This is a genomic window from Enterobacter sp. ECC-249, from assembly GCF_043965265.1.
GTDB classification, from domain to species: domain Bacteria; phylum Pseudomonadota; class Gammaproteobacteria; order Enterobacterales; family Enterobacteriaceae; genus Enterobacter; species Enterobacter quasiroggenkampii.
In genome coordinates this window covers 453,835-510,876 of record NZ_CP143660.1, presented here as the reverse complement: position 1 = coordinate 510,876, position 57,042 = coordinate 453,835, and the positions used below count along the sequence as shown (strand labels likewise).

The following is a 57,042-nucleotide window of genomic DNA, read 5'->3' as shown; positions in this document are numbered from 1 at the left end:
TTTCCAGAGTGTTGATCGATCAAACTGCGGGCAATGGATAAGCCCAGGCCGGTTCCGCCTTCGCGACCGCTTACCATCGGATAGAACAGGGTGTCCTGCAGATGCGATGGAATGCCGGGCCCGTTATCCTCGATGTCGATTCGTGCCGCAAGCCGATAGCGCACGCCGTGTAACGTGAGCTGGAAGGCGGTACGGGTGCGTAAAATAATCTCGCCCCCTTCAGGCCCCAGCGCCTGCAGGGCATTGCGCACAATGTTCAACAGGACCTGCTCAATCTGATCCGGGTCATGAGCCAGTTCCGGCAGGCTTGGGTCGTAATCGCGTACCAGCGTGACGTTCTCCGGCAGCTCCATCGAGACGAGCTTCACCACCCGTTCAGCCACTTTATGGATGCTTTCTGTGACGTGCATTCCCGGCTGCTGTGGCCCGAGAAGACGGTCAACCAGATTCCGCAGGCGGTCCGCCTGCTCGATGATGACGTTGGTGTACTCCGCCAGCGCAGGGTCGGGCAGCGCCTTGGTCAGAAGCTGCGCCGCACCGCGTAATCCACCCAGCGGGTTTTTGATTTCATGCGCCAGACCGCGCACCAGGTCACGGGCGGCAATTTGCTGTGCATGCTGAAGCTGTTCCTGGCTCAGTCGACGCTGATTATCCATCGGCGCCATTTCCAGCAGGATCAGGCCTTCAGGAAGACGTTGCGCGGTCAGCGACAGAATGTGCGAACGCCCGTCGATCACCAGCGTCACTTCGTTATCGGTGAAACCCTGGCCTGCCTGTAAACTTTCCTGCATCAGTCCAATATTCAGCGAAAAATAGCTCAGGAGTTCCGGAAGCGGGGTGCCGAACAGTTTGCGTGCGCTTTGGGCGAGCAGCTGCTGTGCCGCCGGGTTGGCGTAATGAACGGCCAGCTCGTCATCGACCAGCAATATGCTGTTAATCAAAGAATTGAGGATCTGCCCAGCATCGGGCAGCGTGCCAGTTGCCATTCAGCAGTCTCCTGGAGTCGTTTGCACTAATTTAGTGCAGTATAGCGTTTTCGGCGTAAAAAGCGCGTGAGATCAGATTGTTGGTGGAGAAAAAAGCCCATCCGGAGATGGGCTAAAAGTTTCCACGGCAACTACTCCCGGCGCTTGTCACGCCGGGTAAAACAACTTAATTAAACGCTGTAGTACAGTTCGAACTCAACCGGATGCGGAGTCATACGTACGCGGTCGTTCTCTTCAGTACGCAGCGCGATGTATGCATCGATAGCGTCGTCAGTGAATACACCACCTGCGGTCAGGAACTCGCGGTCTGCGTCCAGCGCCTGCAGGGCTTCTTCCAGAGAGCCAGCAACCTGTGGGATCTCTTTCGCTTCTTCTGGCGGCAGGTCGTACAGGTTTTTGTCCATTGCTTCGCCCGGGTGGATCTTGTTCTTGATACCGTCCAGACCGGCCATCAGCAGTGCTGCGAAGCACAGGTATGGGTTAGCCGCTGGATCCGGGAAGCGCACTTCGATACGACGCGCTTTAGGAGATGCCACCACCGGAATACGGATAGAAGCAGAACGGTTACGCGCAGAGTAGGCCAGCATCACTGGCGCTTCGTAGCCCGGGACCAGACGCTTGTAGGAGTTGGTGGTTGGGTTCGCCAGGGCGTTGATCGCTTTAGCGTGTTTGATTACGCCGCCAATGTAATACAGCGCCTGTTCGGACAGACCGGCATATTTGTCGCCAGAGAACAGGTTGGTGCCGTTCTTGGACAGAGACATGTGGCAGTGCATACCGGAACCGTTATCGCCAAACATTGGTTTTGGCATGAAGGTCGCGGTTTTACCGAAACGGTGCGCAACGTTGTGCACAACGTATTTGTAGATCTGAATTTCGTCCGCTTTTTTGGTCATGGTGTTGAAGCGGGTTGCCACTTCGTTCTGACCCGCCGTCGCCACTTCGTGGTGGTGAGCTTCAACAACCAGGCCCATCTCTTCCATCACCAGACACATGGTGGAACGAATGTCCTGTGCAGAATCGACCGGAGGAACCGGGAAGTAACCACCTTTAACACCAGGACGGTGACCTTTGTTACCACCTTCATATTTGGTGGAGGAGTTCCATGCACCTTCGATGTCGTCGATAGCAACGTGGGAGCCAGAAATAGAAGCACCGAAACGGATGTCATCGAACAGGAAGAATTCTGGCTCTGGCCCGAACAGAACGGTGTCTGCGATGCCGGTAGAACGCAGGTACTCTTCAGCGCGTTTAGCGATAGAACGTGGGTCGCGGTCGTAGCCCTGCAGCGTGCCTGGCTCGAGGATGTCGCAACGGATGATCAGGGTTGGTTCTTCGAAGAACGGATCAATGACCGCAGTGGTTGCATCTGGCATCAGAACCATGTCGGATTCGTTAATGCCTTTCCAGCCACCAATGGAGGAGCCGTCAAACATTTTGCCTTCTTCAAAGAATTCGGCGTTCACCTGATGAGCAGGGATTGTGACGTGCTGTTCTTTACCTTTGGTATCGGTGAAGCGCAGATCAACAAACTTCACTTCATGTTCGTTCAGCATCGTCAAAACGTGTTCAGCGGACATACTTAACTCTCCAGATTGGTCATTGTCGTCGTGGTAACGAGGTCTTCAGTTTCTGTTTGTACTGGCTGTTGCCATGTATTTTTTATAAAGCGAAATCTGTGCCAACTTTTAAATCACCCCAAAAAGGCGTTATCATGCGCACCATAGTGCAAAAGGGCTGCACCACGATGGATTTGTTGCACCAGTATAGTGCTTCAATGTGAACATTGAGCACCATATTGGTGCAATTTACGTTAAAGTGCCCTTTTTCGCTCCGTGAAAGCGATCACAAAGCATCTCTGCAATACTTGTTTGCGGAGGATGTTTGTGATCCTGTTTTGTAGTGCGATTAATCCGTGTACAATAACGCGCTATTTCTAATGCCTGAGGCAAAGTTGTGATCGAAAATTTGCGTAACATCGCCATCATCGCGCACGTTGACCATGGTAAAACTACCCTGGTTGATAAGCTGCTGCAGCAATCCGGTACGTTTGATGCGCGTGCCGAAACCCAAGAACGCGTGATGGACTCCAACGATTTGGAGAAAGAGCGTGGGATTACCATCCTCGCGAAAAACACCGCGATTAAATGGAATGACTACCGTATCAACATCGTTGATACCCCAGGGCACGCCGACTTCGGTGGTGAAGTTGAGCGCGTGATGTCCATGGTGGATTCCGTGCTGCTGGTGGTTGACGCATTTGACGGCCCAATGCCGCAAACGCGCTTCGTGACCAAAAAAGCATTTGCCCATGGCCTGAAACCCATTGTTGTTATCAACAAGGTTGACCGTCCTGGCGCACGTCCTGACTGGGTTGTTGATCAGGTATTCGACCTGTTCGTTAACCTCGACGCGACCGACGAACAGCTGGACTTCCCTATCATTTACGCTTCGGCGCTGAATGGTATCGCGGGTCTGGATCACGAAGATATGGCGGAAGACATGACCCCGCTGTATCAGGCGATTGTCGATCACGTACCGGCACCGGATGTTGATCTGGATGGTCCACTGCAGATGCAGATCTCCCAGCTGGACTACAACAACTACGTTGGCGTCATCGGTATCGGCCGTATCAAACGCGGTAAAGTGAAGCCAAACCAGCAGGTTACTATCATCGATAGCGAAGGCAAAACCCGTAACGGTAAAGTTGGCAAAGTGCTGACTCACCTGGGTCTTGAGCGTATCGACAGCGATCTGGCTGAAGCGGGCGACATCATCGCTATCACCGGTCTGGGCGAGCTGAACATCTCTGACACCATCTGCGATCCGCAGAACGTGGAAGCGCTGCCAGCTCTGTCCGTTGATGAACCAACCGTTACCATGTTCTTCAACGTCAACACCTCTCCGTTCTGTGGTAAAGAAGGTAAGTTCGTTACCTCCCGTCAGATCCTTGACCGCCTGAACAAAGAGCTGGTGCACAACGTTGCGCTGCGCGTTGAAGAAACCGAAGATGCTGATGCATTCCGCGTTTCTGGTCGTGGTGAGCTGCACCTGTCTGTTCTGATCGAAAACATGCGTCGTGAAGGTTTCGAAATGGCGGTTTCCCGTCCGAAAGTTATCTTCCGCGAAATCGACGGCCGTAAACAAGAGCCGTTCGAAAACGTGACGCTGGACGTTGAAGAGCAGCATCAGGGTTCTGTGATGCAGGCGCTGGGTGAGCGTAAAGGCGACCTGAAAAACATGAATCCAGATGGCAAAGGCCGCGTACGTCTCGACTACGTGATCCCAAGCCGTGGCCTGATCGGCTTCCGTTCTGAGTTCATGACCATGACTTCCGGTACCGGTCTGCTGTACTCCACCTTCAGCCACTACGACGACGTGCGTCCGGGCGAAGTTGGCCAGCGTAACAACGGCGTGCTGATCTCCAACGGTCAGGGTAAAGCGGTTGCGTTTGCGCTGTTCGGTCTGCAGGATCGCGGTAAGCTGTTCCTGGGTCACGGTGCTGAAGTTTACGAAGGCCAGATCATCGGTATTCACAGTCGTTCTAACGACCTGACCGTAAACTGCCTGACCGGTAAGAAACTGACCAACATGCGTGCGTCCGGTACTGACGAAGCAACGGTTCTGGTTCCACCGATCAAGATGACCCTTGAGCAGGCTCTGGAATTCATCGATGACGACGAACTGGTAGAAGTGACTCCGCTGTCTATCCGTATCCGTAAACGTCACCTGACCGAGAACGATCGTAAACGTGCAATGCGCGGTGCGAAAGAAGAGTAATACGGTCAATCTATAGGCCGGGTAAGCGCATGCGCCACCCGGCAACGAAAAAGCCGCTGAGCGATCAGCGGCTTTTTTATTCGATGATCGCCAGAATTCTTCATTACCCGGGAGCGTTATGTCCCAACGCTATCTTTTTCCTGCGAAATTCACGGATTAGGGTAACTCTGCTCCATTTATCACGAACACCCGATCTGCCGATGAAATCGTGGTTTCGCGATGCGCGATAATAATCCTGGTAATGTTCATCGCCTGTATAGACTCATTGACCTGACTTTCACTGGTTTTATCAAGGTGGCTGGTCGCCTCGTCCATGAATAAAATACCCGGTTTACGGTATAATGCTCGGGCAATATAAATCCGCTGTTTTTGACCGCCGGACAACCCTTCCCCAAGTTCACCAATCAGTGTCTCGTAACCCATTGGTAGCTTTAAAATGTCATTATGAATATGGCTTGCGATAGCGCATTGCACCATCCACTGCTCGTCAATGTCAGGCCGAAAACCGGCGATATTCTCTTTGATTGAGCCTGAAAACAGCTTATCTTCCTGCATGATACAGGCAATGCGTTCAGCATAATGCTCGAAACCAAGTTGCTTAATATCAATACCATTAATTCGGACGCAGCCGTTCGACGGTTCGAATAAACCGCACAACACTTTCATCAAGGTGCTTTTACCTGAACCCGATACGCCCGTAATAGCAATACTCTCTCCGGCATGAATGGTCAGATTCAGTTTGCTGAAGATAGGGTCCGCATGGTTATCATAACGGTAAGTCAGATCCTGAGTTTCGAGCGTTAAGGCTCCGTGTGGTAAACGCAGCGGGCTGGTGGGCGTTGTAGAAGATGCTTCGTGCAGCGCAATATCGGCAACGCGTTCATTGTGTAAATTGATGATCTTCAGCTGAATGATAAAGTTGATCAGGGCATTTATTCGGTCATAGAACTGACTCCTGAAGGTGTTAAATGCGATAAACATACCGATGGTTAAATGACTATCCATCATCAGCCTGCCGCTAACCCACAGGATAACAATTTGGTCGCAGGCGGCGATAAAAGAGACGACGCCACCAAAGAAGAGATCCATCCGCGTTAAACGAATTCCTGTATTGACCTTATCTGAAAAAAGATTAAACCAGTTATTGATTCTCAGGTCAGTCATCCCCTGAATCTTAATCGTCGCGATACCGTACAGGGATTCCATAAAATAAGAATTAAGGCGTGCTTCCTTGATTAACTCTTCTTCGGATAACTGGCGATAGTATCGATAGGTAGCAAACCGAATGAAGGTGTATATTGCGGTAAAAGAGACCACTATCATGCTGAGCTGCAGGTTGTATAAAAACATCATTACCAGCAAACCCATGAGCATTAGCGTATCAATAATGCTACCAGTTAAACCCGTGGTAAAAGTGGCCCGTATAACATCAAGCGAGTGGAAACGAGACTGAATGTCCCCCAGTTTGCGTCTTTCAAAATAGGTGGTCGGTAGCTTAATAAGGTGAGAAAAGAGGCTAAAACTCCACTGGACGTCGATGAGTGTTCCCAGTACCAGCGTGGTCCAGGAGCGTATGACACTGACCGTCAAACGTAACAGAATCAGAATAAACAACCCAAGACAGATGATATTAAGTAAACCGTAATCTCCGGATGCAATCACATTATCCGTGACTAATTGTGTACCCACTGGCATTAGCAGGCTGATCAACTCAATCACCAGCGATAAGAAAAATACCTTCGTCAGTGAAGTTATCAGTCCATTGATATTCTTTAATAACGTGGTCGCTTTTAACCTGTTTTGCTTCTTTTGAACTGAGAAAGTGGTTCCCGGCCATACCTCAAGCACAACACCAGTAAAATGTTGGGACAATTCGGGCATGCTAATCACCCGTCGTCCAAACGCAGGGTCGTGGATCACCGCGCTGTTCTTATCGACCTTAATCAGTACGACAAAATGGTTAAAATCCCAATGCAATATGCAGGGCTTACGCACGTCATGTAACTCCTGAAGGTCCACGGACAATGCGCGTGACGACATCTCCAGTTCACTGGCAATTGCTTTTATCGCATTGAGGTTGACCCCACGTGATGACAAATTGAATTGTTGCCGGAGTTGCAGTAGATCGACCTGCTTGCCATAAAAACTGCATATCATTGAAAGACAGGCCAGGCCACATTCGGACGCTTCGGTTTGAAAGACAACTGGGATGCGTTTAAATATCCTCAGATCCAACTTGCGCAGCAGCGTCTCAAGTGTATAAAGATTATTCATTACCTGCGTCCGTTACGCTCATTTTCATTTCGTAAAATGGCGATAATAACCACTCATAGATATGTCTCTTTTCAAGGAAAAGAGAAATCTGCGCTTTGGCTCCCTGGCTCAGTGAGAGTTGTTTTCCATGAACTTGCACAGACTGTAGGTCAGGTTTGATCATGATTTTGTACCAGGACTTTTTATCGTCATAGAATTCATGTGCGATGGTCTGCTTTGACAGGAGTTCTGGCTTCGATGCCGGAAGCCTGGATATTGCTGATATTGATGCCCTGAACTGACCAAATTTTTCATAAGGAAAGGCGTCGTAACTAACATTAACGCGCTGGCCAATCGCCAGATAAGGAAGAACTTCATCCGGAACCCAGGTTTCGAGATAGCATGGTGAATGGATATTCTGCTGAACTCGCGCCAGTACATCGCCTGCGCCGATCATCTTACCTTGCGCCGTATTGATGGAGTCGATTAAGCCATCGGCTGTTGCCACGATGACATAATTACCTTCCGCTTCTGTATTTAACTTTTCTTTTTGCAGTTCGTATATTTGTTGCTCAAGCTGGTAAATCTGTTGGTCATAATCAGCGCTCTGGGACTGGATTTGCTGATTGAGCGCATCGATCTGAACCTGGTCCTGTGATTTTCTGGCGACCAGGTCAGAAACATTGCTCTGCTGTTGGTAGAGTAGTGCGTTTTGGCTACTCATCTGGTCTTTGGTGACCAGACCTTTTTCCTGATAACCACGGTAATCGTTAACGTTCTTCTCAATCTGATGCAGTTCCCGCTCAGCCTGCACCAGTAGCCCAGATGAGGTATTAAAACTGGACTGATAATGATCTTTTTGAGTCGTCAGCGCGTTGAGTGTACGGTTTTTCGAAGAGTTCAAATTTGCCATCATTACGCTGATACTCTTTATCTGTAGCGCGATCTCCTTTTTTTTATTCTCATCAACCAGGCCTGATTGCGTCGATACACCCGAATGAATGAGAAAGAGAGCATCACCTTTTTTTACGCGATCGCCTTCATTAACAAAACTCTGCACGACTGTACCCTGCATTGATGCAGAGATATTCACTGAGCTAGGGAAAGTGGTTATTTCACCGTGAACGATGACGCGACGGGTGTAGGAACCTTTGGTAATAAAAATAGAAATGGAAGCAATAAAAAAAATGCTGAGCAATATGATAAGAGCAAAAGGGATGCCCGGCAGAAGAACAGCTTTCCCTTCCCACCGTGTACTCTGATATTCAATAGCTTCCTTGCGAAACATATCTGGCCTCTTGCGGGGTGGAAATAGCCGCAAAATATCAGCGGCTATGAGTTATAATGGTTCAGGAATTAATGTCTACCGTGATCATTACCCTGGCGGCCACCGCCACTTTTCGAACCACCATTACCTTTTGATGAACCACCGCTTTTACCACCAACGTTAACCGAGCAACCACCGCTAAAGGATGTGCTTTCAGAGTGAGAACCATCTTTGTTAGTGGTGCTGGTGTGAGAATAGCTGCCATTACAACCAGCGCTACCACCACCGAACATCCCACCAATCGCACTACCGATAGAACCCCACATTCCTGCACCGCTGATGTTACTTAATTCACTTTCATTGAGTTCACGCATTATTAATTTTCCTTGCAATAGTGAGCAAAAGGTATACCCATAATATCCATAGACTTTTTCCATACCATTTCACCATCCGTGAATGAAATGTTTTTTACGCCAAAACGCGTAAAATCCTTTTCGCTGTACGTCGACAGACCTGTGTCTGGATCACCAATATTTTCTTTTTGCCCGCAAAGTGGCATCATCCATGACACATTTATATCTTTGTAGAATGCTTTATCCGTTTTTCTTATTTCTGAGAAAATGCGATCTGTTATCGTTGTGTCTGTATTGATTTCTCCGTTAACCGTAGTTGTTAACTTATTGTCATCAGAATTAGGCGACCCATGGAAACCAATAATGGAACCATAGTTGATGATTTTGTTTTTTGCCGCTGGGAAAAGATAGTTAGCACAGGAAGAAAGGCATAATCGCCTGACCTCAATGTTAATTTCTTTATCATGAATAACTTGTGCTATTTTTATTGCAGTTTCGACATCGCCGCCACCACTGTTTATGGATATCGTTCTAACAGGGATAAGGTTTTTTCTGATAAGCCCCACAATGATTTTGTCATCATCTTTGGATATGTTCCCGTCGATATATAACGTATCAAAAACGAGGTGGGTTGAAAGTTTTGGTTCAAGCCCTTGCTTCACAATCAGTTGGCTAGAGAGTTGATATAAAATATCTCTGCTGGCTTTTTTAAATCGGTAGGCATTGTATGAATAAATAGCGAAAGCGCAGAGTAAAGCTATTAAAACGGCACTGAGGACGTATCCCTTTTTAATCTTCACGAAAGTGCAGCTCCATGTGTAAAGTAATGTAAACTTATCATTATAAAAAAGAAGATAAATAGAGTATTTGTATCTAAATGTAAATTTAAGTAAAGTGAACTCGTTGCGATTTCGAGCAAAGCCGCGCGAAATGGGATTGCCATGGCAGAAATGGGGGAATATGGTGATGAGAAAAAATATTACGGAAGCGTTTTTCTATAATTTTTTGCAGAATGAACTAAAACGTATATCTTCGCAAAATCGAACTTAAATAAAACTCATCCCTGCCTTTCGCCCGAAAGCCAATATCATCTTCCTGGCTAAATTTTTGTTCTTCATACTGCTCCCTCTAAGCTGAATCTCGTGCATAGCCAAACTTTATCTTTCCCGCTACAGTTACCTCTCCACGGCGAGCAGGAGATAAAACATGCTTTATATCTTTGATTTAGGAAACGTCATCGTCGATATCGATTTTAATCGCGTGTTGGGCGCATGGAGCGATTTTAGCCGCGTGCCACTGGCGACCTTAAAGCAGAATTTCGCGATGGGTGAGACCTTCCATCAGCATGAACGCGGCGAGATCAGCGATGAAGAATTCGCTGAACGTTTCTGTCAGGAGATGGATTTACCGTTAAGCTACGAGCAGTTTTCGCACGGATGGCAGGCGGTATTTGTCGCCATTCGGCCTGAGGTGATCGACATCATGCATAAGCTTCGCGAGCAGGGTCATCGGGTCGTTGTACTGTCAAATACCAACCGTCTGCACACGACGTTCTGGCCCGAGGAATACCCTGAAGTTAAGGCGGCGGCGGATAAGATCTATCTCTCGCAGGAGATGGGGATGCGTAAGCCTGAAGCGCGAATTTATCAGGCTGTTCTGCAGTCAGAAGGATTCACCGCGGCCGATGCGGTCTTTTTCGACGACAACGCCGATAATATAGAGGGAGCTAACCAGTTGGGTATTACGTCAATTCTGGTGACCGGAAAAGAGACGATACCAGACTACTTTGCGAAGCAGCTATGCTAAAAACCGTTCATCAAAAAGCCACGCACCATACTCGCCCGCTGCGGGCCTGGCTGAAACTGCTCTGGCACCGGATTGATGAGGACAATATGACCACGCTGGCGGGTAACCTCGCCTACGTGTCGTTGCTCTCATTAGTGCCTCTGGTGGCAGTCATCTTTGCCCTGTTTTCAGCCTTTCCGATGTTTGCGGACGTCAGCGTGCAGCTTCGTCATTTTGTCTTCGCGAATTTCATTCCGGCAACCGGGGATGTCATCCAGAACTACATTGAGCAGTTTGTTGCCAATTCCAGCAAGATGACGGCAGTGGGGGCGTGCGGTCTTATCGTCACCGCGCTGCTGTTGATGTACGCCATCGATAACGCGCTAAACACGATCTGGCGGAGTAAAAAAGCGCGGCCAAAGGTCTATTCCTTTGCCGTGTACTGGATGATCCTCACGCTGGGGCCGCTGCTGGCCGGGGCGAGCCTGGCAATCAGTTCTTATCTGCTCTCCCTGCGCTGGGCGAGTGATTTAAACGGCGCTATTGATAATGTGCTTCGCATCTTTCCGTTGATCCTGTCGTGGCTCTCGTTCTGGCTGCTCTATAGCGTGGTGCCGACCACGCGCGTGCCTAACCGCGATGCGGTCGTGGGGGCGCTGGTGGCGGCGTTGCTCTTTGAGCTCGGTAAGAAAGGCTTTGCCCTCTACATCACCATGTTTCCTTCCTATCAGCTGATTTACGGCGTGCTGGCGGTGATCCCCATTTTGTTTGTCTGGGTCTACTGGACCTGGTGTATCGTCTTGCTTGGTGCCGAAATAACTGTCACTCTCGGTGTGTACCGCGAACTTAAAAAAGCAGCAGAAGCTGAAAAACAACAAGAAGCAGAACAACCATGATTGCATTGATACAGCGCGTAACCCGTGCCAGCGTCACCGTGGAGGGAGAGGTGACGGGTGAAATTGGCCCAGGACTTTTGGTGTTGTTAGGTGTCGAAAAGGATGATGACGAACAAAAGGCCAACCGCTTGTGCGAGCGCGTGCTGGGCTACCGTATTTTCAGCGATGCGGAAGGCAAGATGAACCTTAACGTCCAGCAGGCGGGCGGCAGCGTGCTGGTGGTTTCCCAGTTTACGCTGGCAGCGGATACCGAGCGCGGCATGCGCCCGAGCTTCTCTAAAGGCGCCGCGCCGGACCGTGCAGAAGCACTTTACGAGTACTTTGTTGAGCGTTGTCGCCAGCAGGAAATGAATACGCAAACCGGACGATTCGCTGCAGATATGCAGGTATCGCTGGTGAACGATGGCCCCGTCACATTCTGGCTCCAGGTATGAGCCAACTGGCGGCGTGGCCGCGGGTAACAAGAGAGAGTACAGCTATGTATCACCTTCGAGTACCGCAAACGGAAGAAGAGTTAGACGCTTATTACCAGTTTCGCTGGGAAATGCTGCGCAAGCCACTGCATCAGCCAAAAGGATCTGAGCGCGACGCCTGGGACGCAATGGCCCACCATCAGATGGTGATGGACGAAGAGGGCAACCTCGTCGCCGTCGGGCGTTTGTATATCAACGCCGATAACGAAGCGTCTATTCGCTTTATGGCGGTTCATCCCTCCGTGCAGGACAAAGGCCTGGGGACACTCATGGCGATGACCCTTGAGTCCGTCGCCCGTCAGGAAGGCGTTAAGCGCGTCACCTGTAGCGCCCGCGAAGATGCCGTAGAATTTTTCGCCAAGCTAGGTTTTGTGAATCAGGGGGAAATTACGACCCCGCAGACCACGCCGATTCGTCATTTTTTGATGATCAAACCCATCGCCACCCTGGACGATATTCTTCATCGCGCCGACTGGTGTGGACAGCTGCAGCAGGCCTGGTATCAGCACATTCCGCTCAGTGAAAAAATGGGCGTGCGCATTCAGCAGTACACCGGACAAAAATTTATTACCACCATGCCGGAAACCGGCAATCAGAACCCGCACCACACGCTGTTTGCCGGCAGCCTGTTCTCACTGGCCACGCTCACCGGCTGGGGACTGATCTGGCTGATGCTGCGCGAGCGCCATCTGGGCGGCACCATCATTCTTGCCGATGCTCACATCCGCTATAGCGCACCGATCAGCGGCAAGCCGAGCGCGGTGGCCGATCTGGGGTCTCTGGGCGGCGATCTGGACCGTCTGGCACGTGGTCGCAAGGCCCGCGTACAAATGCAGGTTGAACTGTTTGGCGATAAAACACCGGGCGCGGTGTTTGAAGGCACCTATATCGTTCTTCCGGCGAAGCCTTTTGGCGCGTATGAAGAGGGTGGGAACGAGGAGGAATAATCTCCTGTTCACGCTCCCCGGGCGTGCTGAATCCGCCCGGCGACATCCCGCACAACGTCTCGCGCTGACTGGCTAACGCCGCCAAGCTGAAAGAAGCCATGGATGACGCCCAGCCAGCGCTGCGCGGTACACTTCACACCCTGCTCCGTCAGATGCTGGAACAACATTTCGTCCTCATCGCAGAGCGGATCGTACTCTGCGGTAATAATGTGCACAGGCGGAAGACCGTAAAAATCTTCGCGCCACAGCGGACTTGCTTCGGGGTGCTGGCGGTCGGTGTCGGCGAGGTACATTTCATACCCGCTGAGCAGGGTATCGCGGGTGATAATGTAATCTGTGCCATTGAGGGCATAGCTTTCAAAACTGGCGGTGGCGTCGAGCATGGGGTAGATAAGAATAAGCTGTGCAGGTTGCCACAGCCCTTTCACCTTAAGCCGTAGCGCCGTTACCAGCGCAAGATTTCCCCCCGCGCTGTCTCCGCAAAGGGTGATCCGGTTTTTATCCACGCCCAGTTTGTCCGCATATTGCCAGACCAGATCTGCACCTCTTTCCGCATCGTCATGCGCGGCGGGGAAGGTGTTCTCCGGCGCCAGCCTGTACTGAATGGCAATCACCCGACAATTGCCGTAGCAGGCTAACTGACGAAGTTGATTGTCATGGGTATCAAAGCCGCCGCTGATAAAGCATCCGCCGTGGTAGTAGATGGCTGCAGGTAATAGTTCAGGCGCATTGAGAGGTGAATATACCCGAATGGTTAGACCCTCAAGAACAAGCGTCTCCACCTGTACGCGCGTTTCGGTCTCCCCGGCAAGCCCCGTGCTGGCAATATAGCCTGCTCGTCGCACCTCAATGCTCTGGCGACGTGACGAGGGCCGACCTGCAGCGATAAACCCCTGAACCAGCTGTGCAATACCCTGTTCCAGCGCCATGAAAATTCCCTTTTACTGTATGGATGAACAGTTTTATAGCCTGGTTTGATTCAAAAGAAAACAAGAATAATGTTGAGGGCAATAATCTTGAAAGCGCCTCGCAAATGGAAGGCAAACTATTGGCTGGGACTTTAACCCTACAGAGAGAAAGTGTATGTTGCCTTGAAAATACACAATAATGATATACTGAGGTGATATATGAGTGTACTGGCGGAGCTTAACATGGGCAGAATTCTGATCGATTTGTCGGATGATGTTCTTCAACGTCTCGATAACCTCAAACAGCTGCGTAACCAACCTCGTGCCGAATTACTGCGTGAAGCAATTGAGCAGTATCTCGATCGGCAAAGCTCATCCGTTATCCGTGATGCGCTTGGTCTGTGGGGGAACCAGCAGGAAGACGGATTAGAGTATGAACGCAAGCTGCGTGAGGAGTGGTAGCTATGGAACACATGGCGGTTTTTGATACCAATATCCTGATCGACCTTTTTAACAATCGCGTCGAGGCAGCAAATACGATCGAAAACACAGTATCGCACCGGTCTATCAGTCTGATTACATGGATGGAAGTCATGGTGGGGGCACGCAAACATGGCCACGAAGCGAAAACAGCGGCGGTAATGGGCGCATTTGAGGTTATCGATGTAACCAGAGAGATCGCTGAAAGAAGCGTCGTGCTCCGTGAGAAGCATGGCATGAAACTGCCGGATGCCATTATTTTAGCGACTGCCCAAAGCAGAAATTGCCCGTTAATAACCCGCAACACCAAAGACTTTCAGGGCATTCCTGGGGTAGTTTCACCGTACCAGCTGTAGGCCGGGCAAGCAAGCACCGCCCGGCACTGTTACAGGGAATTACTCCCCTTCACCCGGGAACAGGAACGGGTTAATCGAGCTACGGGCAAAGCCCTCCTGCTCCATCTTCGCGTCCAGAATCAGCGAGGCGAGATCGTCGGCCACCGCTTCGACTTTCGGGTCTTTTTCCTGATACAGAATCTTCAGGTAAGTGCCGCAGTCGCCGCAGCTTTCGGCTTTCACTGCCGCTTCTTCATTTTCCAGCGACCAGTAGTTCAGATCGCGGGTTTGTTCGCAGTTGCTGCACTTGATGCGCACCACGTGCCACTCGGTTTCACACAGGTTGCAGTGCAGGTAGCGCAACCCCTGCGTGGTGCCGATTTGCACCATGCTCGATACCGGCATGGAGCCGCAGACCGGGCAGAACTGGCGCGCCTCGCCGTATTCGGCGCGCGCTTTACCGGGAATCAGGCTTGCCATTTGCGCCCAGTAGAGCGAAAGCGCAGCCCAGATAAACGGCGCTTTATCGCTGCTGACCAGAGAGAAGTCAGAGGCAAACAGCGCGCTCGCCATCTCTTCCAGCTCCAGGTCAGAGGCTTTTTCCAGATTCTCAATGACCGCTAGCGCGGTGCCGCTCATCTCCGGCTTCAGCTCGGCAATCAGCGAATGCAGCAGCTTTTGCCAGTGCTTGTCGCGCGGCAGGACGTGAATGTCCAGCGGCGGCTTGCCCTGCGCGTTGGCTTCTTTGATGCGCGCGGTCAGGTCCATTTGCAGGGGGTGGTCATACAGCACCACTTCCTGCGCGTGGGCAACCAGCGCGGCAAAACGCAGAAAATCGCCCAGCGGGTTGTTCTCTGCCAGCTCGCGCAGACGCTCTGCGCGGCGGTTGTAGAGGTTCTTGAGTCTGGGGAATAACAACGGCGGAATATAATCCGCCGTGCGTTTCTCGCTCGACCCCAGCTCATCTTGCGGGATTATGCGAATACTCATTCAGATGACTTTTCCTGTTTCTGGCGGACTTCACGGTACCAGCGCGGGTGATGTTTCTTCGCCCACGTACTGGTTACCCATCCTTCCACCATCGCGGTAATGGTGCCTTTCACCCAAAGGGCGGCGTAGATATGCACCATGATAACCACAATTAACGCCACTGCGGCAAATGAATGCAGCATCAGCGCGAATCGGATCACCGGGATTGAGAAAGCAGGCGCAAAGTACGGACGCCAGATGATCACGCCGCTCACCAGCAACAGGACCAGGAAGATAATCGCCGCCCAGAATACGCATTTCTGGCCGAAGTTATAACGCCCGGTGTCACCTACTTCCTCGTTGACGACGATCTTACGAATATTCTTCGCCCAAAAGATATCATCCCGATTGATTAGGTTATGGTGCCAGTAGCGGAAAAACATGATGATGAACGACGCGAACATGATGACGCCCACAAACGGGTGCAGGATGCGCGCCAGCTGTGGTGTCCCCATGATCTGCATCAGCCAGTTGAAGGATGGGAAGAAGAACCCCAGCCCGCTTATCGCCGCCAGCATGAAGCAGAAGGCGGTGACCCAGTGGTTGATGCGTTCCGGCGCGGTGTAGCGCACGATGGTGTCACGTTTTCTCATTTGCGCACCTCGTCTTTCTCTTCATGCAGGTTGTCGTCTTCCTCTTCCGCGCGGTTCGGACCAACGCCGACGTAGTGGAAGATGCTCGCTGCGAAGGTGGCAGCAAAACCGACCGCTGCCAGCGGTTTCCAGATGCCTTTCCAGAACTTCACGGTGGCGCTGATTTCCGGGTTCTCCGGCAGGCCGTGGTACAGATTCGGCTTGTCGGCGTGGTGCAGCACGTACATCACGTGCGTACCGCCAACCCCGGCCGGATCGTACAGGCCCGCGTTGTCGTAACCACGGGTTTTCAGCTCGCCCACGCGCTCTGCTGCCAGCGTTTTCATATCCTCTTTGGAGCCAAAGTGGATAGCGCCGGTTGGGCAGGTCTTCACGCACGCTGGCTCCTGGCCGACGGTGACGCGGTCAATGCACAGCGTGCATTTGTAGACGCGGTTGTCTTCCGGGTTCAGGCGCGGTACGTCGAACGGACAGCCCGCGATGCAGTAGCCGCAGCCGATGCACTGTTCGGACTGGAAGTCGACGATGCCGTTGGCATACTGAATGATAGCCCCTTCTGACGGACATGCCTTCAGGCAGCCCGGATCCGCACAGTGCATACAGCCGTCTTTGCGGATAAGCCATTCCAGTTTGTCGTTCTGCTCCACTTCCGAGAAACGCATCACCGTCCAGGACTTGGCGGTCAGGTCCGCCGGGTTGTCGTACACCCCGACGTTGTGACCCACTTCGTCACGCAGATCGTTCCACTCAGAGCAGGCCACCTGACAGGCTTTACAGCCGATACAGGTGGTTACGTCGATAAGCTTCGCCACTTCCTGCTGGTGGTCCCGCGCCTGAGGCGCGGGCGTGAAACCGTTAGTCGCGGAACGACGGATAATGTCTTGAGATTGATAAGCCATAAGTCGTCTCCGTTACACCTTTTCCACGTTCACGAGGAAGGCCTTAAACTCCGGCGTCTGCGTGTTCGCATCACCGACGAACGGCGTCAGGGTGTTCGCAATGAACCCTTTCTTCGCCACGCCCTCATAACCCCAGTGGATCGGAATACCAATGGTGTCCACCTGCTGACCGTGAACGTTCAGCGTGCGGATACGCTTGGTCACCACCGCCTTGGCTTTAATATAGCCGCGGTTAGAGGAGACCTTCACGGTATCGCCATGGGCGATGCCGAGCTTGCCCGCCAGCTTCTCGCCGATCTCCACAAACTGTTCCGGCTGCGCGATGGCGTTAAGCAGCGCGTGCTTGGTCCAGTAGTGGAAGTGCTCGGTCAGACGGTAGGTGGTGCCCACGTACGGGAACTTGTCCTTTTTACCCAGCGCTTCGAAATCGCCCTTGAAGATACGGGCTGCCGGGTTAGAGACCACGTTCGGGTGCAGCGGGTTGGTGCCCAGCGGCGTCTCAAACGGCTCGTAGTGTTCCGGGAACGGACCTTCCGCCATCTTATCGATAGCAAACAGGCGCCCCATCCCTTCAGGCTGCATGATAAACGGCCCGACGTCGCTGCCCGGTGCGGCAGTGCTGTAGTCCGGAATATCCACGCCGCCCCATTTCGCGCCGTCCCACTTCAGCAGCTGACGCTTCGGATCCCACGGGTTGCCCTGCGGGTCAGCGGACGCGCGGTTATAGAGGATGCGGCGGTTGAGCGGCCACGCCCATGCCCAGCCCAGCGTATTGCCAAGGCCTGACGGGTCGGCGTTATCGCGGTTGGCCATCTGGTTGCCCTTCGGCGTCCAGCTACCGGCAAAGATCCAGCAGCCGCTGGAGGTAGTACCGTCATCGCGCAGGTGCGCGAAGGTGCTGAGCTGATCGCCTTTCTTCGCCAGCACGGTGCCGGTGGCCGGGTCGATAACGTCCGCCAGCGCCTTACCGTTGCTCTCCATCGCCACTTCTTCTGGCGCAGGATTTTCCGGCGTCGAGTAGTTCCAGGTCATGTTCAGGACCGGTTCCGGGTTCGCGCCGCCTTCTTCCGCATACATCTTACGCAGGCGTAAGAAGATGCCGGCCAGGATCTCGCCGTCGTTCATGGCGATGCCCGGGGCGTCCGCGCCTTTCCAGTGCCACTGCAGCCAGCGTCCTGAGTTGACGATAGAACCGTTCTCTTCCGCGAAGCAGGTAGACGGCAGACGGAATACTTCGGTCTGAATCTTCGATGGATCGACATCGTTCGATTCACCGTGGTTCTGCCAGAAAGTTGAGGTCTCGGTATTGAGCGGGTCAATCGTCACCAGGAACTTCAGTTTCGACAGCGACTCAACAACCTTGTTCTTGTTCGGGAACGAGGCCACCGGGTTAAAGCCCTGGCACAGATAGCCGTTTACTTTGCCCTGGTGCATCATCTCGAAATACTGCAGAACGTCGTAACCTTTGTCCCACTTCGGCAGCCAGTCAAAGCCCCAGCTGTTTTCCGCCGTCGCTTTATCACCGAAGAACGCTTTCATCATCGAGACGAAGAACTTCGGATAGTTGCCCCAGTAGTTCACCTGGCCTTCAAGCAGCGGTTTAGGCGTGCTGGCCGTCAGGTAGGTTTGCAGGTCGGTCTGTTTCTCGCTTGGCAGGTTCATGTAACCCGGCAGGCTTTGAGACAGCAGGCCGAGGTCGGTCAGACCCTGAATGTTGGAGTGACCGCGCAGGGCGTTCACGCCGCCGCCAGCCATACCCATGTTGCCGAGCAGGAGCTGAACCATCGCCATGGTGCGGATGTTCTGCGCGCCGATGGAGTGCTGCGTCCAGCCGAGGGCGTACAGGAACGACGCGGTTTTGTCTTTCGCGCTGGTTTCGGCAATAAGCTCGCACACCTTCAGGAAGTCCGCCTTCGGCGTACCGCAGATGTTTTCGACAACCTCCGGCGTGTAGCGGGAGACGTGCTCTTTCAGCAGGTTCCACACGCAGCGCGGGTGTTGCAGGGTGGTGTCGCGCTTCGCAAAGCCTTTTTCATCCAGCTCGTAGTTCCAGCTGGTTTTGTCGTACTTGCGTTTTTCAGCGTCGTAACCGCTGAACAGGCCATCTTCGAAGTGATAATCCTCACGCACTATCAGGCTGGCGTTGGTATAGGCTTCGGTGTATTCGCGGTTATATTTTTCGTTGGTCATCAGGTACAGCAGTACGCCTGACAGGAAAGTGATGTCAGTACCTGAACGAATAGGGGTGTAGAAATCCGCCACTGACGCGGTACGCGTAAAGCGGGGATCGATCACAATCAGTTTCGCACCGTTGTGGATTTTGGCTTCCATCGCCCAGCGGAACCCGACAGGGTGCGCTTCAGCGGCGTTACCGCCCATCACCACAATGAGGTTGGCGTTCTTGATGTCGACCCAGTGGTTGGTCATCGCACCGCGACCAAATGTTGGAGCAAGACTTGCTACCGTTGGTCCGTGTCAGACACGCGCCTGGTTGTCGACCGCGAGCATACCGAGTGCGCGCGTAAATTTTTGGGTTAAATAACCGGTTTCGTTGCTGGAAGCAGAGGCACACAGCATCCCGGTGGAGAGCCAGCGGTTGACCGTGACGCCGTCGGCGTTCTTCTCAACAAAGTTGGCATCGCGGTCTTCTTTAATGTGTTTTGCGATGCGGTCGAACGCCTCTTCCCAACTGATTTGCTGCCATTTGTCTGAGCCTGGCGCGCGATATTCAGGGAATTTAAGGCGGCTTTCGGAGTGGATAAAGTCCACCAGACCGGCCCCTTTCGGGCACAATGCGCCGCGGTTAACCGGGTGATCCGGGTCGCCTTCGATATGGAAAATAGACGCTTTGGCGTTTTTAGCACCGTCGCCGAGGCTATACATCAACAGCCCGCAACCGACAGAGCAGTACGTACAGGTATTACGGGTTTCACGGGTGCGCAGCAGTTTATACTGCCGCGTTTCCGCCAGCGCTACGCCGGGCGCAAAGCCCAGTGCCGCTGCCGTGGTGCCTGCCATACCGCCAGCGCAGATCTTAAAGAACTGCCTTCTGCTGACCTGCATGGGTCACTCCTTGTTTCGACATTGCTTACATATGTAGTTTTGACTTCGCGGCTGAAGAATGACCGCAAAGGAGAAAAATTTGCGTTAATCCCTCAATTCCACGAGGGATATCATCAGAATACCACATTGTCGGTACCGCTGTTCTAATGGCGTTAATACAAAGTGAACGTATTATCACCATGTTGATTATAAAGTGTGATATCGATCACATTTACAGCTCCGCTTGTTAAAGGGGTGTAGCGGGTGGCGGGTTGCACCCCTGCTAAATGAGTAGGAGAATGGTTGTCGAAAAGTTGATCCATACTATGCGTACAGCCTGTGGTTTATGCTGCAATAGCACGCTCGCTTCCGTGGTTGTTCAGGAATACCGCTGTGTCTAAACAAAACCGTGCTCCCCACTCGTCACCACTGCCTGCGGGTATTGTGGAATTGTCGGTACACAGACCGCCGCACATCACCCATGCCACGCCGGATTTTCTGGCGGAAGAAGTGCCCGTTGCGCTCGTTTACAACGGCATCTCGCATGTGGTGATGATGGCATCTCCGAAAGATCTTGAGCTGTTCGCCATCGGTTTTTCCCTCTCGGAAGGCATCATCGAGCATCCGCAAGAGATCTACGGCATGGACGTGGTCCAGGCCTGCAACGGTCTTGAAGTGCAAATCGAACTCTCCAGCCGCCGCTTCATGGGGCTAAAAGAGCGCCGCCGCGCGCTGGCCGGGCGTACCGGCTGCGGCGTCTGCGGCGTTGAGCAGCTCAACGATATTGGTAAACCCGTTGCCCCACTGCTGTTTACTCAGACTTTCAATCTGGCGCACCTCGACCATGCGCTCAGGCACCTGAACGACGTACAGCCCATCGGCCAGCTTAGCGGCTGCACGCACGCCGCGGCGTGGGTATTGCCGTCGGGAGAGATTGCCGGTGGGCATGAAGACGTGGGCCGCCACGTGGCGCTGGATAAGCTGCTCGGCCGTCGTGCGCGTGAAAGTCAGGTCTGGCATCAGGGCGCGGCGCTCGTTTCCAGCCGGGCCAGCTACGAGATGGTGCAAAAGTCCGCCATGTGCGGTGTGGAAATTTTGTTCGCGGTGTCGGCGGCGACCACGCTGGCGGTGGAGGTGGCGGAGCGCTGCAACCTGACGCTGGTGGGCTTCTGCAAGCCGGGAAGGGCGACGATTTATACCCATCCTCAACGATTAATGGTTGATCAATAATTTTGAATGATATTAGCAAATCCTTCCGCTTTTAGTTGTTCGTGATGAGGTCTAGTATTTATCTCATCAAGGCACGGCGCCTTACCTAAAAAACTTAATGAAAGGGTTTATATCATGAGAAGCATCAAAACTTTTGTCGCTGTAATCGCTCTGGCTACTTCTTTCGGTTCTTTCGCTGCTCAGACCGTGACCGCAACCGCGTCAACTATTGACGGCGCAGAAGCGAAAATCGCGGCTCAGGCTCAGGAAGCCGGCGCATCATCTTACAAAATTACCCAGGCGTTCTCAGGTAACCGCGTACACATGACTGCTGAACTGACTAAATAAGCTGTCACACCGTCGAAAGAGCGCCCCCGGGGCGCTTTTTTAGTTTATGCCCGCCACGCGCAGCAGCGCGGTGACTACTGCCGCCGCCACGATCACCACGATTAACGGCATTTTCCGCCAGGCCAAAAACACCGCAAACGCCACGCCCAGCACGCGCGCCATGCCCGCGAAGTGGTCACCTTCATAAAATGTGGTCGCCAGCGCCACGGAGAACAGCAATACCGTTGCCGCATCTGACAGCAGCGCCTGAGAACGCTCCGATAGCGCCAGCCGGTTGCCGAGTTTGGCGCCGCCAAGGCGCATTAAATAGGTTCCGGCAGAAAGAATGGCGATGCCGAGAATAAAGACCGTCATATTTCCCATTATTTTTTCCTCGCAGCGAGACCCAGTAAAGAGAGCAGAACCGGTAATCCCACCGGGGCAAACGGCACGGCGGCCAGCGACAGAGCGGCACCGCTGCAGGCGCGGATCAGCGTGGTTCGGTTTTTAAATGCGGGAACCACTAATGCCAGCAGAATGGCCGGAAATACCGCGTCCAGCCCGATGGTTTCCGGGTCGGGCAACAGTTTGCCCACCATGGCACCCAGCAGCGCGCCGAGCGGCCAGATGATGGCAACGCCTAAGCCGCACAGCCAGTAGGCGGCTTTACGCTGCTCGGCGGTTTTTTGCGACAGGCCAAACACCACGCTTTCATCGTTCATGATGTGGCAGCCTAAAAGGCTCAGGCCACGCTTGCCCACCAGCTCACGCACCGTCACGCCAAACGGCACATGCCGCGCGTTGACCAGCAAGCCAGCAGCCGCAGCCGCCAGCGGATTGCCGCCGCTCGCTACGATGCCGATAAACATAAACTCAGACGCGCCCGCCAGCACGGTAATGGAGAGCACAAACGGTACCCAGACCGGGAAACCGTAGGCCATCGCCAGGGAGCCGTAGGACATCCCGACCACACCCACCGCGAGGCAGACCAGGATGATTGCTTTTATGGTGTCGCCTTTCAGGCAAGAGAGATGATGCTTCATACATTTTTAGCCATATCGAACGTGTATCCATTATAATGAACGCAACAGAACTGTTTTTCAAGATGAACGATTCGTTCGATTTACAGAACAAAAAGGGCCGTTATATGACGCAGCCGATCAGCCTGATCGCTAAAAGTCTGGTGCGGGAACGCCTGCGAACCGGGCTTTCACTGGCGGAAATTGCCCGCCGAGCCGGGATCGCAAAATCCACCCTTTCCCAGCTGGAGTCCGGCAACGGTAACCCTAGCCTGGAAACGCTGTGGTCGCTCTGCGTGGCGCTGGATATTCCTTTCGCCCGCCTGCTTGAGCCGCAGTTGCCGACCACGCAGGTGATCCGCCGCGGTGAAGGGACGAAAGTGGTCGCCGGACAGGCTAACTATGAAGCCATTTTACTGGCGGCATGCCCCCCCGGCGCGCGCCGAGATGTCTATCTTCTGATGACCCAGCCGGGTGCAGACCGTATTTCACAGCCGCATCCGCCGGGCTCGGTTGAACATATTATTGTGACGCAGGGACGAGCGCTGGTTGGCCTGCTTGACGCGGCGGAAGAGCTCGGCGCAGGGGATTACATTTGTTATCCCGCCGACCAGCCGCATATATTCAAGGCCCTGGAGCCAGACACTTACGCGCTGCTGGTGGCGGAACAAAACTAACGAAGATAGGGAAAATCATGTCGCTCAAAGCCATCGCCAAAGAACTGGGGCTCTCTGTTACTACCGTCAGCCGCGCCCTTAACGGATATGACGACGTTTCTGACGAGACGCGCGCTCGCGTAGAAGCGGAAGCCCAGCGACGCGGCTATCGGCCTAACACCTTCGCCCGTCGTCTGAAGATGGGCAAAATCGACGCCGTGGGGCTGGTGTTCCCGGTCCATCCTGTTCCGCTCAATAACAGCGTTTTTATGGACATGGTGGGTGAGATTAGCCACGAGCTGGCACGACATGAAATCGACCTGCTGCTCATCGCAGACGACGATCTGGCGGACAAACACAGCTACATGCGGATGGTGCAGAGCCGCCGCGTGGATGCGCTGATTGTGGCCCACACGTTGGATCGCGATCCGCGACTTGAGCAACTGCAGGCCGCCGGATTCCCCTTTCTGGCGCTTGGTCGCAGCCAGCTACCGCAGCCGTACGCGTGGTTCGACTTCGATAACTATGCCGGTACGTACAATGCTACCCACTGGCTGATCGGAAAAGGCCATCAGCGCATTGCCCTGCTGGGCGAAAGCAACAATCAGGCCTTCATCACCCAACGTCGTCAGGGCTATCTGGACGCGTTACGTGAAGCCGGGCTTTCCAGCGAATGGCTGCGCGTCATGCCCCCTTCGCGCCGCGTGGGGTATGCCACCACGAAAGAGCTTCTCTCGCTGTCGCAGCCGCCCACGGCCATCATTACCGACTGCAACACTCACGGCGACGGCGCGGCGATGGCGCTGGCGGAGCTGGGCCGCCTGAACGGCGAGAACGCCGTTGCGCTGGTGGTTTATGACGGGCTTCCGCAGGACAGCATCGTCGATGCTGACGTGGCGGCAGTGATCCAGTCCACCCGCCAGGGCGTCGGGAAACAGATTGCCGATATGGTTCGCCAGCTGATCAACGGCGAGGCGATCGAGCAGCTCCAGGTGCTCTGGCAGCCCGAATTCTCCCCCGGCCAGACGGCCTGAATCTCTCCATTTTCTAAACCCGATCACAAATCCGAAACGTTTTGGTTTGTATCCGAAACGTTTCGGATCAAAACTCAAGGCATCCCATGACAGGAGATGTCTGATGCAAGATTCCATTTTACGACTCGAAAGCGCGGCGGTGGATGTGGTGATAAAAACGCACCTGTTCGCCGAAATTATTTACTGGGGGCCGCATCTTCAGCACTTTTCGCCGCAAAATGCTGAAACCCTTTCCCGGCCAGTTGCCAACGGCAGGCTGGATGTTGATTCTCCGGTCACGCTAATGGCCGAGCTGGGGCACGGTCTGTTTGGGTCGCCCGGTATTGAAGGCCATCGTCTGGGCCTGGACGGTTCGCCTGTCTTTTGCACCACAGACGTCCAGCAGCAAGGGCAAACCCTGACGATTACGGCAGAAGATGAACATGCGGGCCTGCGGCTAACCAGCGAGCTGACGCTGGATGCCAGCGGCGTGCTGGCGGTGCGTCACGGCTTAACCAACCTGAAAGCGCAGGCGTGGCAGGTGGACCGTTTTGCCATAACGCTACCCGTGGCCGAACGCGCGCGGGAGGTCCTGGCCTTCCATGGGCGCTGGATTCGGGAATTTCAGCCGCACCGCGTGACGCTTGAGCACGACAGCTTTGTGATTGAAAACCGCCGGGGTAAAACCTCCCATGAACACTTCCCGGCGCTGATTTCGGGTACGCCGTCGTTCAGCGAAATGCACGGCGATGTCTGGGGCGTGCATCTGGGCTGGAGCGGCAACCACCGCCTACGTGCGGAAGCCAAAACCGACGGCCGCCGCTATCTGCAGGCTGAAGCCCTCTACCTGCCGGGCGAAATGGCGATTGAGGAGGGCGACACGCTCTGGACTCCGCGCCTGTATGCAAGCTACTCCGCGCAGGGCCTGAACGGCATGAGCCAGCAGTTTCACCATTACCTCCGCGACAACGTTATCCGCTTCCCCGAAAACAAACCGCGTCCGGTCCACCTCAATACCTGGGAAGGCATCTACTTTAACCACGACCCGGATTACATCATGCGCATGGCCGACGAGGCGGCCGCGCTGGGCGTGGAGCGCTTTATCATCGACGACGGCTGGTTCAAAGGTCGTAACGACGACTACGCCGCGCTGGGTGACTGGTATCTGGACGAGAAGAAGTACCCAAACGGCCTCACGCCGGTCATCAGCCATGTGAAACAGCTCGGCATGGAGTTTGGCATCTGGGTTGAGCCGGAGATGATTAACCCGGATTCCGATCTTTATCGTGCGCATCCCGACTGGGTGCTGGCATTGCCCGGCTACAGGCAACATACCGGGCGGCACCAGCTGGTGCTTAACCTGAACATACCGCAGGCGTTTGATTACCTGGTGGAGCGCATGAGCTGGCTGCTGGGTGAACATGAGGTCGACTACGTGAAGTGGGACATGAACCGTGAGCTGGTGCAGCCGGGTCACGTCGGAAAGGCCGCCGCCGACGCGCAAACCCGCCAGTTTTATCGCCTGCTGGACGTGCTGGGCGAGCGTTTTCCTCACGTCGAATTTGAATCCTGCTCCTCCGGCGGGGGACGAATTGATTATGAGGTGCTGACGCGCTGCCACCGCTTCTGGGCCTCGGACAACAACGATGCGCTGGAACGAAACGCTATCCAGCGCGGCATGAGCTATTTCTTCCCGCCGGAGGTGATGGGGGCGCATATCGGTCATCATAAATGTCACGCCACCTTCCGCCAGCACAGCATTGAATTTCGCGGTCTGACGGCGCTGTTTGGTCATATGGGTCTGGAACTGGATCCCCTCACCGTCGATGAGCAGGAGCGTGAAGGCTATCGCCGTTACGCCGCGCTGTATAAGCAGTGGCGCGAGGTTATCCATCAGGGAACCCAATGGCGCGTGGATATGCCGGATGCCACTACGCTGGCACAGGGTATTGTGAGCGAAGATAAAACGCAGGGGCTGTTTATCGTCAGCCAGCTCGCCATGCCGGACTACACGTTGATGATGCCGCTGCGCATGCCGGGGCTTGAGGCCAGCGCGCAGTATCGTATTTCGCTGCTCGATCACCCTGATATTCACATCACCGGTGAGGGAGGCCATACCATGCGTAAATTGCCGGCATGGATGGAGACACCGCAAACGGTGAGCGGTGAGTGGCTGATGCAGGCGGGCATAACGCTGCCGATTCTCGATCCGGAAAGCGCCATCCTGATTGGCGTGGAACGCGTGTAAAGGTGACGGGCCGGGAAACTGGCCCTCCGTTGAGGATAAAAATAATGAACACAACAACCTGTACCCACAAAGACAACCCCAATTTCTGGATTTTCGGGCTGTTCTTCTTTCTCTATTTCTTCATCATGGCCACCTGCTTTCCGTTCCTGCCGATCTGGCTGTCGGATATCATCGGCCTCAACAAAACCCATACCGGCATTGTCTTCTCCTGCATCTCACTCTCTGCCATTGCCTTCCAGCCGGTGCTTGGGGTGATCTCGGACAAACTGGGGCTGAAAAAACACCTGCTGTGGATCATCTCCGTGCTGCTGTTCCTGTTTGCCCCTTTCTTCCTTTACGTCTTTGCGCCGTTACTGAAAGCCAACATCTGGCTGGGCGCGCTGAGTGGCGGCATTTATATCGGCTTTGTCTTTTCGGCGGGCTCAGGGGCTATTGAGGCCTACATTGAACGCGTGAGCCGTAACAGCTACTTTGAGTACGGCAAGGCGCGCATGTTTGGCTGCCTCGGCTGGGGGCTGTGCGCCTCCACGGGCGGGATCCTGTTCGGCATCGATCCGTCGTATGTTTTCTGGATGGGCTCGGCGGCGGCGCTGCTGTTGATGCTGCTGCTGGTGGTTGCGAAGCCAAAACCCAACCAGACGGCGCAGGTGATGAATGCGCTGGGTGCCAACCAGCCGCAGATCACCGCGAAAACGGTCTTTAGCCTGTTCCGCCAGCGCAGAATGTGGATGTTTATTCTGTATGTAATTGGCGTGGCCTGCGTCTATGACGTCTTCGACCAGCAGTTTGCTACCTTCTTCAAAACGTTCTTCGCCACGCCGCAGGAGGGGACTCGCGCCTTTGGTTTTGCGACCACTGCCGGGGAAATCTGCAACGCGATCATCATGTTTTGTTCACCGTGGATCATTAACCGCATCGGCGCGAAAAACACGCTGCTGATCGCCGGGGTGATCATGGCGACGCGCATTATCGGCTCGTCGTTTGCCACCACCGCCGTAGAAGTGATCGCCCTGAAGATGCTGCACGCGCTGGAAGTGCCGTTCCTGCTGGTGGGGGCCTTCAAGTACATCACCGGGGTGTTTGATACGCGCCTTTCGGCGACTATCTATTTGATTGGCTTCCAGTTTGCCAAACAGTCGGCGGCGATCTTCCTCTCCGCGTTTGCCGGTAATATGTATGACCGGATCGGTTTCCAGGAGACGTACCTGATGCTGGGCTGTTTCGTGCTGGCGATTACGGTGGTGTCGGCGTTTACGCTCAGCAGCAGGGAGGAGATTGCGGCAGGCAATAAGGCGCTAGAAGTCCATTAACGCCCTGAACCCACTCACTATTCCGGCGTTGGTCAAAAAATGAATAACCTTATAAAAACTACGGCATTGATAATCATTTTCAATATCATTTAATTAACTATAATGAACCAACTGCTTACGCGGCATTAACAGCTGTGCCGCCCGACAATAATGGAGAGGATTATGAGTTATACACTGCCATCCCTGCCGTATGCCTACGACGCACTGGAACCGCATTTCGACAAGCAGACGATGGAAATCCATCACACTAAACACCACCAGACCTACGTGAATAACGCGAACGCCGCGCTGGAAAGCCTGCCAGAGTTCGCTAACCTGCCTGTTGAAGAGCTGATCACCAAGCTGGACCAGCTGCCAGCGGACAAGAAAACCGTTCTGCGTAACAACGCTGGCGGCCACGCTAACCACAGTCTGTTCTGGAAAGGCCTGAAGACCGGTACCACCCTGCAGGGCGACCTGAAAGCGGCTATCGAGCGCGACTTCGGTTCCGTTGACAACTTCAAAGCGGAATTCGAAAAAGCCGCTGCAACCCGCTTCGGCTCCGGCTGGGCGTGGCTGGTTCTGAAAGGCGACAAGCTGGCGGTAGTGTCTACTGCTAACCAGGACTCCCCGCTGATGGGTGAAGCTATCTCTGGCGCATCCGGCTTCCCAATCCTGGGCCTGGACGTGTGGGAACACGCTTACTACCTGAAGTTCCAGAACCGTCGCCCGGACTACATCAAAGCCTTCTGGGACGTGGTGAACTGGGACGAAGCAGCAGCACGTTTCGCCGCTAAAAAATAAGGTTGCATTGACGCCTGTGAGAAGCGAGTCTTATGACTCGCTTTTTTTGTATCTGCAGAAAGGAGCAGCGATGCACTATCCGGTGAATGTATTTACAGGCAAGGTAAGGGAGTACGACGGCAGCCGCCCGAGTGCCATCGCCAAAATTCAGGTCGACGGTGAGCTGACGTTAACCGACCTCGGGCTTGCGGGCGACGAGCAGGCCGAAAAGAAAATCCACGGCGGGCCCGAGCGCGCGCTGTGCCACTATCCGCGGGAACACTATCAGCACTGGAAAACCGAGTTCCCCGAGCAGGCGGATCTCTTCGTCGCCCCCGCGTTTGGCGAGAATCTCTCCACCGAAGGGCTCACCGAAAAGAACGTGTTTATCGGTGATATCTACCGCTGGGGTGATGCCCTGATTCAGGTGACGCAGCCGCGCTCGCCGTGCTTTAAGCTCAATTTCCACTTCGGTATTCAGGATATGTCTGCCCAGCTGCAAACAGCAGGTAAAACCGGTTGGCTGTACCGCGTGGTGCTGGCTGGGCAGGTTTCTGCGGACGCACCGCTTGAGCTGGCGTCGCGCCTGAGCGATGTGTCTGTGTATGACGCCTGCGCCATTGCCTGGCATATGCCGTTTGACGACGAGCAGTATCACCGCCTGCTGTCGGCGGCGGGGCTATCGACCAGCTGGACGAGAACGATGCAGAAGCGGCGTTTAAGCAGCAAGATCGAGGACAATTCGCGGAGGTTGTGGGGGAAGTAGCTGCCCCTCACCCCGGCCCTCTCCCCAAAGGGGCGAGGGTGAAAAGACCGCACCGAGCCGTCCCCTCTCCCCTATGGGGAGAGGGTTAGGGTGAGGGGATTACGAACGCTTATACAACGGTAGCCACAGCGTTAACCGCAGCCCACCCAGCGGGCTGTCATCGGCTTTCACCCAGCCGCGGTGCTGCTGCATGGCGGTTTCAACAATCGCCAGACCCAGTCCCGTACCGCCCGATTCCCGGTCGCGCGCTTCGTCGGTACGGTAGAACGGACGGAAAATCTGCTCGCGGTCTTCCGGGCTGACGCCAGGACCATCGTCGTCGACAATGACGGTGATGCCGTCTTTATCCACCGAGAACGCCACCTCAATCTTCGTATGCGAGTAGCGCAGGGCGTTACGCACGATGTTCTCCAGCGCGCTTTCCAGCGTGTTGGGGTTACCGTACAGCGGCCACGGGCCCGGCGGGAAGTTGACGGTGAAGGATTTACCCATCTGTTCAGCTTCGAACGCCGCGTTGTCCAGCACCTCGTGCCACAGGTGATTGGCTTTCACCGTTTCGCTGACCAGAGCGTTTTTCTGCTGATTGCGCGACATCACCAGCAGGTCGTTGATCATGCTGTCCAGGCGGTGAGCTTCCGTCTCAATACGCTCCAGCTCTTTGCTCTCACCGCTGCGGCGGCGCAGCAGCGCGGTGCCAAGCTGCAGGCGCGTAAGCGGGGTACGCAGCTCGTGCGAGATATCCGACAGCAGACGCTGCTGTGCGGTCATCATGCGATCGAGAGCGCTCACCATCTGGTTAAAACTGGTCCCGGCGGCAAGGAACTCCTGCGGTCCGGCTTCCAGTTCAGGGTGTTGTCGCAGGTTACCCTGCGCCACCTCATCGGCGGCATTCTTAAGCTTACGCGCCGGTTTTGCCAGGCTCCACGCCAGCCATAACAGCAGCGGCGAGCTGACCAGCATGGTGACAATCAACAGCAGGAGAGGGCGGTCAAACAGCAGGTTGATAAAATCAGACTGGGAGTTACTCGCCGGACGGATCAGGTAGAGCTGATAATTATCCTCTCCGTCTCTGACGGAGAAAGGCCCCACCATCTCTACGCGGCCATATTTCTTTTTCTGGGGATGATCGGCGTTATCCGCCTGGCCAATGAAGTTGCGGATAATCTGCATTTCATTGCGATCGGCGCCAATGACGCGGCCTTCGCTGGTCACCAGCAGCAGGCGTTGTCCGGGCGGCGCCCACTTGTCGATAGCGCGAAACAGCCTGCGCCACCACATTAAATCGTTCGGCGGATCGTTTGCCAGCTCGGCTTCCACGTGCTGCTCGATCATCACGCCCTGACGTTGCTCGCTGTCGAGAAGCTCCGTCATCTGGCGTGAGTCGAGTTTTGGCAACATCAGTACGAGCATTAAAACCAGTGCCAGCGTCAGCCAGAAGATGGCGAAGATGCGGGCGGTTAAGCTTCCTATCATGAAGCGGAAACCATCAGATAACCGCGACCACGCAGGGTTTTAAACCATGGATGACCGTCTTTACGCTCCGGCAGCTTACGGCGCAGGTTAGAGATGTGCATGTCGATGGCGCGGTCAAACGGGGTCAGACGTTTGCCCAGCACTTCCTGACTTAAATGTTCACGCGATACCACCTGGCCGAGGTGCTGCGCCAGCAGATACAGCAGGGTGAACTCCGTGCCGGTGAGTTCCAGCGTCTGGCCATCAAAGCTCGCTTCCTGACGGCCCGGGTTCAGGCTCAGGGAGTCGACTTCAAGGGTAGGTGAGCTGTTGTCGGTATTTTGCTGCTGCTCGCTCCAGTGGGAACGACGCAGGATAGCGCGAATACGGGCAACCAGCTCACGGTCGTTAAACGGCTTCGGTAAATAGTCATCCGCGCCCAGCTCAAGGCCGAGTACGCGATCGAGTTCGCTGCCGCGCGCGGTCAGCATGATAACGGGAGTCTGGTGTGTCTGGCGAAGTTCTTTCAACGTATCAATACCGTTTTTCTTCGGCATCATCACGTCGAGCAAAAGTAAATCGATGCTGTCGTCAAGGAGACTCAGCGCCTGCTCGCCATCATGGGCAACCAGGACGTTGAAACCTTCCATGTCGAGCAACTCCTTTAAAAGGGATGTGAGCTCTCGGTCATCATCAACTAACAGGATTTTATTCATTGTTTAAATACCTCCGAGGCAGAAATTACGACATCAAGGCTGTCTAATCCATGACTTTACGTTGTTTTACACCCCCTGACGCATGTTTGCAGCCTGAATCGTAGACTGTCTCTCGTTGAATCGCGACACGAAAGATTTTGGGAGCAAGTGATGCGCAAAGTTACCGCTGCCGTCATGGCCTCAACGCTGGCGTTCAGTGCGTTTAGCCAGGCTGCTGAAGCTATCATCAGCGATAACAGTCCCTTACAAGAGGGCGCAACGCAGAACAGCAGCCAAAGCCATATGTTTGACGGCATAAGTTTAACCGAACATCAGCGTCAACAGATGCGAGATCTGATGCAGAGGGCACGACACGACCAGCCCCCTGTTAATGTTAGCGAAATGGAGACAATGCACCGCCTTGTCACCGCAGAAAATTTTGACGAAAGCGCTGTACGCGCTCAGGCCGAAAAAATGGCACAGGCACAGGTTGCCCGCCAGGTAGAGATGGCGAAGGTCCGCAACCAGATGTTCCATCTGCTAACGCCCGAGCAGCAAGCGGTTTTGAATGCCAGACATCAGCAGCGAATGGACCAGCTGCGTGAGGTTGCACGGATGCAGCGAAGCTCAGAAACGACGTTTTTCAGTAGCAATAGCAGTACCCGTAGTAACCAGTAAACCCTGTTTTCCTTGCCATAGACACCATCCCTGTCTTCCCCCACATGATGTGGGGGTTTTTTTTGCCTGTCATTCTCTTTTGTTAACCGTTTATTCATCCTTCGACTCCGCATGCTTCCGTTATAATAGCGGCATGACATGACAGGAGCGTTTATGAATCAATCCTATGGAAGACTGGTAAGCCGGGCCGCAATGGCCGCGACGGTAATGGCGTCGTGCTTGCTGGTCATCAAGGTTTTCGCGTGGTGGTATACCGGTTCGGTCAGTATTCTGGCGGCGCTGGTGGACTCGCTGGTGGATATTGCCGCCTCGCTGACCAATCTGCTGGTGGTGCGTTACTCGCTGCAGCCAGCGGATGAAGAGCATACGTTTGGGCATGGCAAAGCGGAGTCGCTGGCCGCGCTGGCGCAAAGTATGTTCATTTCCGGCTCTGCGCTGTTCCTGTTTTTAACCGGCATTCAGCATCTCGTTTCGCCGACACCGATGAACGATCCCGGCGTGGGCGTGATTGTGACGGTCGTTGCGCTTATATGCACACTTGTTCTGGTAACGTTCCAGCGCTGGGTTGTTCGCAAAACGCAAAGCCAGGCTGTACGGGCGGATATGCTTCATTATCAATCTGATGTTATGATGAATGGGGCTATTCTTATTGCGCTCGGTCTGGCCTGGTATGGCTGGCATCGCGCCGATGCGTTGTTTGCGTTAGGGATTGGTATCTATATTTTATATAGCGCCCTGCGGATGGGGTATGAAGCGGTGCAATCACTGCTTGACCGTGCCCTCCCGGACTCAGAACGTAATGAAATTTTTTCTATTGTGACCTCCTGGCCCGGCGTCAGCGGTGCACACGATCTTCGAACGCGGCAGTCAGGGCCGACCCGCTTTATTCAGATTCACATTGAAATGGAAGACAACCTGCCACTGGTTCAGGCTCACGTCATAGCTGAGCAGGTCGAGCAGGCGATTTTGCAGCGTTTTCCTGGTTCAGACGTCATCATTCACCAGGATCCCTGCTCGGTTGTACCCGGTCATGTTGGGCTTTCGTAATTCGTTGTAAAAAAGTGAGCCAGGCCAGCATTTTGTGTATAAATTACCGCCATTTGGTCTGACCTGAATCAATTCAGCTGGAAGGGATTGATATACTATTTGCAGTATTCGTTGGTCGATAAGTTTCTTCCGGCAACAGATTTCAATTTTGCATTCCTAAGTTCAGAGGTAGTCATGATTAAGAAAATCGGTGTGTTGACAAGCGGCGGTGATGCGCCGGGCATGAACGCGGCAATTCGTGGTGTTGTCCGTGCAGCGCTGACGGAAGGCCTGGAAGTTTTTGGCGTTTATGACGGTTATCTGGGCCTGTATGAAGATCGTATGGTTCAGCTCGACCGTTACAGCGTGTCTGACATGATCAACCGTGGCGGTACTTTCCTCGGTTCTGCGCGCTTCCCGGAATTCCGCGATGAACACGTTCGTGAAGTGGCTATCGAAAACATGAAGAAACGCGGTCTGGACGCCCTGGTGGTTATCGGTGGTGACGGCTCGTACATGGGTGCAAAACGTCTGACCGAAATGGGTTTCCCGTGCATCGGTCTGCCGGGCACCATCGACAACGACATCAAAGGTACTGACTACACTATCGGCTTCTTTACCGCACTGGGTACCGTTGTTGAAGCGATTGACCGTCTGCGTGACACCTCGTCTTCTCACCAGCGTATCTCTATCGTTGAAGTGATGGGCCGTTACTGTGGCGACCTCACGCTGGCGGCAGCGATTGCGGGCGGTTGCGAATTTATCGTCGTGCCAGAAGTCGAATTTAGCCGTGAAGATCTGGTGGCTGAAATCAAAGCGGGCATCGCGAAAGGTAAAAAACACGCGATCGTCGCTATCACCGAGCACATCTGTGACGTTGACGAGCTGGCGAAGTACATTGAAGCCGAAACCAAACGCGAAACCCGCGCTACCGTACTGGGTCACATCCAGCGTGGCGGTTCCCCAGGACCTTACGACCGTATTCTGGCGTCCCGTATGGGCGCATACGCTATCGATCTGCTGCTGCAGGGTCACGGCGGCCGCTGCGTCGGTATTCAGAACGAAAAACTGGTTCACCACGACATCATCGACGCGATTGAAAACATGAAGCGTCCGTTCAAAGGTGACTGGCTGGACTGCGCGAAAAAACTGTACTGATCGGCGTTTGGTTTGTGCCGGGTGGCGGCAAGGTAAATGCAAAACGGTAACCCTTGGGTTACCGTTTTTTTTATGTTTGCTCCCTCTCCCGTGGGAGAGGGTTGGGGTGAGGGCATCAGGCCGCTCATAACCCTCTTTTATTCCACTACGTTATAGCCAATCTTTTTTTATTCTTTAATCCTCGATTCGCTTTCTGGCACGCTGCATTCATCAAAACACTACACAAGAGAGCTGGGCGATGAATAAATGGGGCGTGGGTTTAACATTATTGCTGGCATCGACCAGCGTTCTGGCTAAGGACATCCAGTTACTGAACGTGTCATACGACCCGACGCGTGAACTGTACGAGCAATACAACAAAGCGTTTGCGGCACACTGGAAACAGGAAACCGGCGACAACGTCGTGGTTCGCCAGTCTCACGGTGGTTCTGGCAAGCAGGCGACTTCCGTCATCAACGGTATTGAAGCCGACGTGGTGACCCTGGCGCTGGCCTACGACGTTGACGCGATCGCCGAGCGTGGCCGTATCGACAAAAACTGGATCAAACGCCTGCCGGATAACTCCGCGCCATACACCTCGACCATCGTTTTCCTGGTCCGTAAAGGCAACCCGAAACAGATCCATGACTGGAATGACCTGATTAAGCCGGGCGTGTCAGTCATCACCCCTAACCCGAAAAGCTCTGGTGGCGCTCGCTGGAACTACCTGGGCGCATGGGGCTACGCGCTGCATCACAACAACGGCGACCAGGCCAAAGCGCAGGAATTTGTGAAAGCGCTGTATAAAAACGTTGAGGTGCTGGACTCCGGCGCGCGTGGCGCCACCAACACCTTCGTCGAGCGCGGGATTGGCGACGTGCTGATCGCATGGGAAAACGAAGCCCTGCTGGCTACCAATGAACTGGGTAAAGACAAGTTCGAGATCGTGACCCCAAGCGAATCGATTCTGGCTGAGCCAACCGTCTCTGTTGTCGATAAAGTGGTTGAGAAGAAAGATACCAAAGCGGTGGCGGAAGCCTACCTGAAGTATCTGTACTCGCCAGAAGGCCAGGAAATTGCCGCGAAAAACTTCTATCGTCCACGCGATCCGGCCGTTGCGAAGAAATACGAAAGCGTCTTCCCTAAACTGAAACTCTTCACCATTGATGACGAGTTCGGCGGCTGGACGAAAGCGCAGAAAGAGCACTTCTCTAACGGCGGCACGTTCGATCAGATCAGCCAGCGCTAACCATTAGCCAATGACACGGTGACCCGGCGTGAGAAATCCGCCGGGTTTTTTATTTGGTCATCATTTTGCGTTACTCTTTTGCCTCTATTGAAAACAGGGAACGCGTTGTGAAAAAAATTATCTTATTGATCCTCATTGTCATCGCCCTTGCCGCTGGCGGCGTGTACTGGATGAAAGCGGGTAATCCGAATGCTTTGCGACATATCGTTCTCGACCAGTGCGTGCCGAATCAGATCCAGAACCGCAACCCGGCCCCCTGTGCCCAGGTGAAAACGGATGCAGGCTACGTGGTATTTAAAGACCGCAACGGGCCGCTGCAATACCTGCTGATGCCGACATATCGCATCAACGGCACCGAGAGCCCGCTATTGACCGAAGCGCATACGCCGAACTTTTTCTGGCTGGCCTGGCAGTCGCGCAGCTTTATGACCATGAAGCGCGGATCCGAGGTACCTGACAGCGCCATTTCGCTGACGATTAACTCGCCGACTGGCCGCACGCAGAACCATTTTCATATTCATATCTCCTGCCTGCGCCCGGACGTGCGCGAGAAGCTCAATGCGGCACAGGGAGAAATCAGCACCCAGTGGCTGCCGCTTCCTGGCGGGCTTGAAGGGCATGAGTATCTTGCTCGCCGGGTGACGGAGAATGAGCTGGTGCAGCGCAGCCCGTTCATAATGCTGGCTGAAGAGCTTCCGGAAGCGCGCGACCATATGGGGCGTTTCGCACTGGCGATGGCGCAGCAGTCGGATGGTTCGTTTGTGTTGCTGGCAACCGAACGTAACTTGCTGATGCTTAACCGCGCGTCAGCTGAGGAACTGCAGGATCATCAATGCGCTATCCTGAATTGACCCCACCATAAATAGCGTTTACTCGCCCTGCCTGTCGCCGTAGACTTGCTGAAAAATTCTACAGGAGACAGGTATGTCGCTCTGGTCAACGTATCCTCTGCTGCTGCCTTCACTGATCGTTGGCGTCACTATCGTGCTATGGGCGACGTCGCTGTTGCCGGAATTCATCACCGCGCTGCTGTTCTTTACGGCGGCAATGACCGCGAAGATTGCCCCGCCGGAGGTGATTTTCGGCGGTTTTGCTTCGTCGGCCTTCTGGCTGGTCTTCAGCGGATTCGTGCTCGGCGTGGCGATCCGTAAAACCGGACTGGCGGACAGGGCCGCCCGGGCGCTGTCGGCAAAGCTCACCGACTCCTGGGTGTTGATGGTGGCAAGCGTGGTGCTGCTGAGCTATGCGCTGGCGTTTGTGATGCCGTCGAATATGGGACGAATTGCGCTGCTGATGCCGATTGTCGCCGCAATGGCGAAACGCGCCGGTATCGCCGACGGCTCCCGCGCCTGGTTTGGTCTGGCGCTGGCGGTAGGGTTCGGGACGTTCCAGCTTTCGGCGACGATTCTGCCCGCTAACGTGCCTAACCTGGTGATGAGCGGTGCGGCGGAAGGCTCGTACGGCATCCATCTGAACTATGTCCCGTATCTGCTGCTTCACACGCCGGTGCTGGGCATTCTCAAAGGCCTGATTCTGATTGGCCTGATCTGCTGGCTTTTTCCCGGCAGCCCAAAACCGCCGAAGGAACAGGCGCCGTCTGAGCCTATGGGGCGGGACGAAAAGCGTCTTGCCTGGCTGCTGGCGGTGGTGCTGGGGATGTGGGTGACGGAGAGCTGGCACGGCGTGGGACCCGCCTGGACGGGGCTGGCGGCGTCGATCATCGTTATGCTGCCGCGCGTTGGCTTTATCACCGGGGAAGAATTTTCAGCGGGGGTGAATATGCGCACCTGCATTTACGTTGCGGGCATTCTTGGGCTGGCGATCGTGGTGACGCAAACCGGCATCGGAACGGCGGTGGGCGAGGCGTTGCTCCGCATTATGCCGCTGGATGCAGACCGACCGTTCACCAGTTTCCTGGCGCTGACCGGTATTACCACCGCACTCAACTTCATTATGACCGCCAACGGCGTTCCGGCGCTGTATACCACCCTGGCGCAAAGCTTCTCGGACGCGACCGGTTTCCCGCTGCTGTCGGTGATCATGATTCAGGTGCTGGGCTATTCCACGCCGCTGCTGCCGTATCAGGCGTCGCCGATCGTGGTGGCGATGGGGCTAGGAAAGGTGCCTGCCAGGGCGGGGATGGTGCTTTGTCTGGCGCTGGCTATTGCAACGTATCTGGTGCTGCTGCCGCTGGATTATCTGTGGTTTAGCCTGCTGGGACGGCTGTAAAAAAGCCCGGTGGCGCTGACGCTTACCGGGCCTACAGAACCGTAGGGCGGGTTAGCGAAGCGCCACCCGCCACAAAGGCAATTACGCCTGTTTAGCCGCTTCTGCCGCTTTAACGATCACCGCGAAAGCGTCCGCTTTCAGGGATGCACCGCCAACCAGCGCGCCATCGATGTCCGGCTGGGTGAACAGCTCAGCAGCGTTGGAGGCGTTTACGGAACCGCCGTACTGGATGATCACTTGCTCAGCGACTTTCGCGTCGGCTTTCGCAATGTGGTCACGAATGAATTTGTGAACCGCCTGAGCCTGCGCAGGGGTTGCAGATTTGCCGGTACCGATCGCCCAGACTGGCTCGTATGCGATTACCGCGCCTTCGAACGCTGCCGCGCCCTGGGTTTTCAGCACTGCGTCGATCTGACGTGCGCACACTTCTTCGGTTTTGCCCGCTTCGTTTTCCGCTTCGGTTTCACCGATGCACAGAACCGGGATCAGACCCTGCTCTTTCAGCACGGCGAATTTCTTCGCGATGAACTCGTCGGATTCTTTGTGATAGGTGCGACGCTCGGAGTGGCCGATGATGATGTATTTCGCGCCGATATCTTTCAGCATTTCAGCGGAGGTTTCACCGGTGAACGCGCCAGACAGGTTAACGTCAACGTTCTGCGCGCCCAGAATGATGTGGCTGCCGTCAGCGGCGTGTTTAGCCAGATCCAGGTACATATCCGGCGGAGCGATAGCAACCGCGCAGCCCGTCACGCCAGCCAGCTCTTTACGCAGGTTCGCAACCAGCTCGTTTACCATGTGGCGGCTGCCGTTCAGTTTCCAGTTACCCATCACTAAAGGATGTCGCATTTCAATTCTCCACGCTAAATAAGCGAATTAAGGAATATGGCCACCCTGTCGGGCAGCATGGTCTGTGAATCAGTATAGAGATTTTCCCTCGAAAGGCTTTGCTTTTTGTCATTAATTCGCCCCGCCGAGAGTGTCAGATAGTGCCAGCTTAATCGGTTCAACAGCGAAGGTCAGTCCTTTTTCGCCGTTGTCCGCCACAACATAGCGGATCGCGCCTTCGGTATCGGCGTAGTAACGCTTGTTTTTCCCGGCGGTAAGGAGTTTTTGCAGCTTTTGCTGGCTTTGCTTTTTCGTCAGCGCAGGGGTAAAGGCCTGCAGTACCGCGCTCATGTACTCCAGCGCTTTCGCCTTAGCGGCTTTCTGCTCTGGCCCCTGTATCGGCAGCCAGGTGATTTGCATGCTTTTAATTTTTAACGTCCCGCGCTCAAGCGCCGTTGAGGCATACAAATTCTCGTTAATCTTGCTTGCCGCACGGGTCAGGGTAGGCGTGTCGCGAGGGCCATCAATGGCGCGAAACTCATCCAGCGGGAGCGTTGGATTGGCCTGGTTGAAGGTTTCACGAAACTCGCTGATGGACTGATCGAACGACGGCGCGCCCGCCAGCAGATACGGCGCTGTGGTCGGGGCAGTGGTTTCGGCGGCGTGCAGGTGAAAACCCACGCTGAGCAGCGCTAAACACAGGAAGAGAGAACGTGCCGAACTTTTCATCAACATTGCCCCTGGCCGTAAGTGCTCATGATTAAAACGATATCTGGTCGGCTTGTCAAAAGGTCACAACTCCAGGGTAAAATGCGCGCTATACGATAATAAGGAACCTTACATGACCATACAGCAGTGGCTGTTTTCATTCAAAGGGCGTATTGGACGCCGTGATTTTTGGATCTGGATGGTGACGTGGGTTGTCGCCATGCTGCTTCTGTTTTTCGTCGCTTACAACGCATGGCTGAGCACGCAAACGGCGGCCTTCGCGCTGGTCTGCCTGCTCTGGCCAACGGCGGCCGTAGTCGTAAAACGGCTGCACGATCGCGGACGTTCCGGCGCGTGGGCATTTCTGATTATTCTGGCGTGGATGCTGGTGGCGGGAAACTGGGCGATGCTTCCGTCCATCCTGCCGTGGGTTGTGGGCAGGCTGCTGCCTTCGGTCATCTTCGTAATGATGATTGTCGATCTGGGCGCGTTTATTGGCACCCAGAGCGAAAACAAATACGGTAAAGACACCGTTGAGGTGAAATACCGCTGATTACCAGTAGTGTTCGGCGGTCATATGGCCCGGTCGGCGGCGAAGATGTTTCGTCATCTGCCGGGTATCCTTCAGAAGCTGCTGCGTGTCACGTACCATCTGCGGGTTGCCGCACAGCATGACGTGGCTGGTTTCAGCGTTCAGCGGCAAACCGACCGCCTCTTCCAGGGCACCACTCTCAATAAGCGCCGGCACGCGACCGGTCAGCGTTCCTGCTACGGTTTCACGGCTGACAACCGTCTGAATCTTTAACTTTCCGCTGTACTGCTGTTCCAGCGCCTGCATCTGCGGCAGGTAGCTCAGGTCTGCGGCGTAGCGCGCGGCGTGCACTAGCACGATATTTTTAAAACGCTCGAGGTCTTTGCCGTACTGCAAAATAGAGAGATAAGGGCCGATGGCCGTACCGGTTGCCAGCATCCAGAGCGTCTCACAATCCGGGATCTCTTCGAGCACAAAGAAGCCTGCCGCTTCACTCACAATTTGCACGTCGTCGCCGGGCTTAAGGGCGGCAAGGCGCGGGCTGAGCTTACCGTCAGGAACGGTGACCAGATAGAACTCAAGATCCGGGTTATCAGGCGCGTTAACGTAAGAGTAGGCGCGCTGCACGCGCTCGCCGTCGACGTCCAGCCCCAGCTTCGCAAATTGCCCGGCTTTAAACGGGTGAACGGGAGCATGGACGGTGAGACTAAATAGCGCATCGGTCCAGAACTGTACCTTTGTGACTTTACCTGTTACCCAGTCCGCCATGATCTTCTCCTGTGCTGTTTCTCTGTTCTATCTTCCGTACTTGTGGTGACAATTTCCAGCCCGTCAGGGCCGGAAAGCTCTATCGATCAAACGGTTTTACAGAATGTGCGTCTGTACGTCCGGGTCTTTGCGGTCGAGATAGTGGATAGACTGGATGCGGCGAATGGTGCGTGATTTACCGCGGATCAGCAGCGTTTCGGTGGTGGCCATATTACCCTTGCGGGTGATGCCGTCCAGCAGATCGCCTTTGGTGATGCCGGTCGCCGAGAAGACGACGTTATCGCTACGCGCCATCTCGTCCAGCGCGAGCACTTTATTGGCCTCGATGCCCATCGCTTCGCAGCGCGCCAGCTCGTTTTCCCCGATGCGGCGGTTCTCTTCGCTGTCGCCTTTCACCTCGTGGCGCGGCAGCAGACGGGCCTGCATATCGCCGTCCAGCGCGCGGATCACGGCCGCAGAGACTACGCCTTCCGGTGCGCCGCCGATGCCGTACAGCACGTCCACTTCGCTGTCCGGCATGCAGGTCAGGATCGAGGCGGCAACGTCACCGTCCGGAATGGCAAATACCCGCACGCCGAGCTTTTGCATCTGCGCGATGGTGGCGTCGTGGCGCGGTTTCGCCAGAATCGTCACGGTGAGTTCGCTAAGGGGTTTGCCCAGGGCGTTGGCGATGTTGTACAGGTTCTCTTCCAGCGGCAGGCTAAGGTCGATTGCGCCTTTCGCGCCAGGACCGACAATCAGCTTTTCCATGTACATATCCGGCGCGTTAAGGAAACAGCCCTTATCGCCCACGGCCAGCACCGCCAGGGCGTTGGCCTGACCCATTGCCGTCATGCGCGTACCTTCGATCGGGTCAACCGCGATATCCACGGCATCGCCTTTACCGGTACCGACTTTTTCACCGATATAGAGCATCGGCGCTTCGTCGATCTCGCCTTCGCCGATCACAATGGTGCCGTCGATGTTGACCTGGTTAAGCACAATGCGCATGGCATGGACGGCTGCGCCGTCGGCGGTATTTTTGTCGCCACGACCCAGCCATTTATAACCTGCAAGGGCGGCTGCTTCGGTGACGCGGGAAAACTCGATAGCAAGTTCACGTTTCATGAGGTACTCGTGCAATCAAAAGGAATTGCACGAAGTTTATCACAGAGTGGGGAAGGGGGAGGGGTGGTGCGGTCTGAGCCCCTCACCCCGGCCCTCTCCCCAAAGGGGAGAGGGTGTTTTAAGTCCCCTCGCCCCTTTGGGGAGAGGGTTAGGGTGAGGGGTGAGTCTGTCTTACTCTTCGTGCTCTTCCCACGCCATGGCGCGTTTCACCGCTTTCTTCCAGCCGCTGTAGCGGAAGTTACGCTCGGTGGTTTCGATGCCAGGGCGGAATTCGCGTTCGATAACCGCTTTCTCCTGCAGCTCGTCCAGGTTCTGCCAGAAGCCTACCGCCAGACCGGCAAGGTACGCCGCACCCAGCGCCGTCACTTCACGCACTTCAGGGCGCTCAACGCGGGTGCCCAGAATGTCGGACTGGAACTGCATCAGGAAGTTATTCGCTACCGCACCGCCGTCGACGCGCAGGGCGTGCAGACGAATGCCGGAGTCCGCCTGCATCGCTTCCAGCACGTCGCGCGTCTGGTAGGCGATGGATTCCAGGGTGGCGCGAATAATGTGGTTAGAATTCACGCCGCGCGTCAGACCGAAAATCGCACCGCGTGCATACGGATCCCAGTACGGCGCGCCCAGACCGGTGAACGCTGGCACCACGTACACGCCGTTGGTGTCTTTCACCTTGGTCGCGAAGTACTCGGAGTCGAACGCATCGCTGATCAGCTTCATCTCGTCACGCAGCCACTGGATAGACGCACCGGCCATGAACACCGCACCTTCCAGGGCATAGTTCACTTCGCCGCGCGGTCCGCAGGCGATGGTGGTCAGCAGGCCGTTTTCTGATTTCACCGCTTTCTCGCCGGTGTTCATCAGCATAAAGCAGCCGGTGCCGTAGGTGTTCTTCGCCATCCCTTCCTTGACGCACAGCTGGCCGAACAGCGCCGCCTGCTGGTCACCGGCAATACCGGCGATAGGAATACGGGTGCCGCCTTTACCGCCGATGTTGGTCTGGCCGTACACTTCTGAAGACTTACGCACTTCAGGCAGCATCGCGCGTGGAATGTCCAGCGCGTCCAGCATCTTGTCATCCCACTCCAGGGTGTTGATGTTGAACAGCATGGTACGCGAGGCGTTGGTATAGTCGGTGACGTGAACGCGTCCCTGAGTCATCTTCCAGATAAGCCAGGTATCGACGGTGCCGAACAGCAGCTCGCCGCGTTTAGCACGTTCGCGTGAACCTTCCACGTGGTCGAGGATCCACTTCACTTTGGTGCCGGAGAAATACGGGTCAATCACCAGGCCTGTTGCGCTACGGATGTAATCTTCCATGCCCTCGCGCTTCAGTTTTTCGCAAATTTCTGAGGTGCGGCGGCACTGCCAGACGATGGCGTTATAAATAGGCTTACCGGTTTCGCGTTCCCAGACCACGGTAGTTTCACGCTGGTTGGTAATACCAATCGCGGCAATCTCGTCGGAACTGATATCGGCTTTCGCCAGCACTTCGACCAGCGTGGAGCTTTGTGACGCCCAAATCTCCATCGGGTCGTGCTCTACCCAGCCTGGACGAGGGTAAATTTGCTCAAATTCGCGCTGTGACACGCTGACGATGTTCGCGTCATGATCCATTACGACAGCGCGGGAGCTGGTAGTGCCCTGGTCGAGCGCAACGATATATTTTTTTTCGGTCATGGTATGTGTCCCGTAGTCAGATTACAGCGAAGCTTTTTGTTGTGCGGTAGAAGTCGTTTCCTTCTCCTCTTCCACACAGGTGTCGCACGGTAAGTGGCGACCAATTAATTTGCGGTAGCTGAACGCACCCAGCGCAGCCCCGACAACCGGCGCAAACAGCGGTACCAGGAAGTAAGGAATGTCTTTGCCACCGGTGAAGGCCACGTCGCCCCAGCCTGCAATAAAGGCGAACGCTTTAGGTCCGATATCACGTGCCGGGTTCATCGCGAAGCCGGTCAGCGGGCCCATGGAAGCGCCAATCACCGCAATCAGCAGGCCAATCAGCAGAGGGGCCAGCGGGCCGCGCGGAATGCCGTTTCCGTCGTCGGTCAGCGCCAGGATAACGCCCATCAGAATAGCGGTAATCACCATTTCAACTGCGAACGCCTGCACAAAATTGATATGCGGGTTAGGGTAGGTTGAGAAGATGCCTGCCAGATCCAGACTTTCGACGCTGCCGCGTACCATATGATGCGTCTGTTCGAAGTCGATGAAAAGATTGTAATAAAGCCCGTAAACTAACGCCGCTGCGCAAAACGCGCCGGCAAACTGAGAAAGAATGAAAGGAACAACTTTGCGTCCGTCGAAGCACGCGAACAGCCACAGTGCGATTGTCACCGCCGGGTTAAGATGTGCACCAGACACTCCTGCGGTCAGGTAGATGGCCATCGCCACGCCCAGACCCCAGATGATACTGATTTCCCACTGCCCAAAACTGGCACCCGCCACTTTCAGTGCAGCGACACAGCCCACTCCGAAGAATATCAACAACCCGGTACCAAGGAACTCGGCAATGCACTGGCCTTTTAAGGTTGATGTCTGACTCATAATCGGAATCCTGAAGAAATTGATGTTTATTGTTAGCATGGCCGCCCGTGACAGCCACGATGCCCTGTAGACATAGTGTTAATTTATCGTTAACGAGCAAAAACGAGAAATATCGAAATCAAAATGTGTGGTCTGTGTCAATAAAATGAGCGTTTTCGCGCCATAAAGCACATTTTTCCAACAGTACAGGATGGGTACAAGAATGTGAGCTGAATCATTTCATTAACGAATCAGTTAACAATTTAGGGGTATATGACGCGAACGCACCAGGACCAGACCTAAAAGTGTTGCAAACCGCGATCTGCGCGGTGTGTCGCTGGACACAGAGCGCCGCGCTCCATACAATCGACGGTATATGTCGTGCGCGTTTATGTTAAAGCGTCGCCTTGCAATTCAGGAGAGGTAGCATCATGTCTTTAGAAGTGTTTGAGAAACTGGAATCGAAAGTACAGCAGGCGATTGACACCATCACCCTGCTGCAGATGGAAATTGAAGAGCTGAAAGAAAAGAACAACAGCCTGGCGCAGGAAGTACAGAACGCGCAGCACGGTCGCGAAGAACTGGAGCGCGAAAACAACCAGCTGCGCGAGCAGCAGAACGGTTGGCAGGATCGGCTGCAGGCGCTGCTGGGACGTATGGAAGAAGTCTGATTCCCGTTGGGATGAACTGATCGGGCCGGGTAAGGCGAAGCCGCTACCCGGCTTTTTTTATGCCAGTTATAAAAAAGGCCGCCAGAGGCGGCCTTAACGCTACTTGTCCTGCGCTGTCATAGCAAAAGCAACGAACACATTCGGTTCATCACTCTTTACAACGAGCACGCTGGCGACAATGAACGCGATACATAAATAGCGTTTCATTATGCGGTCCCTGCGGCTAACCGCTCCACCGTTCACCACCGGTGATAAGTCGGTGGACACAAGCCTGGTTAAAGGCTGCTTTACGGTTGTGAGTACACCTTTCCCTGGACCGATGCCCATTTGCGAAATGGCGGAAAGGGACGCAGCATCATAATGAGCAACAGCAGCGTAGTTAAGGTTTTCATAGATAATTAGGAATTTATAAAGGGTCGATGGGGTTACCTGAGATTTGAACCAGGGTAAGATAAAAATCCTGGTTAAAGGCTGCAAAACTTCCCAACGGACCGCGAATCCCGAGGGACAAAAAAACCGCCACATTGCTGTTGGCGGTTTTTTTATGGTCCACGCTTACGTTTTTACTACTCGATATCCAGCGGATCTTCGGAAAGGATAATGCCGGTATTATCTGCGTAGAGGTGGTCGCCGGAAAAGAAGGTCACGCCGCCGAAATTCACGCGCACGTCGCTTTCGCCGATGCCGTCACCCGCCGCCCCTACCGGTATGGCCGCGATGGCCTGAATCCCGATATCCAGGTCTTCCAGATCGTCCACCTGGCGCACGGAACCGTACACTACAAGGCCTTCCCACTCGTTCTGCACGGCAATGCCGGCCAGCTCAGCATCAATCAATGCGCGACGCACGGAACCACCGCCATCGACCACAAGAACGCGGCCACGGCCGTTCTGTTCGAGCAGATCATACAGCAACCCGTTGTCCTCGAAACATTTCACCGTGACGATCTGTCCGCCAAACGACGACCGCCCACCAAAGTTGGAGAACAGCGGTTCAACGACGTTGACATCTTCCTGGTAGATGTCACAAAGCTCGGAGGTATCGTATTTCATAGGTTTAACGCTCAGTTGCTGCGAATGTGTTCAGTATATCGTGCGAAATGCGTTGTTGGCAAAATCATCAATTGTTAATTGATATTTGTCAGCTAACGCAGCGTCTGGCTTAAGACAATCCCGATGACGAACAACAGGTTAGTCAGCAGCGCGCCTTTTACCGTGCGCTCCAGCATTGGCGGCATGGCGGACGGGCTGAGTTCACGCATCACAAAGCGGGCCTGCTTAATCAGCAGCGGCGCGGCAAGCACAAACAGCCAGCCCCACACGCTCTGCAAGGAAATCAGGTTAAACAGCGCCAGACAAACCAGCGCGCCAATGAGCAGGCAGGCATGATAGCGGCGGGCATTGACCGGCCCCAGACGGACCGCCAGGGTATTTTTGCCGTTCTCGCGATCGCTGTCGATGTCGCGCAGGTTGTTGATGTTGAGCACCGCCGTCGCCAGCAGACCGCAGGCGGTCGCGGGCAGGAACAGGGCAGGGATCACCGTATGCGCTTGCAGGTACCAGCTTCCCATCACGCTCAGCCAGCCGAAGAACACCAGTACGGAGATATCCCCGAGCCCAATATAACCGTAAGGTCGTGTGCCGACGGTGTAGGTGATTGCCGCGATAATGGCCAGTAAACCCAGCACCAGGAAGCCAATGAAATCACTGGTAGTCTTAGACGCCACCGTTACCAGCGCCAGGCCGGATAAACAGATCAGCACCACGGTGATAATCAGCGCGCGCTTCATCTGCGCCTGGGTAATCACCCCTTTTTGCATTCCACGCAGCGGCCCGATACGGTCAGGTTTGTCGCTGCCTTTCACCGCGTCGCCGTAGTCGTTGGCGAGGTTGGAGAGAATTTGCAGCAGGCCGGCGGTAATCAATGCCAGCGCGGCGACCAGCGGATCGAAATAACCCTGCCACCAGGCAAGCGCCGTGCCAACGATAATCGCGGCAAAGGCCAGAGGGAGTGTTTTAGGGCGCAGACTTTCGAGCCACGCCTGCGTACGGCTGATGTCAGTCATAAGTATTTAGCCAATAAAAATGGGGGCATTAGCCCCCATTAAACGTGATGAGAATCCAGTAACCGCGATTATAGGATAAAACGGCTCAGATCTTCATCTGCCACTAACGCATCCAGATGTTTACTCACATATTCTGCGTCAATGGTAACGGTTTGACCGTTCAGATCGCTCGCGTCGTAAGAGATATCTTCCACCAGGCGTTCCAGCACGGTATGCAGACGACGCGCACCGATGTTTTCGGTGGTTTCGTTCACCTGCCATGCAGCCTGGGCAATACGTTTGATACCATCTTCGGTGAACTCGAGGTTCACGCCTTCGGTCGCCATCAGCGCTTTGTACTGTACGGTAGCAGAGGCGTTTGGCTCAGTCAGGATACGTTCGAAATCTTCGGTGGTCAGCGCCTGCAGCTCAACGCGGATAGGCAGACGCCCCTGCAGTTCTGGGATCAGATCCGACGGGCTGGCTACCTGGAAAGCACCTGAAGCGATAAACAGGATGTGGTCCGTTTTCACCATGCCGTGCTTGGTGGAGACGGTGCAGCCTTCAACCAGCGGCAGCAGGTCGCGCTGAACGCCTTCGCGTGACACGTCCGGGCCGGAGCTGTTGCCGCCGCGCTTACAAATTTTGTCGATTTCGTCGATAAACACGATGCCGTGCTGCTCAACCGCGTCGATAGCGTCCTGCTTCAGCTCTTCCGGGTTCACCAGCTTCGCCGCTTCTTCTTCAATCAGCAGCTTCATCGCGTCTTTGATTTTCAGCTTACGCGCTTTCTGCTTCTGGCCGCCCAGGTTCTGGAACATGGACTGCAGCTGGCTGGTCATCTCTTCCATGCCCGGAGGCGCCATGATTTCCACACCCATTGGCGCGGCAGCGAGATCGATCTCAATCTCTTTGTCATCCAGCTGGCCTTCACGCAGTTTTTTGCGGAACGCCTGACGTGCAGCAGACGGTTCTGCCTGCTGTTCTGCCTGGCCCCAGTTGTTTTTTGCCGGTGGGATCAGCACGTCGAGAATGCGCTCTTCGGCCATCTCTTCCGCGCGATAGCGGTTTTTCTCAATCGCCTGGACGCGCACCATTTTGATCGCCGAGTCGGTCAGATCGCGGATGATGGAGTCCACTTCTTTACCCACGTAGCCCACTTCGGTGAACTTGGTGGCTTCAACTTTGATGAACGGCGCGTTAGCCAGTTTCGCCAGACGACGGGCGATTTCGGTTTTACCGACGCCGGTCGGGCCGATCATCAGAATGTTTTTCGGCGTGACTTCGTGGCGCAGCTCTTCATCAAGCTGCATACGACGCCAGCGGTTACGCAGGGCGATAGCCACGGAGCGCTTGGCGTTATCCTGGCCAATAATGTGTTTGTTCAGTTCGCTGACAATTTCGCGTGGGGTCATTTCAGACATGGGAGATCCTTACGCTTTGGAGGTCAATTCTTCGATGGTGTGGTTGTGGTTGGTATAGATGCAGATATCACCTGCAATATCCAACGCCTTCACCGCGATATCACGCGCGTTCATGTCGGTATTTTCCAACAGCGCGCGGGCAGCAGCCTGGGCATAAGGGCCGCCAGAGCCGATAGCAATCAGGTCATTTTCCGGCTGAATCACGTCACCGTTACCGGTGATGATAAGCGAAGCGGTTTCATCGGCCACGGCCAGCAGCGCTTCGAGCTTGCGCAGCATGCGGTCGGTACGCCAGTCTTTTGCCAGCTCCACGGCAGCTTTCACCAGATGACCCTGGTGCATTTCCAGTTTGCGTTCAAACAGTTCAAACAGCGTGAAGGCATCCGCCGTGCCGCCTGCAAAACCGGCGATCACTTTGTCGTTGTAGAGACGGCGCACTTTCTTCACGTTGCCTTTCATGACGGTATTACCCAGCGTGGCCTGGCCATCACCGGCGATTACCACATGGCCGTTACGGCGTACACTTACTATTGTTGTCACGAGCAGACCCCCTGGTTACAGAATCGGGAAACAGAAGCCCTGAGCCTGTGCCCAGGGCTGAATTAAATGATAGATGGGGGGGATTTTGGGGGTTTCAACCCCCGGAGGCGAGTCGAATGCAGTTTGTGTGACCGGCGATTTTCAAACGCGAAATGGTGCCATCGGCATTTTCTTTGCCTTTGACCGGACCAATCACCACGCGATTCCAGCCGTTGTTGGTGGTAATACGCGAATCAAACCCTTCAAAGGCCAGCTGAGCACGTACCGTTTCCGCCTGCTCGGCACCTTTGAACGAACCGCACTGTACCATCCAGCGGCGCTCGTCTTTTTTCTCAGCCGTCTGCTTCGGCGCTTCGGTCTCTTTCGTTACCGGCGCGGCCTGCTGCGTTTTCGGCTGCTGCGCGGTGGTATGCGCTGGCGTCTGGAGCAGATCCTGATACGGCTGAGCCGCCTGTTTCTGCGGCTGAGTTTTTGGCTGCTGCTGGACAGGCTGAGACTGCACCGTACGCGTCTGCTGTTGATATGGCTGTTCAGTTACCCGCGGCTGTGCTTTCGGCTGCTGCACCGGCTGGGTTTGCGCCCATTGCTGCTGCTGTTGTTGCTGCTGGATCTGCTGTTGCGCCTGACGTCGCTGCAGCGTTTGCTGACGCTGCGCCGGCGTCTGTTCATTCCACGGCACTTCGTTCAGCTGCGTAGGCTGCTGGCGCATATCGGCCTGCATTTGGGCCAGCAACTGACGCTGTTCATCCGTCAACTGATTCGCATTCTGTACTTCACCACCCGCAGAAGGTTCGGTTGGCGCACGCACCCCAGGCTGACGGCTTTCCAGCTCTTTGATATAGCGCCAGCGCTCTTCAGGCTTCGGAGGAAGACCATTTCCGGCAACTTTACTGGCCTGAAGAGCCTCAGACTCTTCTTTTTTATGGTGCGTGATAAAGTACAGGCCACCAATAAAGGCGACGACTACAGCCGCAGCAATAGCGACCATTGCTGGCGAGACAGCAGGCAGGTTACGTTGCTTTTTCCTTGAGCTACTCTTTTTGCGTCGCGAAGGTGCCGGCTGGCCGCGACGTACATAATCTCGTTGTGCCACTATCGTTTCGCTGTATTTATTCGTTCGTCAGTCCGCCATGTTACTTAAGCGGCGGGGCTTTGACCAGATAAGGGTATCCGAAAGACGTTTACTTTAAGTCAATGCCTGGGTAGTGCCGCGGACGATCAGTTCGCAGTCCAGCAACCTTGAGCCGCTGCTAACTGTTTGACCGTGAAGCTGATCCAGCAGAAGCAGCATCGCTTCGCGGCCGATTTGGTAGCGCGGCTGAGCGACCGTTGAGAGCGGCGGATCGCAAAATTCCGAAAGCGAAATATTGTCGAAACCGATGATCGATAAATCTTTCGGTATGCGAAGACCGCGGCGTTTGGCATACGATAATGCGCCCAGCGCCATCACGTCGCTGTGACAAAATACGGCGGTTGGTGGCTCAGGCAGGTCCAGAAGTTTCTCCAGCGCCTGTCCGCCCGCTGCGAAGGTAAAATCACCGCGTGCAATGTAGTGTGGATCGACGGTGACGCCGGTACGGCGCAGCGCCTGAACGTAGCCCTGCAAACGGTAGTGACACAGCGGCATCTCTTCCGGCCCGGCAATACAGCCGATGCGCTTGTGCCCCAGTTCCTGGAGATAGTTTACGGCGTTGAACGCGGCGGTGAGGTTATCAATGTGGACAGTCGGCAGCTCCAGCTCAGGCGCAAATTCGTTGGCCATGACCATCGGCGGTAAATTACGCTGCTCTTCAATGCTGGCATCAAACGGCAGACGAGAGCCAAGCAGCAGCATGCCGTCGATCTGCTTGGTGATAATGAGATCGATGAAGGTTTTTTCCTGCTGGTTCTGGTGAGCGCAGTCGCCGATCAGCACCAGGTAACCCTGTTCCGCCGCGGTGACTTCAATACCGCGGATAATCTCGCTGAAGAAAGGGTCACAGATGTCCGGCACAATCACCAGGATGGTGCGCGACTCGTTGCGTTTGACGTTACGCCCCATCGCCTGTGGGAAATAGCCCACTTCAAGCGCAGCCTGCTCCACCCGGTTACGGGTCGCCTGGGAGACTTTATCCGGGTTCATTAATGCGCGGGATACCGTTGCCGTAGAGACTTGTGCTTTCTGGGCAACGTCTTTCATGGTCGCCGGTGCGACCTCTTTCCTGGACTTCAACGTCTTCTCCTCGCCTGAACACCGAACTTCTGACATCACCATTTTTACAGATAGTTAATGGAATCGGTTACAGAATTTTCATAAAAAGTGTGAGGAGCGTTAAATTTTTCGATCCGTCTTCAGCCTTCGATGGGATCGACGTCCAGTACCCACTTCACTTTTCGCGCTTCCGGCAGCGTGTTGATGAGCGCCAGCGTGCCGCTGACGATATGCTGCAGGCGAACACGTGAGGGGTGCTGGAGCAAAATCTGCCAGCGGAAACGTCCGCCGCGCTTTGGCGCGAGAGCCGGCACCGGGCCCAGAATCCACAGCTGATTATCCACCAGCGGGCTGGCCTGCAGGAGGTTTCTCAGCTGCTGCAGGAAAAGAGGCGCCTGCTGGTTGTTGTGATCCTCCGCGCGGATGATGACGTGGCTGGTCCACGGCGGTAGCTGCATGGTCTGGCGTTCCGCCAGCGCCTGCTCGGCAAAGGCGTCATAGCCTTTGTGCAGAAGGGTTTGCAGCAGCGGGTGCTCCGGGTGGTGCGTTTGCAGCACCACTTCGCCCTGTTTACCGGCGCGCCCGGCGCGTCCTGCCACCTGGGTATAAAGCTGAGCGAAACGTTCGGCTGAGCGAAAATCTGCCGAGAACAGCGCGCCGTCCACGTCCAGCAGGGCGACCAGCGTCACGTCCGGGAAGTGGTGGCCTTTGGCAAGCATCTGGGTGCCAATCAGGATGCGCGCGCCACCGCGATGCACTTCCGCCAGCTGCTGTTCAAGCGCGCCTTTGCGGCTGGTGGTGTCCCGGTCAATACGCGAAATAGGCACGTCCGGGAAGAAGGGCCCAAGTGCCTGTTCCAGCTGTTCCGTTCCCAGACCCACCGGCACAATATGCGTTGAACCACATGACGGGCACTGGCGCGGCACCGGACGCTGGCTGTCGCAGTGGTGGCAGCGCAAATGCCGCTGGGCCTGGTGGAAGGTATAGTAGTGATCGCAGCGCGGGCACTCGGCAATCCAGCCGCAGTCGTGGCACAGCAGAGCGGGGGCAAATCCGCGACGGTTGAGGAAGAGAATGACCTGATTCCCCGCCTGCAAATGCTGGCGCATGCGGGTGATAAGCGCGGGCGCCAGCCCCGCCTGGACCTGCTGACCTTTCAGATCCAGCACGTGCTGAATGGCCGGACGGGCGTTCCCCGCGCGGCGCGTCAGGCGCAGCATGTGGTATTTACGCTGGCGAACGTTGTGCAGGGTTTCGAGCGCCGGCGTGGCGGAGCCGAGAATAATGGGAATTTGCTCGCTGTGCGCGCGGTAGACGGCCAGATCGCGGGCGTGATAGCGCCAGCCTTCCTGCTGTTTATAGGAGCTGTCGTGCTCTTCGTCGATCACGATTACGCCAAGATTTTTAAACGGCGTGAACAGCGACGAACGGGTGCCAATCACAATCGCCGCTTCGCCGTTTTTCGCTTTCAGCCAGGCGCTGAGGCGCTCGCTGTCGTTCAGGCCGGAGTGCAGCACCTCAACCGGCGCGTTAAAGCGCTCGCGAAATCGGGCGATGGTTTGCGGCGTCAGGCCAATTTCCGGCACCATCACCAGCGCCTGTTTGCCCTGCGCGAGCACGTTTTCCAGCACGCTCAGGTAGACCTCAGTTTTGCCGGAACCCGTCACCCCTGCCAGCAGCCAGGCAGAGAAATGATCGGAGGCGCTATGAATCGCACCCACGGCGGTGGCCTGCTCGGTATTCAGACGCAGGCGATCCCCTGAAACGGAGAAACTCTTCCGCCAGTCGTAAAGAGCGGGCGCTTCGCTGGCCAGTTCGCTCAGCCCTTTCTTTCTCAATGCCTGTAGCGCCGTTTCGCTGACCTCAAGCTCGTCGACCTGATGCCGCCAGATTTTCCCCTGACGCAGCGCCGCCAGCGCCTGCTGCTGTTTCTGCGAGCGCTTCAGGCTGTTGATGTCGACGGCCTGGCCTTCCTCCGTGGCAAACCAGTACCACATCGGCGCGTGGCTGGCGCTTTTGCCCTGACGCAGCATCATTGGCAGGGCGTGGAAAAGGACGTCGCCAATCGGATGATGATAATAATCTGCCGCCCACAGCAGCAGTCGCCAGGTGCTGGTGGAGTAAACAGGCTCGCTGTCCAGCACCTCAACGACCGATTTCAGTTCGTTAAGCGGCAGCTCGCTTTTATCGCTGACGGAGACAACGATCCCCACGCGCTGCTGTTTGCCAAACGGCACGGTTACGCGGCAGCCCGCTTTGGCGCTCATACTGTCTGGCAGCAGATAGTCAAAGGTGCGGGGAAGCGGAACGGGCAGGGCAACGTGAGCGACGGGCATCGAATCTTCCTGACTTGAAAAGTGGCGCGTTAGTATACACATTAGTAAAAGCGGCGTGCGGATCAGTTTGCATACGTTGGTCAAATTCTGTATGATTCTCCGCCTTTGGTGTACTTTACGCCAAAGAACTTACAATCAACATCGCGTGGTGTCTGGCGTTAGGGCTGGAAGAGCGACGCGGCCTTAACTGAGGTTCTCCCATGAAAAAAGATATTCACCCGAAATACGAAATGATTACTGCAAACTGTTCTTGCGGTAACACTATCCAGATCCGCTCTACCGTGGGTCACGATCTGAACCTGGACGTGTGCGGCAAATGCCACCCGTTCTACACTGGTAAGCAGCGTGATGTTGCAACCGGTGGCCGTGTTGACCGCTTCAACAAGCGTTTCAGCATCCCGGGCGCTAAATAAGTTTCCCGAAAAAAAGGCACCGCAAGGTGCCTTTTTTGTATCCGCTTCTCAGTATTCCCACGTCTCCGGGTCAATACCCAGTTCACGCATGATCACCTTCGCCTCCTCCGGGATTTCATCACTGCGCTCTTTGCGCAGATCTTCATCGTTCGGCAACGGTTGACCGGTAAACGCATGCAGAAACGCTTCGCACAGCAGTTCGCTATTGGTCGCGTGGCGCAGGTTGTTCACCTGACGACGCGTGCGTTCATCGGTGAGGATCTTCAACACCTTCAGAGGAATGGAAACCGTAATTTTCTTTACTTGCTCACTCTTCTTACCGTGCTCAGCGTATGGGCTGATATATTCGCCGCTCCATTCAGCCATGAGATACCTTTAATCCTCTCAGTCATTTATTTAAAGGTGCAAAACCTGTAACCACCCGTTTTGAACCGCAATCTTGTCTAGTTTACCGTAGAGACGATACCGTGGCACGGATATTGCCGCTGCAGCGTGCACTAAAGCATATAATTTTAACGGCTATTTGCGCATTGCTCAATCTATACGCAAAGAAGTTTAGATGTCCAGATGTATTGACGTCCATACTTTCAATGTTTACTCTGGTGCCTGACTTTTCACCTCATTCGCCAGGAAGCCCTCACCATGACGCGTAAACAGGCCACTATCGCAGTGCGTAGCGGATTAAATGATGACGAGCAGTACGGCTGCGTTGTCCCGCCTATTCATCTTTCCAGTACCTACAATTTCACCGGATTTAATGAACCCCGCGCGCATGATTACTCGCGCCGCGGCAACCCTACGCGTGACGTGACCCAGCGAGCGCTGGCCGAGCTGGAAGGTGGCGCAGGCGCCGTATTAACCAACACGGGGATGTCCGCCATTCACCTGGTGACCACCGTGTTCCTGAAGCCTGGTGACCTGCTGGTTGCGCCACACGATTGCTACGGCGGCAGCTATCGCCTGTTTGATAGCCTGGCGAAACGCGGCTGCTATCGCGTGCTGTTTGTCGATCAAAACGACGAACAGGCGTTGAAACAGGCCCTGGCCGAGAAACCGAAGCTGGTTCTGGTGGAAAGTCCAAGCAATCCATTGCTGCGCGTTGTCGATATTGCGAAAATTTGTCAGCTCGCAAGGGATGCGGGAGCGATAAGTGTAGTGGATAATACGTTCCTCAGTCCGGCCCTTCAGAATCCACTCGCACTGGGTGCCGATCTGGTATTGCATTCATGCACTAAATATCTGAACGGCCATTCTGATGTGGTGGCGGGCGTGGTGATTGCCAAAGATCCTGAAGTTGTCACCGAACTGGCATGGTGGGCCAATAATATTGGCGTCACCGCGGGGGCCTTCGACAGCTATCTGCTGTTGCGCGGCATCCGCACGCTGTCGCCGCGCATGGACGTGGCGCAGCGCAATGCCCAGGCGATTGTCGATTTTCTGCAAACCCAGCCGCTGGTGAAAAAGCTTTATCACCCGTCGCTGCCGGAAAATCAGGGGCACGAGATTGCCGCGCGTCAGCAGAAAGGCTTTGGCGCGATGTTAAGTTTTGAACTGGACGGTGACGAGCAAACGCTGCGTCGCTTCCTGAGCGGGCTGTCATTGTTTACGCTGGCGGAATCATTAGGTGGGGTTGAAAGCTTGATCTCCCACGCCGCGACCATGACGCACGCAGGTATGGCACCGGAAGCACGTGCCGCCGCCGGAATTTCTGAGACGCTGCTGCGTATCTCAACCGGCATTGAAGATTCTGAAGATTTAATTGCCGATCTGGAAAATGCCTTCCGGATCGCAGCCAAGGGGTAATCATGAGTGTGATAGCGCAGGCAGGGGCGAAGGGTCGTCAGCTGCACAAGTTTGGTGGTAGTAGTCTTGCTGATGTGAAATGTTACCTGCGTGTCGCAGGGATCATGACGGAATATTCACAGCCGGGTGACATGATGGTTGTCTCGGCGGCGGGCAGCACCACCAACCAGTTGATTAGCTGGCTGAAACTGAGCCAGACCGATCGCCTTTCTGCGCATCAGGTGCAACAGTCCTTACGCCGTTACCAGAGCGAGCTGATTGCCGGCCTGCTGCCTGCGGACGTGGCGGACGGGCTGATTAGCGCCTTCACGCATGACCTTGAGCGTCTGGCCGCCCTGCTGGATAGCGGGATTACCGACGCGGTGTATGCCGAAGTGGTGGGCCACGGTGAAGTGTGGTCCGCGCGCCTGATGGCTGCGGTTCTGCAACACCTGGGCGTGGAAGCGGCCTGGCTCGATGCGCGTGATTTCCTGCGCGCCGAACGCGCCGCGCAGCCGCAGGTGGATGAAGGCCTGTCCTACCCGCTGCTGCAACAACTGCTGGTGCAGCATCCGGGCAAGCGCATTGTGGTGACTGGCTTTATCAGCCGCAGCAACGCGGGTGAAACCGTGCTGCTGGGCCGTAACGGTTCGGACTACTCGGCAACGCAAATCGGTGCCCTGGCGGGCGTGTCCCGCGTCACCATCTGGAGCGACGTGGCCGGTGTTTACAGCGCGGACCCGCGTAAAGTGAAAGATGCCTGTCTGCTGCCGCTGCTGCGTCTCGACGAAGCCAGCGAGCTGGCGCGTCTGGCCGCGCCGGTACTTCATGCGCGCACGCTGCAGCCGGTTTCCGGCAGCGATATCGACCTCCAGCTGCGCTGCAGCTATACCCCGGATCAAGGCTCCACTCGCATTGAGCGCGTGCTGGCGTCCGGTACCGGGGCGCGTATTGTCACCAGCCACGACGATATCTGCCTGATTGAATTCCAGGTGCCTGCGGGCCAGGACTTCAAGCTGGCGCATAAAGATATCGACACGATCCTGAAACGCGCCCAGGTGCGTCCGCTGGCCGTTGGCGTGCATAACGATCGTCAGCTGCTGCAGTTCTGCTATACCGCTGAAGTGGCTGACAGCGCGCTGAAAATTCTGGATGAAGCGGGCCTGCCGGGCGAGCTTCGACTGCGTCAGGGGCTGGCGCTGGTGGCGATGGTGGGCGCGGGCGTCACCCGAAACCCGCTGCACTGCCACCGCTTCTGGCAGCAGCTGAAAGGCCAGCCGGTGGAATTCACCTGGCAGTCGGAAGAGGGTATCAGCCTGGTCGCCGTCCTGCGCAAAGGACCAACCGAGAGCCTGATTCAGGGTCTGCAC

The 57,042-nt window shown here is 55.1% G+C and carries 55 protein-coding genes (2 of these 55 cut by a window edge); 26 read left to right on the top strand and 29 right to left on the bottom strand.

What is annotated here, in order from left to right; translation table 11 throughout:
* Together glnL and glnA are read right to left on the bottom strand one after the other, a co-directional pair.
* A protein-coding gene (gene glnL / locus V1587_RS02505) for a nitrogen regulation protein NR(II) (RefSeq protein ID WP_371899640.1) crosses the window boundary here: on the bottom strand, positions 1–986 show its 5' portion. 64 nt of this gene lie to the left of the window's left edge; only the first 986 of its 1,050 coding nucleotides appear in the window; it begins with the start codon at positions 984–986; the stop codon falls past the left edge of the window.
* 170 nt (positions 987–1,156) lie between these two features.
* Complete coding sequence (gene glnA / locus V1587_RS02500; RefSeq protein WP_008501856.1) at positions 1,157–2,566, bottom strand: glutamate--ammonia ligase; 1,410 nt, start codon at positions 2,564–2,566, stop codon at positions 1,157–1,159.
* 376 nt (positions 2,567–2,942) lie between these two features.
* Between glnA and typA the strand changes: the two genes are divergently transcribed.
* Complete coding sequence (gene typA / locus V1587_RS02495) at positions 2,943–4,766, top strand: ribosome-dependent GTPase TypA (RefSeq protein ID WP_008501854.1); 1,824 nt, start codon at positions 2,943–2,945, stop codon at positions 4,764–4,766.
* A 156-nt stretch (positions 4,767–4,922) separates the two neighbouring features.
* Here typA and V1587_RS02490 read toward each other — a convergent pair whose 3' ends face one another.
* The 4 genes from V1587_RS02490 to V1587_RS02475 form a co-directional block, all read right to left on the bottom strand.
* A complete protein-coding gene (locus tag V1587_RS02490) occupies positions 4,923–7,040 on the bottom strand; it encodes a peptidase domain-containing ABC transporter (RefSeq protein WP_371899641.1) in 2,118 nt (705 codons plus the stop codon).
* A complete protein-coding gene (locus tag V1587_RS02485) occupies positions 7,033–8,307 on the bottom strand; it encodes an HlyD family secretion protein (RefSeq protein WP_371899642.1) in 1,275 nt (424 codons plus the stop codon). Before V1587_RS02485 ends, V1587_RS02490 begins: the two co-directional genes overlap by 8 nt.
* A gap of 68 nt (positions 8,308–8,375) precedes the next feature.
* Positions 8,376–8,660 carry a hypothetical protein gene (locus V1587_RS02480; RefSeq protein WP_371899643.1) on the bottom strand — a complete coding sequence of 95 codons (285 nt, stop codon included), beginning with the start codon at positions 8,658–8,660 and terminating at the stop codon, positions 8,376–8,378.
* Between the two features lie 2 nt (positions 8,661–8,662).
* On the bottom strand, positions 8,663–9,439 hold the full coding sequence (locus tag V1587_RS02475) for a hypothetical protein (RefSeq protein ID WP_058841944.1): 777 nt from the start codon (positions 9,437–9,439) through the stop codon (positions 8,663–8,665).
* A gap of 406 nt (positions 9,440–9,845) precedes the next feature.
* On the opposite strand from V1587_RS02475, the gene yihX reads away from it, so the two are divergent.
* Genes yihX through fabY form a run of 4 tightly spaced genes read left to right on the top strand, consistent with a single transcriptional unit; the run spans position 9,846 to position 12,740 of the window.
* Positions 9,846–10,445: a glucose-1-phosphatase gene (yihX, locus tag V1587_RS02470; RefSeq protein ID WP_371899644.1), complete on the top strand. Its 600-nt coding sequence runs from the start codon at positions 9,846–9,848 to the stop codon at positions 10,443–10,445.
* A complete protein-coding gene (locus tag V1587_RS02465; protein WP_371899645.1) occupies positions 10,439–11,320 on the top strand; it encodes a virulence factor BrkB family protein in 882 nt (293 codons plus the stop codon). Before yihX ends, V1587_RS02465 begins: the two co-directional genes overlap by 7 nt.
* Positions 11,317–11,754 (top strand): D-aminoacyl-tRNA deacylase, encoded by a 438-nt coding sequence (dtd, locus tag V1587_RS02460; RefSeq protein ID WP_008501836.1) that lies wholly within the window; start codon positions 11,317–11,319, stop codon positions 11,752–11,754. The genes V1587_RS02465 and dtd overlap by 4 nt, the downstream gene beginning before the upstream one ends.
* 44 nt (positions 11,755–11,798) lie before the next feature.
* The gene (gene fabY / locus V1587_RS02455) at positions 11,799–12,740 is read left to right on the top strand and encodes a fatty acid biosynthesis protein FabY (protein ID WP_023309755.1); all 942 of its coding nucleotides are present in this window, start codon (positions 11,799–11,801) and stop codon (positions 12,738–12,740) included.
* Between the two features lie 8 nt (positions 12,741–12,748).
* On the opposite strand, the gene V1587_RS02450 is transcribed toward fabY, so the two are convergent.
* Positions 12,749–13,669 carry an alpha/beta hydrolase gene (locus V1587_RS02450; protein WP_371899646.1) on the bottom strand — a complete coding sequence of 307 codons (921 nt, stop codon included), beginning with the start codon at positions 13,667–13,669 and terminating at the stop codon, positions 12,749–12,751.
* 198 nt (positions 13,670–13,867) lie between these two features.
* Between V1587_RS02450 and V1587_RS02445 the strand changes: the two genes are divergently transcribed.
* A complete protein-coding gene (locus V1587_RS02445; RefSeq protein WP_371899647.1) occupies positions 13,868–14,110 on the top strand; it encodes a ribbon-helix-helix protein, CopG family in 243 nt (80 codons plus the stop codon).
* 2 nt (positions 14,111–14,112) lie between these two features.
* A complete protein-coding gene (locus V1587_RS02440) occupies positions 14,113–14,484 on the top strand; it encodes a type II toxin-antitoxin system VapC family toxin (protein ID WP_371899648.1) in 372 nt (123 codons plus the stop codon).
* Between the two features lie 39 nt (positions 14,485–14,523).
* On the opposite strand, the gene fdhE is transcribed toward V1587_RS02440, so the two are convergent.
* From fdhE to fdnG, 4 genes are read right to left on the bottom strand one after another with little or no spacing between them, the layout of a single operon-like run.
* The gene (gene fdhE, locus V1587_RS02435) at positions 14,524–15,453 is read right to left on the bottom strand and encodes a formate dehydrogenase accessory protein FdhE (RefSeq protein WP_010436850.1); all 930 of its coding nucleotides are present in this window, start codon (positions 15,451–15,453) and stop codon (positions 14,524–14,526) included.
* A complete protein-coding gene (gene fdoI / locus V1587_RS02430) occupies positions 15,450–16,085 on the bottom strand; it encodes a formate dehydrogenase cytochrome b556 subunit (RefSeq protein WP_008501832.1) in 636 nt (211 codons plus the stop codon). The genes fdhE and fdoI overlap by 4 nt, the downstream gene beginning before the upstream one ends.
* On the bottom strand, positions 16,082–16,984 hold the full coding sequence (fdxH, locus tag V1587_RS02425) for a formate dehydrogenase subunit beta (protein ID WP_371899649.1): 903 nt from the start codon (positions 16,982–16,984) through the stop codon (positions 16,082–16,084). The genes fdoI and fdxH overlap by 4 nt, the downstream gene beginning before the upstream one ends.
* A 12-nt stretch (positions 16,985–16,996) precedes the next feature.
* A complete protein-coding gene (fdnG, locus tag V1587_RS02420) occupies positions 16,997–20,047 on the bottom strand; it encodes a formate dehydrogenase-N subunit alpha (RefSeq protein WP_094935278.1) in 3,051 nt (1,016 codons plus the stop codon).
* A 372-nt stretch (positions 20,048–20,419) separates the two neighbouring features.
* Between fdnG and fdhD the strand changes: the two genes are divergently transcribed.
* Positions 20,420–21,256 carry a formate dehydrogenase accessory sulfurtransferase FdhD gene (fdhD, locus tag V1587_RS02415; RefSeq protein WP_371899650.1) on the top strand — a complete coding sequence of 279 codons (837 nt, stop codon included), beginning with the start codon at positions 20,420–20,422 and terminating at the stop codon, positions 21,254–21,256.
* A 114-nt stretch (positions 21,257–21,370) separates the two neighbouring features.
* On the top strand, positions 21,371–21,583 hold the full coding sequence (locus V1587_RS02410; RefSeq protein WP_371899651.1) for a DUF1471 domain-containing protein: 213 nt from the start codon (positions 21,371–21,373) through the stop codon (positions 21,581–21,583).
* 39 nt (positions 21,584–21,622) lie between these two features.
* Here V1587_RS02410 and V1587_RS02405 read toward each other — a convergent pair whose 3' ends face one another.
* Positions 21,623–21,946: an AzlD domain-containing protein gene (locus tag V1587_RS02405; RefSeq protein ID WP_371899652.1), complete on the bottom strand. Its 324-nt coding sequence runs from the start codon at positions 21,944–21,946 to the stop codon at positions 21,623–21,625.
* Positions 21,946–22,605: an AzlC family ABC transporter permease gene (locus V1587_RS02400; protein ID WP_333052816.1), complete on the bottom strand. Its 660-nt coding sequence runs from the start codon at positions 22,603–22,605 to the stop codon at positions 21,946–21,948. Before V1587_RS02400 ends, V1587_RS02405 begins: the two co-directional genes overlap by 1 nt.
* Positions 22,606–22,709: 104 nt before the next feature.
* Here V1587_RS02400 and V1587_RS02395 point away from each other — a divergent pair, with 104 nt between their 5' ends.
* From V1587_RS02395 to yiiM, 6 genes are all read left to right on the top strand, one after another.
* Positions 22,710–23,258 (top strand): helix-turn-helix domain-containing protein, encoded by a 549-nt coding sequence (locus tag V1587_RS02395; RefSeq protein WP_023309744.1) that lies wholly within the window; start codon positions 22,710–22,712, stop codon positions 23,256–23,258.
* A gap of 17 nt (positions 23,259–23,275) precedes the next feature.
* A complete protein-coding gene (locus V1587_RS02390) occupies positions 23,276–24,271 on the top strand; it encodes a LacI family DNA-binding transcriptional regulator (protein ID WP_395314495.1) in 996 nt (331 codons plus the stop codon).
* Positions 24,272–24,374: 103 nt separating this feature from the next.
* The gene (locus V1587_RS02385) at positions 24,375–26,498 is read left to right on the top strand and encodes an alpha-galactosidase (protein ID WP_371899654.1); all 2,124 of its coding nucleotides are present in this window, start codon (positions 24,375–24,377) and stop codon (positions 26,496–26,498) included.
* Positions 26,499–26,542: 44 nt separating this feature from the next.
* On the top strand, positions 26,543–27,808 hold the full coding sequence (locus V1587_RS02380; protein WP_371899655.1) for an MFS transporter: 1,266 nt from the start codon (positions 26,543–26,545) through the stop codon (positions 27,806–27,808).
* 162 nt (positions 27,809–27,970) lie between these two features.
* Positions 27,971–28,591 carry a superoxide dismutase [Mn] gene (sodA, locus tag V1587_RS02375; protein WP_003861999.1) on the top strand — a complete coding sequence of 207 codons (621 nt, stop codon included), beginning with the start codon at positions 27,971–27,973 and terminating at the stop codon, positions 28,589–28,591.
* 70 nt (positions 28,592–28,661) lie between these two features.
* Positions 28,662–29,336 (top strand): 6-hydroxyaminopurine reductase, encoded by a 675-nt coding sequence (yiiM, locus tag V1587_RS02370; protein ID WP_371899656.1) that lies wholly within the window; start codon positions 28,662–28,664, stop codon positions 29,334–29,336.
* Positions 29,337–29,435: 99 nt separating this feature from the next.
* Here the strand turns inward: yiiM and cpxA are convergent, their stop codons facing one another.
* Both cpxA and cpxR read right to left on the bottom strand, forming a co-directional pair.
* Positions 29,436–30,809, bottom strand: a complete 1,374-nt coding sequence (gene cpxA, locus V1587_RS02365) for an envelope stress sensor histidine kinase CpxA (RefSeq protein WP_023309731.1) — start codon at positions 30,807–30,809, stop codon at positions 29,436–29,438.
* Entirely contained in the window at positions 30,806–31,504 is a 699-nt protein-coding gene (gene cpxR / locus V1587_RS02360; protein ID WP_006179159.1) for an envelope stress response regulator transcription factor CpxR, read from the bottom strand. The genes cpxA and cpxR overlap by 4 nt, the downstream gene beginning before the upstream one ends.
* A 150-nt stretch (positions 31,505–31,654) precedes the next feature.
* Between cpxR and cpxP the strand changes: the two genes are divergently transcribed.
* From cpxP to V1587_RS02330, 6 genes are all read left to right on the top strand, one after another.
* Positions 31,655–32,161 (top strand): cell-envelope stress modulator CpxP, encoded by a 507-nt coding sequence (gene cpxP / locus V1587_RS02355; protein WP_371899657.1) that lies wholly within the window; start codon positions 31,655–31,657, stop codon positions 32,159–32,161.
* A 153-nt stretch (positions 32,162–32,314) separates the two neighbouring features.
* On the top strand, positions 32,315–33,208 hold the full coding sequence (gene fieF / locus V1587_RS02350; protein WP_252034499.1) for a CDF family cation-efflux transporter FieF: 894 nt from the start codon (positions 32,315–32,317) through the stop codon (positions 33,206–33,208).
* Positions 33,209–33,382: 174 nt separating this feature from the next.
* Positions 33,383–34,345, top strand: a complete 963-nt coding sequence (gene pfkA / locus V1587_RS02345; protein ID WP_023309696.1) for a 6-phosphofructokinase — start codon at positions 33,383–33,385, stop codon at positions 34,343–34,345.
* 238 nt (positions 34,346–34,583) lie between these two features.
* Positions 34,584–35,573 carry a sulfate ABC transporter substrate-binding protein gene (locus V1587_RS02340; protein WP_024909198.1) on the top strand — a complete coding sequence of 330 codons (990 nt, stop codon included), beginning with the start codon at positions 34,584–34,586 and terminating at the stop codon, positions 35,571–35,573.
* Between the two features lie 107 nt (positions 35,574–35,680).
* Positions 35,681–36,424: a CDP-diacylglycerol diphosphatase gene (locus V1587_RS02335; protein ID WP_371899658.1), complete on the top strand. Its 744-nt coding sequence runs from the start codon at positions 35,681–35,683 to the stop codon at positions 36,422–36,424.
* Positions 36,425–36,497: 73 nt separating this feature from the next.
* Positions 36,498–37,802: an SLC13 family permease gene (locus V1587_RS02330; protein WP_371899659.1), complete on the top strand. Its 1,305-nt coding sequence runs from the start codon at positions 36,498–36,500 to the stop codon at positions 37,800–37,802.
* 81 nt (positions 37,803–37,883) lie between these two features.
* On the opposite strand, the gene tpiA is transcribed toward V1587_RS02330, so the two are convergent.
* Both tpiA and V1587_RS02320 read right to left on the bottom strand, forming a co-directional pair.
* Positions 37,884–38,651: a triose-phosphate isomerase gene (gene tpiA / locus V1587_RS02325; protein ID WP_014172206.1), complete on the bottom strand. Its 768-nt coding sequence runs from the start codon at positions 38,649–38,651 to the stop codon at positions 37,884–37,886.
* A 111-nt stretch (positions 38,652–38,762) separates the two neighbouring features.
* Positions 38,763–39,359 (bottom strand): DUF1454 family protein, encoded by a 597-nt coding sequence (locus V1587_RS02320; protein ID WP_371899660.1) that lies wholly within the window; start codon positions 39,357–39,359, stop codon positions 38,763–38,765.
* Between the two features lie 112 nt (positions 39,360–39,471).
* Here V1587_RS02320 and V1587_RS02315 point away from each other — a divergent pair, with 112 nt between their 5' ends.
* On the top strand, positions 39,472–39,891 hold the full coding sequence (locus V1587_RS02315) for a DUF805 domain-containing protein (protein ID WP_023293600.1): 420 nt from the start codon (positions 39,472–39,474) through the stop codon (positions 39,889–39,891).
* Here V1587_RS02315 and fpr read toward each other — a convergent pair whose 3' ends face one another.
* The 4 genes from fpr to V1587_RS02295 all read right to left on the bottom strand — a co-directional run bounded on the left by fpr (position 39,892) and on the right by V1587_RS02295 (position 44,292).
* The gene (fpr, locus tag V1587_RS02310) at positions 39,892–40,638 is read right to left on the bottom strand and encodes a ferredoxin--NADP(+) reductase (protein WP_371899661.1); all 747 of its coding nucleotides are present in this window, start codon (positions 40,636–40,638) and stop codon (positions 39,892–39,894) included. It lies immediately after the preceding gene.
* 96 nt (positions 40,639–40,734) lie between these two features.
* The gene (gene glpX, locus V1587_RS02305; RefSeq protein WP_371899662.1) at positions 40,735–41,745 is read right to left on the bottom strand and encodes a class II fructose-bisphosphatase; all 1,011 of its coding nucleotides are present in this window, start codon (positions 41,743–41,745) and stop codon (positions 40,735–40,737) included.
* A 171-nt stretch (positions 41,746–41,916) separates the two neighbouring features.
* Positions 41,917–43,425, bottom strand: coding sequence for a glycerol kinase GlpK (glpK, locus tag V1587_RS02300; RefSeq protein WP_371899663.1), 1,509 nt, complete (start codon positions 43,423–43,425; stop codon positions 41,917–41,919).
* A gap of 21 nt (positions 43,426–43,446) precedes the next feature.
* On the bottom strand, positions 43,447–44,292 hold the full coding sequence (locus V1587_RS02295; RefSeq protein WP_014885705.1) for an MIP/aquaporin family protein: 846 nt from the start codon (positions 44,290–44,292) through the stop codon (positions 43,447–43,449).
* Positions 44,293–44,702: 410 nt separating this feature from the next.
* On the opposite strand from V1587_RS02295, the gene zapB reads away from it, so the two are divergent.
* Complete coding sequence (gene zapB / locus V1587_RS02290) at positions 44,703–44,942, top strand: septal ring assembly protein ZapB (RefSeq protein WP_010436935.1); 240 nt, start codon at positions 44,703–44,705, stop codon at positions 44,940–44,942.
* 566 nt (positions 44,943–45,508) lie between these two features.
* Here zapB and rraA read toward each other — a convergent pair.
* The 7 genes from rraA to priA form a co-directional block, all read right to left on the bottom strand.
* Entirely contained in the window at positions 45,509–45,994 is a 486-nt protein-coding gene (gene rraA, locus V1587_RS02285) for a ribonuclease E activity regulator RraA (protein ID WP_023309687.1), read from the bottom strand.
* A 92-nt stretch (positions 45,995–46,086) separates the two neighbouring features.
* The gene (gene menA, locus V1587_RS02280; protein WP_371899665.1) at positions 46,087–47,007 is read right to left on the bottom strand and encodes a 1,4-dihydroxy-2-naphthoate polyprenyltransferase; all 921 of its coding nucleotides are present in this window, start codon (positions 47,005–47,007) and stop codon (positions 46,087–46,089) included.
* Between the two features lie 68 nt (positions 47,008–47,075).
* Entirely contained in the window at positions 47,076–48,410 is a 1,335-nt protein-coding gene (gene hslU, locus V1587_RS02275; protein WP_023309685.1) for an HslU--HslV peptidase ATPase subunit, read from the bottom strand.
* A 9-nt stretch (positions 48,411–48,419) separates the two neighbouring features.
* Entirely contained in the window at positions 48,420–48,950 is a 531-nt protein-coding gene (hslV, locus tag V1587_RS02270; protein ID WP_008501802.1) for an ATP-dependent protease subunit HslV, read from the bottom strand.
* A 94-nt stretch (positions 48,951–49,044) separates the two neighbouring features.
* Positions 49,045–50,043, bottom strand: coding sequence for a cell division protein FtsN (gene ftsN / locus V1587_RS02265; protein WP_029739194.1), 999 nt, complete (start codon positions 50,041–50,043; stop codon positions 49,045–49,047).
* A gap of 93 nt (positions 50,044–50,136) precedes the next feature.
* Positions 50,137–51,162 (bottom strand): DNA-binding transcriptional regulator CytR, encoded by a 1,026-nt coding sequence (gene cytR / locus V1587_RS02260; RefSeq protein ID WP_023309683.1) that lies wholly within the window; start codon positions 51,160–51,162, stop codon positions 50,137–50,139.
* 119 nt (positions 51,163–51,281) lie between these two features.
* Entirely contained in the window at positions 51,282–53,477 is a 2,196-nt protein-coding gene (gene priA / locus V1587_RS02255) for a primosomal protein N' (RefSeq protein WP_371899666.1), read from the bottom strand.
* A 200-nt stretch (positions 53,478–53,677) separates the two neighbouring features.
* Between priA and rpmE the strand changes: the two genes are divergently transcribed.
* Positions 53,678–53,890 (top strand): 50S ribosomal protein L31, encoded by a 213-nt coding sequence (rpmE, locus tag V1587_RS02250; protein ID WP_230353288.1) that lies wholly within the window; start codon positions 53,678–53,680, stop codon positions 53,888–53,890.
* 48 nt (positions 53,891–53,938) lie between these two features.
* On the opposite strand, the gene metJ is transcribed toward rpmE, so the two are convergent.
* Complete coding sequence (gene metJ / locus V1587_RS02245) at positions 53,939–54,256, bottom strand: met regulon transcriptional regulator MetJ (protein ID WP_015966498.1); 318 nt, start codon at positions 54,254–54,256, stop codon at positions 53,939–53,941.
* 276 nt (positions 54,257–54,532) lie between these two features.
* Here metJ and metB point away from each other — a divergent pair, with 276 nt between their 5' ends.
* Complete coding sequence (metB, locus tag V1587_RS02240; RefSeq protein ID WP_371899667.1) at positions 54,533–55,693, top strand: cystathionine gamma-synthase; 1,161 nt, start codon at positions 54,533–54,535, stop codon at positions 55,691–55,693.
* A gap of 2 nt (positions 55,694–55,695) precedes the next feature.
* Positions 55,696–57,042, top strand: partial view of a bifunctional aspartate kinase/homoserine dehydrogenase II gene (locus tag V1587_RS02235; protein WP_395314494.1) — the 5' portion only. It continues 1,086 nt past the right edge of the window; the window shows 1,347 of its 2,433 coding nt (coding positions 1–1,347); it begins with the start codon at positions 55,696–55,698; its stop codon lies beyond the right edge, outside the window.

Bases quoted from the DNA above. Each gene is read 5' to 3' on its own strand.
- V1587_RS02480 (WP_371899643.1), bottom strand. From the start codon at position 8,660: ATGCGTGAACTCAATGAAAGTGAATTAAGTAACATCAGCGGTGCAGGA.
- yihX (WP_371899644.1), top strand. From the start codon at position 9,846: ATGCTTTATATCTTTGATTTAGGAAACGTCATCGTCGATATCGATTTT.
- V1587_RS02485 (WP_371899642.1), bottom strand. From the start codon at position 8,307: ATGTTTCGCAAGGAAGCTATTGAATATCAGAGTACACGGTGGGAAGGG.
- dtd (WP_008501836.1), top strand. From the start codon at position 11,317: ATGATTGCATTGATACAGCGCGTAACCCGTGCCAGCGTCACCGTGGAG.
- cpxP (WP_371899657.1), top strand. From the start codon at position 31,655: ATGCGCAAAGTTACCGCTGCCGTCATGGCCTCAACGCTGGCGTTCAGT.
- V1587_RS02380 (WP_371899655.1), top strand. From the start codon at position 26,543: ATGAACACAACAACCTGTACCCACAAAGACAACCCCAATTTCTGGATT.
- hslU (WP_023309685.1), bottom strand. From the start codon at position 48,410: ATGTCTGAAATGACCCCACGCGAAATTGTCAGCGAACTGAACAAACAC.
- V1587_RS02490 (WP_371899641.1), bottom strand. From the start codon at position 7,040: ATGAATAATCTTTATACACTTGAGACGCTGCTGCGCAAGTTGGATCTG.
- V1587_RS02440 (WP_371899648.1), top strand. From the start codon at position 14,113: ATGGAACACATGGCGGTTTTTGATACCAATATCCTGATCGACCTTTTT.
- V1587_RS02385 (WP_371899654.1), top strand. From the start codon at position 24,375: ATGCAAGATTCCATTTTACGACTCGAAAGCGCGGCGGTGGATGTGGTG.
- cpxA (WP_023309731.1), bottom strand. From the start codon at position 30,809: ATGATAGGAAGCTTAACCGCCCGCATCTTCGCCATCTTCTGGCTGACG.
- metB (WP_371899667.1), top strand. From the start codon at position 54,533: ATGACGCGTAAACAGGCCACTATCGCAGTGCGTAGCGGATTAAATGAT.
- menA (WP_371899665.1), bottom strand. From the start codon at position 47,007: ATGACTGACATCAGCCGTACGCAGGCGTGGCTCGAAAGTCTGCGCCCT.
- V1587_RS02445 (WP_371899647.1), top strand. From the start codon at position 13,868: ATGAGTGTACTGGCGGAGCTTAACATGGGCAGAATTCTGATCGATTTG.
- V1587_RS02340 (WP_024909198.1), top strand. From the start codon at position 34,584: ATGAATAAATGGGGCGTGGGTTTAACATTATTGCTGGCATCGACCAGC.
- tpiA (WP_014172206.1), bottom strand. From the start codon at position 38,651: ATGCGACATCCTTTAGTGATGGGTAACTGGAAACTGAACGGCAGCCGC.
- V1587_RS02320 (WP_371899660.1), bottom strand. From the start codon at position 39,359: ATGAAAAGTTCGGCACGTTCTCTCTTCCTGTGTTTAGCGCTGCTCAGC.
- rraA (WP_023309687.1), bottom strand. From the start codon at position 45,994: ATGAAATACGATACCTCCGAGCTTTGTGACATCTACCAGGAAGATGTC.
- V1587_RS02295 (WP_014885705.1), bottom strand. From the start codon at position 44,292: ATGAGTCAGACATCAACCTTAAAAGGCCAGTGCATTGCCGAGTTCCTT.
- priA (WP_371899666.1), bottom strand. From the start codon at position 53,477: ATGCCCGTCGCTCACGTTGCCCTGCCCGTTCCGCTTCCCCGCACCTTT.
- glnA (WP_008501856.1), bottom strand. From the start codon at position 2,566: ATGTCCGCTGAACACGTTTTGACGATGCTGAACGAACATGAAGTGAAG.
- glpK (WP_371899663.1), bottom strand. From the start codon at position 43,425: ATGACCGAAAAAAAATATATCGTTGCGCTCGACCAGGGCACTACCAGC.
- fabY (WP_023309755.1), top strand. From the start codon at position 11,799: ATGTATCACCTTCGAGTACCGCAAACGGAAGAAGAGTTAGACGCTTAT.
- V1587_RS02315 (WP_023293600.1), top strand. From the start codon at position 39,472: ATGACCATACAGCAGTGGCTGTTTTCATTCAAAGGGCGTATTGGACGC.
- metJ (WP_015966498.1), bottom strand. From the start codon at position 54,256: ATGGCTGAATGGAGCGGCGAATATATCAGCCCATACGCTGAGCACGGT.
- yiiM (WP_371899656.1), top strand. From the start codon at position 28,662: ATGCACTATCCGGTGAATGTATTTACAGGCAAGGTAAGGGAGTACGAC.
- fpr (WP_371899661.1), bottom strand. From the start codon at position 40,638: ATGGCGGACTGGGTAACAGGTAAAGTCACAAAGGTACAGTTCTGGACC.
- fdoI (WP_008501832.1), bottom strand. From the start codon at position 16,085: ATGAGAAAACGTGACACCATCGTGCGCTACACCGCGCCGGAACGCATC.
- V1587_RS02395 (WP_023309744.1), top strand. From the start codon at position 22,710: ATGACGCAGCCGATCAGCCTGATCGCTAAAAGTCTGGTGCGGGAACGC.
- glpX (WP_371899662.1), bottom strand. From the start codon at position 41,745: ATGAAACGTGAACTTGCTATCGAGTTTTCCCGCGTCACCGAAGCAGCC.
- fdxH (WP_371899649.1), bottom strand. From the start codon at position 16,984: ATGGCTTATCAATCTCAAGACATTATCCGTCGTTCCGCGACTAACGGT.
- zapB (WP_010436935.1), top strand. From the start codon at position 44,703: ATGTCTTTAGAAGTGTTTGAGAAACTGGAATCGAAAGTACAGCAGGCG.
- sodA (WP_003861999.1), top strand. From the start codon at position 27,971: ATGAGTTATACACTGCCATCCCTGCCGTATGCCTACGACGCACTGGAA.
- V1587_RS02400 (WP_333052816.1), bottom strand. From the start codon at position 22,605: ATGAAGCATCATCTCTCTTGCCTGAAAGGCGACACCATAAAAGCAATC.
- pfkA (WP_023309696.1), top strand. From the start codon at position 33,383: ATGATTAAGAAAATCGGTGTGTTGACAAGCGGCGGTGATGCGCCGGGC.
- fieF (WP_252034499.1), top strand. From the start codon at position 32,315: ATGAATCAATCCTATGGAAGACTGGTAAGCCGGGCCGCAATGGCCGCG.
- V1587_RS02465 (WP_371899645.1), top strand. From the start codon at position 10,439: ATGCTAAAAACCGTTCATCAAAAAGCCACGCACCATACTCGCCCGCTG.
- V1587_RS02450 (WP_371899646.1), bottom strand. From the start codon at position 13,669: ATGGCGCTGGAACAGGGTATTGCACAGCTGGTTCAGGGGTTTATCGCT.
- rpmE (WP_230353288.1), top strand. From the start codon at position 53,678: ATGAAAAAAGATATTCACCCGAAATACGAAATGATTACTGCAAACTGT.
- V1587_RS02330 (WP_371899659.1), top strand. From the start codon at position 36,498: ATGTCGCTCTGGTCAACGTATCCTCTGCTGCTGCCTTCACTGATCGTT.
- V1587_RS02390 (WP_395314495.1), top strand. From the start codon at position 23,276: ATGTCGCTCAAAGCCATCGCCAAAGAACTGGGGCTCTCTGTTACTACC.
- fdhE (WP_010436850.1), bottom strand. From the start codon at position 15,453: ATGAGTATTCGCATAATCCCGCAAGATGAGCTGGGGTCGAGCGAGAAA.
- V1587_RS02410 (WP_371899651.1), top strand. From the start codon at position 21,371: ATGAGAAGCATCAAAACTTTTGTCGCTGTAATCGCTCTGGCTACTTCT.
- cpxR (WP_006179159.1), bottom strand. From the start codon at position 31,504: ATGAATAAAATCCTGTTAGTTGATGATGACCGAGAGCTCACATCCCTT.
- V1587_RS02405 (WP_371899652.1), bottom strand. From the start codon at position 21,946: ATGGGAAATATGACGGTCTTTATTCTCGGCATCGCCATTCTTTCTGCC.